Annotated in this window: 71 protein-coding genes, 1 rRNA gene and 1 pseudogene (1 of these 73 running past the window's edge); 12 read left to right on the top strand and 61 right to left on the bottom strand. The window is 47.5% G+C overall.

All coding sequences use genetic code 11. The annotated features are described in order from the left end of the window. The 4 genes from DFP95_RS23700 to DFP95_RS29045 form a co-directional block, all read right to left on the bottom strand. Window positions 1-645: the 5' portion of a deoxyribonuclease IV gene (locus DFP95_RS23700; RefSeq protein WP_115995174.1), read on the bottom strand. The gene continues 486 nt to the left of window position 1, outside the view; only the first 645 of its 1,131 coding nucleotides appear in the window; it begins with the start codon at window positions 643-645; its stop codon lies beyond the left edge, outside the window. Between the two features lie 273 nt (window positions 646-918). Beyond that, window positions 919-1,167, bottom strand: coding sequence for a LexA family transcriptional regulator (locus DFP95_RS23695; protein WP_115995173.1), 249 nt, complete (start codon window positions 1,165-1,167; stop codon window positions 919-921). 15 nt (window positions 1,168-1,182) lie between these two features. Further along, entirely contained in the window at window positions 1,183-1,572 is a 390-nt protein-coding gene (locus DFP95_RS29935; protein WP_115995172.1) for a YhjD family protein, read from the bottom strand. Then, the gene (locus tag DFP95_RS29045; protein ID WP_181907581.1) at window positions 1,562-1,723 is read right to left on the bottom strand and encodes a hypothetical protein; all 162 of its coding nucleotides are present in this window, start codon (window positions 1,721-1,723) and stop codon (window positions 1,562-1,564) included. The genes DFP95_RS29935 and DFP95_RS29045 overlap by 11 nt, the downstream gene beginning before the upstream one ends. A gap of 136 nt (window positions 1,724-1,859) precedes the next feature. On the opposite strand from DFP95_RS29045, the gene DFP95_RS23685 reads away from it, so the two are divergent. After that, window positions 1,860-2,042, top strand: a complete 183-nt coding sequence (locus tag DFP95_RS23685; protein ID WP_115995171.1) for a hypothetical protein — start codon at window positions 1,860-1,862, stop codon at window positions 2,040-2,042. 26 nt (window positions 2,043-2,068) lie between these two features. Here DFP95_RS23685 and DFP95_RS23680 read toward each other — a convergent pair whose 3' ends face one another. Beyond that, window positions 2,069-2,290: a transcriptional regulator gene (locus tag DFP95_RS23680; RefSeq protein ID WP_115995170.1), complete on the bottom strand. Its 222-nt coding sequence runs from the start codon at window positions 2,288-2,290 to the stop codon at window positions 2,069-2,071. 840 nt (window positions 2,291-3,130) lie between these two features. Here DFP95_RS23680 and DFP95_RS23675 point away from each other — a divergent pair. After that, the gene (locus DFP95_RS23675; RefSeq protein WP_181907580.1) at window positions 3,131-4,306 is read left to right on the top strand and encodes an AAA family ATPase; all 1,176 of its coding nucleotides are present in this window, start codon (window positions 3,131-3,133) and stop codon (window positions 4,304-4,306) included. 1 nt (window position 4,307) lies between these two features. Further along, window positions 4,308-5,048: an HNH endonuclease gene (locus DFP95_RS23670; protein WP_115995168.1), complete on the top strand. Its 741-nt coding sequence runs from the start codon at window positions 4,308-4,310 to the stop codon at window positions 5,046-5,048. A 13-nt stretch (window positions 5,049-5,061) separates the two neighbouring features. Here DFP95_RS23670 and DFP95_RS29040 read toward each other — a convergent pair whose 3' ends face one another. The 6 genes from DFP95_RS29040 to DFP95_RS29180 all read right to left on the bottom strand — a co-directional run bounded on the left by DFP95_RS29040 (window position 5,062) and on the right by DFP95_RS29180 (window position 8,520). Beyond that, window positions 5,062-5,229, bottom strand: a complete 168-nt coding sequence (locus tag DFP95_RS29040; protein WP_181907579.1) for a hypothetical protein — start codon at window positions 5,227-5,229, stop codon at window positions 5,062-5,064. Between the two features lie 148 nt (window positions 5,230-5,377). Beyond that, window positions 5,378-6,118: a peptidoglycan recognition protein family protein gene (locus tag DFP95_RS23665; protein ID WP_115995167.1), complete on the bottom strand. Its 741-nt coding sequence runs from the start codon at window positions 6,116-6,118 to the stop codon at window positions 5,378-5,380. Then, window positions 6,099-6,425: a hypothetical protein gene (locus DFP95_RS23660; RefSeq protein WP_245987915.1), complete on the bottom strand. Its 327-nt coding sequence runs from the start codon at window positions 6,423-6,425 to the stop codon at window positions 6,099-6,101. The genes DFP95_RS23665 and DFP95_RS23660 overlap by 20 nt, the downstream gene beginning before the upstream one ends. Next, on the bottom strand, window positions 6,425-6,688 hold the full coding sequence (locus tag DFP95_RS23655; RefSeq protein ID WP_115995165.1) for a hemolysin XhlA family protein: 264 nt from the start codon (window positions 6,686-6,688) through the stop codon (window positions 6,425-6,427). Before DFP95_RS23655 ends, DFP95_RS23660 begins: the two co-directional genes overlap by 1 nt. Before the next feature lie 74 nt (window positions 6,689-6,762). Then, on the bottom strand, window positions 6,763-7,773 hold the full coding sequence (locus DFP95_RS28700; RefSeq protein ID WP_147304213.1) for a hypothetical protein: 1,011 nt from the start codon (window positions 7,771-7,773) through the stop codon (window positions 6,763-6,765). A gap of 24 nt (window positions 7,774-7,797) precedes the next feature. Then, window positions 7,798-8,520, bottom strand: coding sequence for a hypothetical protein (locus DFP95_RS29180; protein WP_220376454.1), 723 nt, complete (start codon window positions 8,518-8,520; stop codon window positions 7,798-7,800). Window positions 8,521-8,612: 92 nt separating this feature from the next. Here DFP95_RS29180 and DFP95_RS23645 point away from each other — a divergent pair, with 92 nt between their 5' ends. Next, a complete protein-coding gene (locus tag DFP95_RS23645; protein ID WP_115995164.1) occupies window positions 8,613-9,206 on the top strand; it encodes a stalk domain-containing protein in 594 nt (197 codons plus the stop codon). Here the strand turns inward: DFP95_RS23645 and DFP95_RS23640 are convergent. From DFP95_RS23640 to DFP95_RS23470, 35 genes and pseudogenes are all read right to left on the bottom strand, one after another. Beyond that, on the bottom strand, window positions 9,200-11,221 hold the full coding sequence (locus DFP95_RS23640) for a phage tail spike protein (protein WP_115995163.1): 2,022 nt from the start codon (window positions 11,219-11,221) through the stop codon (window positions 9,200-9,202). The genes DFP95_RS23645 and DFP95_RS23640 overlap by 7 nt on opposite strands. 9 nt (window positions 11,222-11,230) lie before the next feature. Then, window positions 11,231-11,815: a phage distal tail protein gene (locus DFP95_RS23635; RefSeq protein ID WP_115995162.1), complete on the bottom strand. Its 585-nt coding sequence runs from the start codon at window positions 11,813-11,815 to the stop codon at window positions 11,231-11,233. Continuing rightward, a complete protein-coding gene (locus tag DFP95_RS23630) occupies window positions 11,812-12,189 on the bottom strand; it encodes a phage tail fiber protein (protein WP_115995161.1) in 378 nt (125 codons plus the stop codon). The genes DFP95_RS23635 and DFP95_RS23630 overlap by 4 nt, the downstream gene beginning before the upstream one ends. Window positions 12,190-12,208: 19 nt before the next feature. Then, window positions 12,209-12,772 carry a phage tail domain-containing protein gene (locus tag DFP95_RS23625; RefSeq protein WP_115995160.1) on the bottom strand — a complete coding sequence of 188 codons (564 nt, stop codon included), beginning with the start codon at window positions 12,770-12,772 and terminating at the stop codon, window positions 12,209-12,211. Further along, the gene (locus DFP95_RS23620; RefSeq protein WP_115995159.1) at window positions 12,773-15,892 is read right to left on the bottom strand and encodes a phage tail tape measure protein; all 3,120 of its coding nucleotides are present in this window, start codon (window positions 15,890-15,892) and stop codon (window positions 12,773-12,775) included. It abuts the gene before it with no gap. A gap of 4 nt (window positions 15,893-15,896) precedes the next feature. Further along, on the bottom strand, window positions 15,897-16,178 hold the full coding sequence (locus DFP95_RS23615; RefSeq protein WP_115995158.1) for a hypothetical protein: 282 nt from the start codon (window positions 16,176-16,178) through the stop codon (window positions 15,897-15,899). A 14-nt stretch (window positions 16,179-16,192) separates the two neighbouring features. Further along, window positions 16,193-16,549: a hypothetical protein gene (locus DFP95_RS23610; RefSeq protein ID WP_115995157.1), complete on the bottom strand. Its 357-nt coding sequence runs from the start codon at window positions 16,547-16,549 to the stop codon at window positions 16,193-16,195. Window positions 16,550-16,611: 62 nt separating this feature from the next. Next, entirely contained in the window at window positions 16,612-17,496 is an 885-nt protein-coding gene (locus tag DFP95_RS23605) for an Ig-like domain-containing domain (RefSeq protein ID WP_115995156.1), read from the bottom strand. Between the two features lie 3 nt (window positions 17,497-17,499). Beyond that, entirely contained in the window at window positions 17,500-17,883 is a 384-nt protein-coding gene (locus DFP95_RS23600) for a hypothetical protein (protein WP_115995155.1), read from the bottom strand. Further along, a complete protein-coding gene (locus DFP95_RS23595) occupies window positions 17,873-18,316 on the bottom strand; it encodes an HK97-gp10 family putative phage morphogenesis protein (RefSeq protein WP_115995154.1) in 444 nt (147 codons plus the stop codon). Before DFP95_RS23595 ends, DFP95_RS23600 begins: the two co-directional genes overlap by 11 nt. Window positions 18,317-18,322: 6 nt before the next feature. Continuing rightward, window positions 18,323-18,598 (bottom strand): phage head closure protein, encoded by a 276-nt coding sequence (locus tag DFP95_RS29895; RefSeq protein ID WP_425453320.1) that lies wholly within the window; start codon window positions 18,596-18,598, stop codon window positions 18,323-18,325. 36 nt (window positions 18,599-18,634) lie between these two features. Then, the gene (locus DFP95_RS23585; RefSeq protein ID WP_220376452.1) at window positions 18,635-18,919 is read right to left on the bottom strand and encodes a hypothetical protein; all 285 of its coding nucleotides are present in this window, start codon (window positions 18,917-18,919) and stop codon (window positions 18,635-18,637) included. Beyond that, window positions 18,903-19,124: a hypothetical protein gene (locus tag DFP95_RS23580; RefSeq protein ID WP_220376450.1), complete on the bottom strand. Its 222-nt coding sequence runs from the start codon at window positions 19,122-19,124 to the stop codon at window positions 18,903-18,905. Before DFP95_RS23580 ends, DFP95_RS23585 begins: the two co-directional genes overlap by 17 nt. A gap of 15 nt (window positions 19,125-19,139) precedes the next feature. Further along, window positions 19,140-20,357: a phage major capsid protein gene (locus tag DFP95_RS23575; protein WP_115995152.1), complete on the bottom strand. Its 1,218-nt coding sequence runs from the start codon at window positions 20,355-20,357 to the stop codon at window positions 19,140-19,142. Window positions 20,358-20,370: 13 nt separating this feature from the next. Beyond that, entirely contained in the window at window positions 20,371-21,000 is a 630-nt protein-coding gene (locus tag DFP95_RS23570; protein WP_115995151.1) for an HK97 family phage prohead protease, read from the bottom strand. Continuing rightward, entirely contained in the window at window positions 20,984-22,183 is a 1,200-nt protein-coding gene (locus tag DFP95_RS23565; protein ID WP_115995150.1) for a phage portal protein, read from the bottom strand. The genes DFP95_RS23570 and DFP95_RS23565 overlap by 17 nt, the downstream gene beginning before the upstream one ends. A gap of 13 nt (window positions 22,184-22,196) precedes the next feature. Next, window positions 22,197-23,942 (bottom strand): terminase large subunit, encoded by a 1,746-nt coding sequence (locus DFP95_RS23560; RefSeq protein WP_115995149.1) that lies wholly within the window; start codon window positions 23,940-23,942, stop codon window positions 22,197-22,199. Continuing rightward, a complete protein-coding gene (locus DFP95_RS23555; RefSeq protein WP_245987914.1) occupies window positions 23,935-24,528 on the bottom strand; it encodes a hypothetical protein in 594 nt (197 codons plus the stop codon). Before DFP95_RS23555 ends, DFP95_RS23560 begins: the two co-directional genes overlap by 8 nt. Window positions 24,529-24,641: 113 nt before the next feature. Beyond that, window positions 24,642-24,923 (bottom strand): HNH endonuclease, encoded by a 282-nt coding sequence (locus DFP95_RS29890; RefSeq protein ID WP_115995148.1) that lies wholly within the window; start codon window positions 24,921-24,923, stop codon window positions 24,642-24,644. Window positions 24,924-25,339: 416 nt separating this feature from the next. Beyond that, window positions 25,340-25,666: a hypothetical protein gene (locus tag DFP95_RS23540; protein WP_115995146.1), complete on the bottom strand. Its 327-nt coding sequence runs from the start codon at window positions 25,664-25,666 to the stop codon at window positions 25,340-25,342. Window positions 25,667-26,034: 368 nt separating this feature from the next. Then, window positions 26,035-26,157 carry a hypothetical protein gene (locus DFP95_RS29660; RefSeq protein ID WP_281273448.1) on the bottom strand — a complete coding sequence of 41 codons (123 nt, stop codon included), beginning with the start codon at window positions 26,155-26,157 and terminating at the stop codon, window positions 26,035-26,037. 2 nt (window positions 26,158-26,159) lie between these two features. After that, window positions 26,160-26,810 (bottom strand): hypothetical protein, encoded by a 651-nt coding sequence (locus DFP95_RS23535; RefSeq protein ID WP_115995145.1) that lies wholly within the window; start codon window positions 26,808-26,810, stop codon window positions 26,160-26,162. Window positions 26,811-26,898: 88 nt separating this feature from the next. Next, window positions 26,899-27,405, bottom strand: a complete 507-nt coding sequence (locus DFP95_RS23530) for a sigma factor-like helix-turn-helix DNA-binding protein (RefSeq protein ID WP_115995144.1) — start codon at window positions 27,403-27,405, stop codon at window positions 26,899-26,901. Window positions 27,406-27,980: 575 nt separating this feature from the next. Continuing rightward, window positions 27,981-28,190 (bottom strand): annotated as a pseudogene (locus DFP95_RS23520) (DUF3850 domain-containing protein); the annotation flags it as partial. A 41-nt stretch (window positions 28,191-28,231) separates the two neighbouring features. Further along, window positions 28,232-28,762, bottom strand: coding sequence for a hypothetical protein (locus DFP95_RS23515; RefSeq protein ID WP_147304212.1), 531 nt, complete (start codon window positions 28,760-28,762; stop codon window positions 28,232-28,234). A gap of 11 nt (window positions 28,763-28,773) precedes the next feature. Further along, window positions 28,774-29,574 carry a DNA adenine methylase gene (locus tag DFP95_RS23510; RefSeq protein ID WP_115995141.1) on the bottom strand — a complete coding sequence of 267 codons (801 nt, stop codon included), beginning with the start codon at window positions 29,572-29,574 and terminating at the stop codon, window positions 28,774-28,776. A gap of 9 nt (window positions 29,575-29,583) precedes the next feature. After that, a complete protein-coding gene (locus DFP95_RS23505; protein WP_115995140.1) occupies window positions 29,584-29,961 on the bottom strand; it encodes a hypothetical protein in 378 nt (125 codons plus the stop codon). A 351-nt stretch (window positions 29,962-30,312) separates the two neighbouring features. Further along, window positions 30,313-30,648: a hypothetical protein gene (locus tag DFP95_RS23500; RefSeq protein ID WP_115995139.1), complete on the bottom strand. Its 336-nt coding sequence runs from the start codon at window positions 30,646-30,648 to the stop codon at window positions 30,313-30,315. Next, window positions 30,636-31,166, bottom strand: coding sequence for a Holliday junction resolvase RecU (locus tag DFP95_RS23495; RefSeq protein WP_181907578.1), 531 nt, complete (start codon window positions 31,164-31,166; stop codon window positions 30,636-30,638). Before DFP95_RS23495 ends, DFP95_RS23500 begins: the two co-directional genes overlap by 13 nt. Next, on the bottom strand, window positions 31,163-31,399 hold the full coding sequence (locus DFP95_RS29035; protein WP_181907577.1) for a hypothetical protein: 237 nt from the start codon (window positions 31,397-31,399) through the stop codon (window positions 31,163-31,165). The genes DFP95_RS23495 and DFP95_RS29035 overlap by 4 nt, the downstream gene beginning before the upstream one ends. After that, entirely contained in the window at window positions 31,396-31,593 is a 198-nt protein-coding gene (locus DFP95_RS23490) for a hypothetical protein (RefSeq protein WP_115995137.1), read from the bottom strand. The genes DFP95_RS29035 and DFP95_RS23490 overlap by 4 nt, the downstream gene beginning before the upstream one ends. Then, complete coding sequence (locus DFP95_RS23485; protein ID WP_245987913.1) at window positions 31,568-32,353, bottom strand: rolling circle replication-associated protein; 786 nt, start codon at window positions 32,351-32,353, stop codon at window positions 31,568-31,570. The genes DFP95_RS23490 and DFP95_RS23485 overlap by 26 nt, the downstream gene beginning before the upstream one ends. A 340-nt stretch (window positions 32,354-32,693) precedes the next feature. Next, window positions 32,694-32,948, bottom strand: coding sequence for a hypothetical protein (locus DFP95_RS23480; protein WP_115995135.1), 255 nt, complete (start codon window positions 32,946-32,948; stop codon window positions 32,694-32,696). A gap of 6 nt (window positions 32,949-32,954) precedes the next feature. Further along, entirely contained in the window at window positions 32,955-33,239 is a 285-nt protein-coding gene (locus DFP95_RS23475; protein WP_115995134.1) for a helix-turn-helix domain-containing protein, read from the bottom strand. Window positions 33,240-33,266: 27 nt separating this feature from the next. Continuing rightward, window positions 33,267-33,485 carry an XRE family transcriptional regulator gene (locus tag DFP95_RS23470; protein ID WP_115995133.1) on the bottom strand — a complete coding sequence of 73 codons (219 nt, stop codon included), beginning with the start codon at window positions 33,483-33,485 and terminating at the stop codon, window positions 33,267-33,269. Between the two features lie 179 nt (window positions 33,486-33,664). Between DFP95_RS23470 and DFP95_RS29510 the strand changes: the two genes are divergently transcribed. The 6 genes from DFP95_RS29510 to DFP95_RS23440 all read left to right on the top strand — a co-directional run bounded on the left by DFP95_RS29510 (window position 33,665) and on the right by DFP95_RS23440 (window position 37,811). Further along, complete coding sequence (locus DFP95_RS29510) at window positions 33,665-34,009, top strand: helix-turn-helix domain-containing protein (RefSeq protein ID WP_245987912.1); 345 nt, start codon at window positions 33,665-33,667, stop codon at window positions 34,007-34,009. Window positions 34,010-34,015: 6 nt separating this feature from the next. Continuing rightward, window positions 34,016-34,474 (top strand): ImmA/IrrE family metallo-endopeptidase, encoded by a 459-nt coding sequence (locus DFP95_RS23460; RefSeq protein ID WP_115995132.1) that lies wholly within the window; start codon window positions 34,016-34,018, stop codon window positions 34,472-34,474. A 74-nt stretch (window positions 34,475-34,548) separates the two neighbouring features. After that, window positions 34,549-35,799 carry a tyrosine-type recombinase/integrase gene (locus DFP95_RS23455; protein ID WP_115995131.1) on the top strand — a complete coding sequence of 417 codons (1,251 nt, stop codon included), beginning with the start codon at window positions 34,549-34,551 and terminating at the stop codon, window positions 35,797-35,799. Between the two features lie 131 nt (window positions 35,800-35,930). Next, window positions 35,931-36,368, top strand: coding sequence for a DUF2621 family protein (locus tag DFP95_RS23450; protein WP_115995130.1), 438 nt, complete (start codon window positions 35,931-35,933; stop codon window positions 36,366-36,368). Window positions 36,369-36,443: 75 nt separating this feature from the next. Then, the gene (locus tag DFP95_RS23445) at window positions 36,444-36,872 is read left to right on the top strand and encodes a hypothetical protein (protein WP_115995129.1); all 429 of its coding nucleotides are present in this window, start codon (window positions 36,444-36,446) and stop codon (window positions 36,870-36,872) included. A 33-nt stretch (window positions 36,873-36,905) separates the two neighbouring features. Beyond that, window positions 36,906-37,811, top strand: coding sequence for a TIGR01777 family oxidoreductase (locus tag DFP95_RS23440; RefSeq protein ID WP_115995128.1), 906 nt, complete (start codon window positions 36,906-36,908; stop codon window positions 37,809-37,811). A 22-nt stretch (window positions 37,812-37,833) separates the two neighbouring features. Here the strand turns inward: DFP95_RS23440 and DFP95_RS23435 are convergent, their stop codons facing one another. Genes DFP95_RS23435 through DFP95_RS23390 form a run of 10 tightly spaced genes read right to left on the bottom strand, consistent with a single transcriptional unit; the run spans window position 37,834 to window position 48,017 of the window. Beyond that, entirely contained in the window at window positions 37,834-39,402 is a 1,569-nt protein-coding gene (locus DFP95_RS23435) for a DUF6382 domain-containing protein (protein ID WP_115995127.1), read from the bottom strand. 7 nt (window positions 39,403-39,409) lie between these two features. Next, window positions 39,410-39,895 (bottom strand): A24 family peptidase, encoded by a 486-nt coding sequence (locus tag DFP95_RS23430; protein WP_115995126.1) that lies wholly within the window; start codon window positions 39,893-39,895, stop codon window positions 39,410-39,412. Further along, the gene (locus DFP95_RS23425) at window positions 39,892-40,869 is read right to left on the bottom strand and encodes a TadE family protein (RefSeq protein ID WP_115995125.1); all 978 of its coding nucleotides are present in this window, start codon (window positions 40,867-40,869) and stop codon (window positions 39,892-39,894) included. Before DFP95_RS23425 ends, DFP95_RS23430 begins: the two co-directional genes overlap by 4 nt. After that, the gene (locus DFP95_RS23420) at window positions 40,832-43,135 is read right to left on the bottom strand and encodes a hypothetical protein (RefSeq protein ID WP_115995124.1); all 2,304 of its coding nucleotides are present in this window, start codon (window positions 43,133-43,135) and stop codon (window positions 40,832-40,834) included. The genes DFP95_RS23425 and DFP95_RS23420 overlap by 38 nt, the downstream gene beginning before the upstream one ends. Window positions 43,136-43,176: 41 nt before the next feature. After that, on the bottom strand, window positions 43,177-43,857 hold the full coding sequence (locus tag DFP95_RS23415; RefSeq protein WP_115995123.1) for a TadE family protein: 681 nt from the start codon (window positions 43,855-43,857) through the stop codon (window positions 43,177-43,179). Then, a complete protein-coding gene (locus tag DFP95_RS23410) occupies window positions 43,854-44,051 on the bottom strand; it encodes a Flp1 family type IVb pilin (RefSeq protein WP_115995122.1) in 198 nt (65 codons plus the stop codon). Before DFP95_RS23410 ends, DFP95_RS23415 begins: the two co-directional genes overlap by 4 nt. A gap of 34 nt (window positions 44,052-44,085) precedes the next feature. Beyond that, window positions 44,086-44,928 carry a type II secretion system F family protein gene (locus DFP95_RS23405; RefSeq protein ID WP_115995121.1) on the bottom strand — a complete coding sequence of 281 codons (843 nt, stop codon included), beginning with the start codon at window positions 44,926-44,928 and terminating at the stop codon, window positions 44,086-44,088. Then, window positions 44,925-45,665: a type II secretion system F family protein gene (locus DFP95_RS23400; RefSeq protein ID WP_115995120.1), complete on the bottom strand. Its 741-nt coding sequence runs from the start codon at window positions 45,663-45,665 to the stop codon at window positions 44,925-44,927. The genes DFP95_RS23405 and DFP95_RS23400 overlap by 4 nt, the downstream gene beginning before the upstream one ends. Next, window positions 45,662-46,903, bottom strand: a complete 1,242-nt coding sequence (locus DFP95_RS23395; protein ID WP_115995119.1) for a TadA family conjugal transfer-associated ATPase — start codon at window positions 46,901-46,903, stop codon at window positions 45,662-45,664. Before DFP95_RS23395 ends, DFP95_RS23400 begins: the two co-directional genes overlap by 4 nt. Beyond that, entirely contained in the window at window positions 46,866-48,017 is a 1,152-nt protein-coding gene (locus DFP95_RS23390) for a CpaE/TadZ family protein (protein ID WP_115995118.1), read from the bottom strand. Before DFP95_RS23390 ends, DFP95_RS23395 begins: the two co-directional genes overlap by 38 nt. Window positions 48,018-48,228: 211 nt before the next feature. Here DFP95_RS23390 and DFP95_RS29030 point away from each other — a divergent pair, with 211 nt between their 5' ends. Then, on the top strand, window positions 48,229-48,387 hold the full coding sequence (locus DFP95_RS29030) for a hypothetical protein (protein ID WP_181907576.1): 159 nt from the start codon (window positions 48,229-48,231) through the stop codon (window positions 48,385-48,387). 73 nt (window positions 48,388-48,460) lie between these two features. Here the strand turns inward: DFP95_RS29030 and DFP95_RS23385 are convergent, their stop codons facing one another. Then, entirely contained in the window at window positions 48,461-51,007 is a 2,547-nt protein-coding gene (locus DFP95_RS23385) for a beta-mannosidase (protein ID WP_115995117.1), read from the bottom strand. A 153-nt stretch (window positions 51,008-51,160) separates the two neighbouring features. Further along, complete coding sequence (locus tag DFP95_RS23380) at window positions 51,161-51,748, bottom strand: guanylate kinase (RefSeq protein ID WP_115995116.1); 588 nt, start codon at window positions 51,746-51,748, stop codon at window positions 51,161-51,163. A gap of 290 nt (window positions 51,749-52,038) precedes the next feature. Between DFP95_RS23380 and DFP95_RS23375 the strand changes: the two genes are divergently transcribed. Continuing rightward, entirely contained in the window at window positions 52,039-52,620 is a 582-nt protein-coding gene (locus tag DFP95_RS23375; protein ID WP_115995115.1) for a C40 family peptidase, read from the top strand. A gap of 60 nt (window positions 52,621-52,680) precedes the next feature. Here the strand turns inward: DFP95_RS23375 and DFP95_RS23370 are convergent, their stop codons facing one another. The 3 genes from DFP95_RS23370 to rrf form a co-directional block, all read right to left on the bottom strand. Beyond that, the gene (locus DFP95_RS23370) at window positions 52,681-53,610 is read right to left on the bottom strand and encodes an SPFH domain-containing protein (RefSeq protein ID WP_115995114.1); all 930 of its coding nucleotides are present in this window, start codon (window positions 53,608-53,610) and stop codon (window positions 52,681-52,683) included. Then, window positions 53,607-54,044, bottom strand: coding sequence for an NfeD family protein (locus DFP95_RS23365; RefSeq protein WP_115995113.1), 438 nt, complete (start codon window positions 54,042-54,044; stop codon window positions 53,607-53,609). The genes DFP95_RS23370 and DFP95_RS23365 overlap by 4 nt, the downstream gene beginning before the upstream one ends. Before the next feature lie 668 nt (window positions 54,045-54,712). Then, window positions 54,713-54,803, bottom strand: a 5S ribosomal RNA gene (rrf, locus tag DFP95_RS23360); the annotation flags it as partial.

Genomic DNA, 54,803 nt, shown 5'->3' with positions numbered 1-54,803 from the left:
CACGTGTACGACCGCAATCCGATCAAGGCCGACGAGCTCGTCGAACTTGCGCAGAACGCCATCCACGTCGCCGACGATGTCGTAACCGGCGTCGTGAATGTGGCAAGTATCCATGCAAACCGTCAGACGGTTGTTCAAATGCACGCGTTCGATAATCTGAGCCAGCTCTTCGAAGCTGCGACCGATCTCCGTACCTTTGCCCGCCATCGTCTCGAGGGCGATGTTGACGTCCGTCTCTTTCGTCGCTTCCAGCACTTCGTTTAATCCTTCGGCGATTCTAGCGATTCCGTATTCCGCATCCTTGTCCGTGTAAGCGCCCGGATGCAGAACGATGTTCTTCACGCCGATTTGGTGCGTTCTGCGAATCTCTTCCTGCAGAAAATCGACGGCCAGGCGATAAGTATCTTCCTTATAAGAGCCAAGATTTACAATGTAAGGCGCATGTACGACGATTTCGCCGATGCCGTTAGCGGCCATCAATTCTTTGCCTTGGGGGATGTATAGATCCTCGATCGGTTTTCTGCGGGTATTCTGCGGTGCCCCCGTGTAAATCATGAAAGTACCGGAGCCGTAAGATACCGCCTCTTTGGTCGCCGTCAACAAGCCTTTGTCGGAAAAAGATACATGAGATCCAATCTTCAACATGGTATAACTCCTCTCGCATTTCGCTCCGTGCCCCCGTTCATTGCCGCGGGCCTTTAAATGAAATCATCTCCTTATTGTATCGCGAACGTCGAAATAAATCTAGAAATAGGCTATAATTTAACTTAACCACTAACAGCCATCGGCGGCAACCCAAATCCTTTTATTATAAAGGATTGAGTTGCCGCCGATGGTTCTTAATAGGTTCAATTATCTGTTTCGTTGTGGGCAATTTGTGGGCGGACTCGTTTATACTCTTGAGCATTAGCTAACATTTTAATCATACTCCCACCACTTCATAGCCGGCTGCAGCGAGTCTGGAGCTCTTTCCCAAGCAAGTAAAACTTTCAGATCATCATGCCGGCTTGGATCATAATCAATGTGGTCTTTGTCCGCGAGCTCTTGCAACGCCTTTTTGATCTGCCAATCCCTGCGGCCTGCTTTTCGCGCCAACTCAGCGATCGAAGGAACGTATGCGTGAGCATCTAGTATTCGCAGCAACTTTCGCGCAGTATCGTTAAGCATTCACGTACCCCCACCTCAATTCCTTTGAAGTACTCCTGACGCATATTCCGCAAACCTAAAACTTATCTCGCTCCGCAGCGTCTCACGCACGATTCCAAATCTATCTTGGTAACCCCGACATGAGAACTTATAGTAAAGGATACCGTCATTCATTTCCTCGTCAAATACCTTGATTTTTCGCTTGTTAAATTCGCGTCGGATCGAGGCGAGCTCCTTCGTAATCCGATCCATGACCAGTATAACCACCTGCTCAAAGTAAGGATTGAGGATGTTGTGAGTAAGCCTCAGATGCTTTTGGCTGTTCTCTGCCATGGTAAGCATGTGTGGAAACATTATATAGTCTCGGATCATCCGTAGCTCATTAGTAGTCGCGCGACCAGTCTCCGGCACTGTCTCAGTGGACATTGTAAGTCACATCCCTAAGCTGATACCACTCGCCGGATAACTTGACTTGCTGTTCGTCCAAGTCCTCGACAATCCCAGTAACGTTATGACCATTGATCAATACGTCGATTGGTTCTCCGAAATTATAAGAAAGCGTGAGCAATTCTTCCATTAATATTCGCCCTCAAATAAGAACGTGTGTTCCGATTATAATGCAAACATACATTCTGTTCAAGTGAACGATTTATCAAAAAAAGGGAATTGGAAGCAATTGTCGAAACAAGTTACGAATGAATGGAGGGGTACTTGTGGATGTGAAATTGATAAACGAGGCTTTTTTACATGGCTGGATAATTAAGATAAAGCAATATGATAAGCTTGTGAGTACGGGTAAAATTGTGGAACATACAAGGGATACCATTCGCCTGGACGATGGGATGCATTATTACAAATCAAAGTTTGATATTCAACTCGCCGCAACACCTAATTAAATAGGAACAAAATATAAGCCCTCGGATCAATCTCCGGGGGCTTCTTCTTCATATTCAATTCCATCCCGCTTCATCTTCTCAATGACCGCCTCCAGGATGTAAGCGTTCCGACTCATTTCTGCCTTATCGGCCGCCTTATCAATTATGTCGCGGCCGCCTTTTCTGACCGTAAATTTAACTTGATCGTAATTAGCGGCGTTGTACTTCTCTTTTGCCCTCGTAGCTGAATTCCCCTTCTTCTCTTCCATAATTCTCAACTCCTTTGACCTCAACAATAACATAAAAATAATACTGGTACAAGTATAAAAAGCTCTTGATTATATACTGGTACTAGTATATAATAAGGATATAAGGAGGTGAGCAAGAGATGAAGAAAAAGAGAAAGCAAGAGCGAATGGATGATCTGATCAAACTCACGATTGCAGTCGTGACACTGATCAACTCGATCATCATCCTCATCATCACCCTGACGCGCTAGTGTCGGAATCCTAAAGACCATCGCCCCGCAAGGGGCTTTGGTTGAAAGGGATGGTGAAATCAAAGGACGCTCTTGCTTTCTCATTTATTATATAATACCACAAAGGGGATGGGAAAATGAAGAAGGCAACGTACATTATCAGTATTACCGCTTTGGTCATAAGTATAGTTGCGTTGGCTATTGCGTTATCTAAATGAACCACAGTGGTAGACGGGAAGCGGGACACATGTATCGAAGCGATTGGAGAAATGGCGGCAATTCAGGTGAGGTAATCCAAAACGGAAACAGGAACTATATATCGCGGTAACTGCGGTCATCTCTCAGTCTTCCGATCAATCGCCGGCGCTTAAAAGTTTATGTTTGGAAAGATTATTCATTTAGTGAAGACCCTACTCTGCCCGCCTGACGAGTCCGAGGGAATGGACGAAAACGCACCGTCGCGATGATGGAGCGTTCGCGGAATTCTTCTAGGGAACTGCGAATGCTTTCCTCTGATCCGAGCAGCTTCCTACGTAAACAAGTCGCCGGGGTCATACTCCCACATATCGTCAAAAAAGAGCTTTTGTAATATGATAATAATAATAAATAGAGCAGAGATGTGGTGGTCTGTGTGTTACGCATTAAGCAGTTAAGTATTAATGGAATAGGTGGTATTGACAACCTATCATTAGTCTTCGAGGATCAATTCAACATTATATGTGGGCCTAATGGTATTGGGAAGACGACTATATTGGATTGCATAGGGCAAAGTTTTTCTTATCATAACTCTAATACAATCAAAAGAAATGCAAAACACGATAGTGGAAGTTGGTCATTGAAGGTTGATGTAGATGGTTTAGAATTGGAAACCAACAACAAGAAAAAAGGTTTCCATCCCACCGATGAGATGGATTCGATGAACCAATTGTTAGTGCAATATAGCATTAATATTTTAACACTGAAAACAAATCGCCATTTTGAATACAAGCAATTACACTCGGTTGCAAGAGACCAAAAACAAGACGAAAATGCCGCATCTGTATATGGCATTAATGCAAATGATCTAAAAAATTGGTTTGTCAATAGATTTATGTGGTCAACACATGAGAAAGCCCTTACTGCAACCCAACTATCAAATCTAAAAACTGCGATGCATATATTTGGATTATTAGATGATCAAATCAATTTTGCTAGAGTGAAAATTGAGACATTCGATATTCTAGTAAAAAATAAGCAGGGATCAGAACTATATTTCGAATATCTGTCATCTGGATATAAATCCGTGATATTTATATTAATTGGTATAATGAAAGAAATAGAAATAAGATTTACTGATGAGAAACAAATAGCTGCAAAGGACTTTAATGGGGTCATTTTAATAGATGAACTAGACCTTCATCTTCATCCCCAATGGCAATCAAAATTAGTTGAAGTGCTAAAAATAGTATTTCCTGTTGCACAATTCATCGTAACAACGCACAGTCCGCATATGATTCAGGTTGCTGATCCAAAAGAGATTATACCACTTGGGTTCAATAGTGACGGCTCTGTTTCAGTACGAGTAATTCCTTCAAGTGAGTTTGGCTATCAAGGTTGGACGGTTGAGGAAATTCTAACTGATGTAATGGGGCTTAACAATACAATATCAGAACCATTCAGAAATACACTTTCAAGATTTGAAGAAGCACTCACTGATGAGAATAAAGAACAAGCAGAAGAAGCTTATAAGATATTAAGCAAAATGCTTCACCCTGAAAATCATTTAAGGAAGATCCTCAAGATACAAATGGCATCGTTAGGAGAATAAAATGATAAAAATAACAAAAAAACCATGCCCGAATATTTTGTCCCCAGAGTTAAAGGATCAACTTACAAAAGATTTCATTGCAACAGAAAAATCAGTTTGGAAAATCAAGGATATTGAAATAACCCTTCTCGAAAGTTCGCATTACAAATGCGTTTACTGCGAATGCAAGTTGATGGAAGAGTCAAAGTTTATGGAAATAGATCACTACTATAATAAGGATAATTATCCTGACCTCGTCTTAGATTGGGATAACTTACTTCCAAGTTGTAAACGTTGTAATGGGCGTAAATCAGATTATGATACAAAGAACTATCCATTTATTAATCCCTCAGAAATGGATCCAAGAGAACATTTAACAATGCGATCGTTCAAGTATTACCCGAAGACTGAAAACGGAAAAATGACTATCAGAAAGTTACTGTTAAATGATATTAGAAAAATGTTGACTGTTCGCTTTGATATATGTAAGGCTATTCAATTTCAAGTGGACGAGTTAGTAGAAAAAGCAGAAAGATATCAAAATGGTATTCAAAAAACGACCAATAACAAAAACAAAATTATTTCTATTACGACTAATTTATTATACGAAGCACAGCCAGAATCGGCATATGCAGCTACTGTAGCTACGGAATTAATGAATAGCATCGATTTTAGAACAGTGTTGGGAATAATTAAAGATGAGAATATTGGAAATGTTGAGATTGATACACTGTTCAAATCGACTGAAATGTTAGCGCTATAATATACCCAATTGTTTATTTGTCTTGTTCAATATTTTGGTAAAACCTATTAAAGTCATCATTGTGTATAATCCAGCGGTGATCCGGTTGTCCTTCATTTTGAAGCATTACAAAATCACCGTTTGGAGATTCTGAAACGAGTTCTACTACCTTCCCATCATCATTTCTACAGTATTTTTTCATTATTTAATCCCCCTTGACTATAGTGTATTCATGATTATGTAATAATAACCTTACTCACATCTAGGCAAAGCAGGGCTTTATTATTGGTGGCAATCGTACGACAACAACCTCAGCAATATCCCGTCAGCCAAGGCCAACGGGAGAAAGATTATTTCTTAAATCCATGAACACGCAGAGACACTGCCAACGATCTCCAAAAATCAACTGTTCCAGTTGGTTCTTTAATCACCCCAATAACCTTGACACCAAACTCTGTCACAAACCATTTAGGAGCTGGTACGTTCTCCTCGATCGCCATGATTCTCATGACCAATGTTCCGATCGCACTAGACTGTTCTTCCACCTTCCGTTGAAGCTTTTCGAATTCATTTCTTTCCGATCCTGTCATAGGTTCTTCCTCCGGGGCGACGAGCTGCGCCGCTACTCTATTTTTGAAAGCTATCCATCCCGCCCAAGTTCCGCCATCGTACATTAAGCGCGGGCAAATCTTACCGCTCCAATCCCAATGCCGGCGAAGCCTGTCCACTCCCCACTTGCGTTCCTTGAGCATTTTCGCCACTAACTGGACGGCGTTCTCTAACGTCTTCTCATAGTCGCCGCTTTCGCATATCTCAACCCCGATTGAAGTGACGTTTCCGGTGTTATCCCCTGCGTGAAGTGCTTTCTCGTCAGGCGAGATCGCTTCAATTGCCCGATATTCATCGACAACGATATTCCAACTTGCTTCCCGGTCATTACTCGGATTCGTTAACCATGCGCGCTCGTTCTCCGCGCTGCTGTCTTCGTTACCCGTGTTATGGATGGTTATAGTCGCCTTTTCCGCTCGCACCCCTTGACGGCGTCTATGCGGCGTACTGATGGGGATATGATCAATCCGGTATTCTAACATGTTTCTTCGCCTCACGTTTCCCTGGGGGATTTACTGCCACACTGTACATCTTCCCGGCCAACGACCAAACCAACAAACCGTTTAGGAATGAAAGCACGTATACGCTCCAATCTGTTACGTCCGCTCCGCCCTTGATCGCCGCTAACAGAAGGATAACGGAAGCAATAAAAGCGGCGTACAAGTCCGTAGGTATCCACGGGGCGATTCTATCGACGATTCCCTTGGTTAGCTGCACGAATAAGTACGTAGACAAAGAAGACGCCGCCACCGTAGTGAGAGCGTCCCAAGTAAATAACTGAGTATCCATTATTGCGCCAAGCCTCCTTTAACAATGTAGGCGATTAGGGCCAATATCACAGAGCCTATGATAGTGGTTCCTACCCAATTAATCAGCTTGTCGATTCGGTCAATCCGTTTGTGCGCGGATCTCACAGATAGAGCGGCTTCATTCGCGACATCCCGGGCTTCCGAAGCTGTTCGAAGATCCCCGATAATACCGTCGATCTTTGTTTCCATTCTGACCACGCGTTCGCGCACGTCTTTCAGGTCTTTTACTTCTTCCCCACTCATTCACGACACCCCCATTTACAAAATAAAAGCCCTGCAACATTCGCAGGACTTAATTAACTTTACGGAAATAAAGTCTAGTCACTTGTCATAACACGATTACCAGTGCCAGTGTTTGCTACTGCAACAAATATTCCATTACCATATGTAACCCCTCTCCAACCATTGTCAACAGGGTTAGATTGAAGCGTCCACGAAATCCCATCAGGAGAATTCATAACCCTCGTATTCGTACCGACATTCGTTACGGCTACAAAAGTCAGTGCACCAAAGCAAACGCTAAACCAAGAATTCACATTAGGAGCCGTTCTAATTGTCCAACTTAACCCATCAGGAGAAGTCATAATAGAGTTAGCAGTACCACCAGTAGAGGACACCGCAACAAATAATCCATTTCCATAGCACAACCCTGTCCAATTTCCACTAGCCGCACCAGATCTAATAGTCCATGTTACCCCATTATCAAGCGAATACATTACACCCGAACCAACACCAACAGCAACAAAAACGCCACCACCATAAGTTACCGCTTGCCAACTATTATCTGATGCACTTGTACGGGCAGTCCAAGTAATCCCATCAGGACTTGTCATAACACGATTACCCGCACCAGAGCTAGCAACAGCGACAAATGTATTATTTCCAAACGCTACATATGTCCAGTTGTTAAGTGGAGTTGCTCTCATCGTCCAGTTAATACCATCAGGAGAAGTCATACACCTATCTGTACCAGTAAGACCAACGGCTACAAATAGACCATTACCAAAAGTAACATTCCCCCATTGTTGGTCTACTGGAACCGTTCTAGAAGTCCAGTTGATACCATCAGGCGAGGTCATGACATTCGTTCCACCGCCAGCAACAGCTACAAACAAACCATTTCCATAAACGACAGAACGCCACGGATTATCGGAACTACTGCTTCTAATAGTCCAACTCGCACCAATCTTATTAACAACTCTAATCCAAGTGCCTGAAACTTTAGTCCAAACAATTTTAACCTTAGACCATGTTCCAGCATTATTAACATAAATTTGATTCGCGGGAGTATATGTGCCAACTGGACTCTTAACAAACAGATTACCCATCTATTACACCTCCAGTATTAAACATTAAAATTGAATCCATATGTCACCATTCACACCACCAGAAGGAGCAGATGAAGAAGTTGTAATATGATGACCACCAACCATTTCGGCATCTAGCCCACTACCAGTGCCATCGACAGTAAGTAATTTAGCCAATACGTCGGCGGCTGTGTATGCCGAACTATTAAGTTTTAAGGCAATGGCATTTGTAACAGTAGCGGCAAAGTTAGGATCATCCCCCATTGCTGCTGCCAACTCATTTAACGTATCCAACGCCCCTGGAGCGCTGTCTATTAAATTAGCAATAGCGAGATCGATTTTTGCCTGAACTAGTGCCGTCGTAGCTATTAGTGTATTGTTTGTTGCGGTGGCCGCTGTTGGCGCTGTTGGTGTCCCGGTAAATGCGGGAGACGTCAGCGGGGCAAGCCTTGTCTCATGGTCTACGATATTCGCTCGTAAAGTGTCATAATCATACGCCGTGAAATGTCGGGCCACTTTAGAGTTTGCCCCCCAAGAACTAGCAACCCCTTGAAACCCCCGGGTCACTCCTGTTAGGTTATTACCGGACTTTCCAGTGTAAAGGATCGTTTCAGCAATATCCCCTTCCCCGATAACGGCAATATTTGGCGCTGCGGGAAGGGCGGCGGCGTTTAGTAGGCTTATCGTCGTCACTACGCCATCAATCGCGGCTGAAAGTTCAGTTTCCGGGCTGTTAACTTGTCCTGAGTACATTGGTTGTTGTGCCATGTCGAACCTCCTTAAATATCCCCGAAACCTATCAGGGTCGAATAAAGTAATATATGGTATAATTATCAAAAACATTGGAGCTGAATAATGAAATGAAACAAGTTCGTTCGATGGTTATCGGTATCGTTATTGGAGCCTTTGCAGCAACCGCAGGAACCGCGTTCGGAGCGCCGGCGCTTGAAAAAATATCCGCAATTTTGCGCCCCGACTACGTAGTAAAGGTTGATGGAAAGTCGGTCAACATGAAAAATAAACCGCTCGCATACGACGGCAATACTTACATCCCCCTTCGTGAAGCGGGAGAGATATTCGGTTATGATGTTGGATTTAAAGCTGGAACGATAACGCTAGATCAAAACGAAAAGGAAGTGATAGAATTGCCGAATGAATCAACAGAAACAGAAAATCCAACTGAACCAAGCGCAACCAATATAAACTTAAATGATTGGGTTTCGTACAAGTTATTAGATGAATATAAAGTGGACTTTAAAACGGCCATTAGCACTAACCCCGGACAAACAAACGTTACACTTACTTACGACGGAGTTAGCGAGTTATTCCCCGTTTCTAATGTTGTAGTCGGTGATAAAATTTTTACTAACGACAAAGGCAATCATATTTTAATTAAGGTTCAGGGCGGTTTTTACTTCGAAAAACAATTTATTCAATCTTTTACCGCTCAATAATCCCCTCCACCTCGACTTTGGACGAAAATTTGAGATACAACAGACGACACAATGCGCCCAAGACTATTGGGCGTTATTTGTATTGTGTGCCATGTTCCGCGCGTAACTCTGCCCTCCCCATCCTTCGCAAGATAAGGAATAATATCTACACTCTCTTCCGCTACTCCAAGCCCTGGAACAACATTCCCATCAACTCTAACAGTAATACTAGTCGGCGTTACCCCCTCGAATATCCCGTACTCAATTCCGTGAGTGTGTGCAGGAATGCTGTGTGTGTGCGGCATGTCATGTGTGTGCGGCATACTGTGGTAATGCGGCATTTCGTGAGTATGCGGCATACTGTGGTAATGCGGCATATCATGTGTGTGATTCATGCCATGGAAATGCGATTCACTTTCAAAAAGGTGATTATGAACCCCGACGTTATGCGAATGACTTCCCGACGCTGAAAAAGTCACCGATCCACCACCCAGTACCATTAATTGCGTACCCGAGGTGATTCCGTGATTATGATCCGGTACTGTTGACATCGTACCTGGATTAACTAAAGATCCTTCATAACTTACAACCGGAAGAGTGTCACCAATAACGCTAGTCGAAGAAGTCGTAGTAGAGCTACTTGCGCCCGTTGTCGTAATGCTACTAGCCCCGGTGGTTGTTATGCTACTTGCGCCTGTCGTTGTTATACTGCTCGCGCCTGTGGTCGTAATGCTGCTCGCTCCGGTCGTTGTAATGCTAGAAGCCCCGGAGGTTGTAGCAGGAGCCGAAGCAATCGACCGTTCGTAAGCTCTGAAAGGTTGGCTTTCATAAGAAAGCATTAGTTTATTGATCCGTACTGCTTCCTCTGGAATCCAAAACCGAAGCGTGGCCGGATGGGTTTGGTCGCAGTTATCCGCGAAGTCATGGGAGTCGATGTTGGTCGCGCCCTGGGCGTATACCTCACCGATCCGTTGGCGTGTCTGTAGGTCAGCTATCTCGTTCGTGACGTCCAAGCCCTGATTCGCAATCTCAAGCTCTACGTCCCCTGGCGAGCCTAGAACATCGCTTCTGCGCTTGTTAACCACTCTGATAATAAAGTCTTCGCCAATCTCTTGATCGATGACCCGGACCAAGGAACCGGTATTAAATCGATCTAACGGATCTTTCGTAATCGCGAATAACTCCGATGCCTTAACGGTATATGAAACGCGAGGGATTTTAAGCTTTGTAAGGATCGCTTGCCCTTGCGCCTTCAACGTTTCCGCCGATGTAAACCGACGGTCAACAAAGGTTTTCGCGACGATGCCATAGGTCGAAATCGTGTCCGCATCCAAATAAGGCAATCCGCCGTTGACGTCCGAAATGAGCAATTGATTCACGCCCTCGCCATACCCCATCGGGTATATGCGCGTACAAATTGACGTCGGATCGATCGTCTTTTCGATGCCCTGCATGTTCGCCCCGTAACGTATGTACGCCTCAACTGCCTGTGAGGGCTGTACGAGGTTCAACTTCCAAGGGAATGTCGTTGTATTCCATGTCCATAGGAACTCTGCTGTGAAAGGCTTAGGAATGGAGACGAGCGCCCCTAACAAGGATTCATTTTCCCACGTGTATTCGAATTGATGGGCAAATTGGATATCCCCGCGCTGCCAACGTGTGACGCTCTGTTTTGTAAGTACGTAATTGATAACGTCCGTCGTGTAAAACCCGAGATTACCGACCGTGTGAAACTGAAAAAGAAGATCGTCCAGAAGCGTCGCAAGGACATGCTCGCAGTTGTAAGTAATGCGGTCGCCGTCTCTGCTCATTACGTTCGGAATAATCCGGAACAGGTCGATCCGCTGCCCGCCGTCGAATATTTCCACGTATCGGAGTGGTAAGCACTCGGCATTCTTTGGATCATTGATCGGCAAGGAAAAGGAAGCTGTCCAAAGTGCGTTAAGCGGCATTTCATAGCCAACCGTATAGGCATTTTCGAGATAGGCGACCTTATTCATATTCAGGTCATAAACGGTTATTGGCGCATTCGCCATGTTCTCACCTCATACGAATTTATCTTTGTGCGTGATACGAACTTGAACGGTCCGGGTAGATCCAGAATCGGAATAAGTGATTTTGTTCTTTCCGAGTGTCAATCCTATAAAGTCGCCGGTCATGCTTTGTAAAGCATTTTGGCTGTTCTTCCGGACGGTTAACTTCTTCGAGTCGATGATAATAGTCGATCCTGGCTCAAACGGACCGGTTATCGTGATCTTCTCCACGTGGTTCCGGTTGGCCGTAATCGTCGAATCAAGTTGGCAATCCACATCAAACTTGGCCTGATGACTCCGAGTGCCTAAAATATCGGTTTCAAGTACTTGATCTAAGAGAAATCCCGTCAAATGACTTCGAGTGCCAATGATAGTGGTTTCAAGTTCTTGTTCCAGGACAAACAAGGATAAAAAATCCTTCGTCCCGTCAAAGGCCATTTCCGATTCCCCATCAACTTGAAAAGCGCCACCGAATCTACCGTAAGCATTTATGATCTGTTCGCACTCGCATTCAATAGTAAAGCCGCCGAAAATTTTAGAATCTACGGAGCCGCCATTAAACTTCGTCCGATTGAATGCACCGCGATTAAAGCTCATGACAGTTTAATGGCGCCGTTGCTCAATGCGATGACAAAACGATCCCCGGTTAAAATCGTTTTTGCCGTTACCAATGCGCCAAAACCAATCATTGTTCCTCCAGTTAGTGCGGAGCGAATGGCGACATGCGTAATTACTCCCCAATCGGCGGTTGCTATAGGAAATTGAATCTCGGCTGAATTTTTAATTGTCTGTTTCCCCACATCAATAGCCGGAGTTGCGAAGGTTATGAGTTGTCTTGCATACGCCCCGCCTGTAACTTCCGTTCCTGTATCGGCTCCGGTTGGATTAGATTTATATAATGCGAGGTAAATTGTTTCATCCCGAAAGATATCGTTTAATATTGCGGCTGCTGTTGTATTTGAGAATCCCACTAGTACCACTCCTCATAATTTAATCTGCTTGATACTCGTTCTGAATCGTAAAGCTTGCGAGCGTCGTCGAACCGTTGTTCTTTAATTCGATAATCGGTTCGGTCCGGACATTCCCGTCTGAACTAATGACCGTCTGGAAAGTCGTGGTCGTGATTGTCGTCTCGTATATGTTCTCTTGGCTGTACCCGAAGGGGTCGAAGGCAATTAAGGGAAGCGTAAATTCCCCATAGCCTACATTTCTATCTAATGGACTGGAGCCGGAATATCGAGCGATGTATTCCCGATCCGGTTGGGAAAGCAAAACAAGCTTTAATTCCCTCGGCTTACCATAAATATCGACCAGGAATGAAGCGAGCGACGAAACGTATTGTTGGAGCTGCTCGGCGTTCTGCGCGTTGATTGCACAAATGAAATCAAATTGCTTAACGTCTAAATCCGAACCAAAGTGCCATGCGCCATTTTTCCCCGGGATAGAAAGAACCCGCTCTACCGTATTAGGCAGAACGGGATAGGCTGATCCGCGAAGCACATGGAAATTAAGATCCAGATTATCAATGCCGTCTAATCGAATCGTGGATAGCATCTAAACCAACCCCGCAGACCGCGTAAAATTTTGCGTTTTATTGTGCTGCGCTTTAGAGACGACAGAAGCAATTTCTTTCCCCTCCAAGTAAATATGTGTTTGAATGTATTCGGGTTGCCCTGCCCCTCTTAGCAAGTCCTCCGTCTTATGGTTCGACGTGACTTGGCTTCCCCTCGGAAGGTTCAAAAGCTCCATGCCTTCCTCGCCGACGAGTGACCACCCTCCGGCCGCGAAGCTTGTTCCGTTCTTGTATCCGGGGATCTTTAGCGATTGCCCGACGCGAATAAGGTTCGGATTCGTAATGTTGTTCAATTCCGAAAGCTTAGAAACGGTCGTACCGAGCTTCTTGGCAATCTCGGACAAGGTATCACCGGATTTCACAATGTAAGACCCTGCAGCCGATCCCACGGAAGCGCCGGCCTTGTTCAAAAACGAGAGCATGTCATTGACGGTGTTCGCAATGCTTTCCTTCTTGCTGTTCAGACCATCAAGCAACTGCTCCCCGAAGGACTGACCGGCATTCAACCATTGCGGATTGTACGTCTTGAGCAATGTGATAAGCTCGGCGTTGTTCTTATCAAGTGCCAATTTGCGCGCCTCGGCCTGTAATTTCTCCTCGGTTGTTAATGCCGCGAAATGCGCTTGAATGGCCGTCTTTTCCTTGCCTAATCGCGTTTCCGTTGCCGCAAACTTGTCTTCTTCCGACTTCTTTTTGTCCTGGTATTCCATTTCCGCGCTATCTTTCGCGGCCTCGTATTGATCCCGAAGGGCGTCGATCTCGTCGCGGAGTTTATCCTTTTGGATCTTCCGAGCTTCTAACAAGAGGTCACGCGCATGATCGGCAATCATTTCGTTCAAGTCCGCTTGAATATCCGCAAGCTTGTCCGCGTCTTCGGCTTCTGCAAGCTCTTTTTGCTTGGCCGCAAGTCGTTCCTGATATTGCCGTTCCTTTAGGGCTTTCTCTTCTGCATCGGTCACGTCGTCTAGATCGTCGATTTCCTTTTGCTTGGCCTCGATGTCCGGATTAAACTGCCGATAGAGAAGATCAAGCTTTTCGTCCCGCTCGCGTTCGTAAATTCGAATCTTTTCTTCCGAAGCCGACCGCTCCCGGTCTAACTCCTTGTCATTTGCACGTTCTTGAATGGACTGCTCTTTCTCGTACCGCTTGCGGAGCGCTTCCGTGATTGCATCGCCTAGCGAATTTAAGCCCTGGAGCGTCTTGTCTCGCACTTCCTGAGACATCTTCTTCGCGGCATCACCGGCCTTACTCGCATTTTCGGAAATCCCCTTACTCATACCTTCAACGATGTTCCGGCCATACTCCGTCGTTAGCTTCGAAGGAGACTTGATCCCAAAAAATCCACGGATGCTTTCGCCGACTTCGGAAGCCATGTCCTTCGCTTGCTGGACAACCTTGTCTTTCATATCCTTGATGCCGTTGAGGAGTCCCATAGCAATGTTATTGCCTAGTTCCTCCATCTTTTTTGGAACAGACTTGAGCCAGTCTAGCGCGGCGTTAAACGCCTTAGAGACGATGCCTTTAATCTCGTTCCAATGCGTGGCGATCATCAACGGAACCCCGATGAACGGAGCTAGAACAAGCAAGATTTTGCCGCCCCATCCATTCATGAAGTTTTTAACCCAATCCCAAAACTTGGAGGTCGCCTCTCGCACCTTATCCCAATTCTTGTACAGTAGGATACCTACCGTAACGAGTGCGCCGACCGCAAGTGCAATCAAACCGAGCGGATTTGCATTCATTGCCGCATTTAAGAGCCATTGGGCTGTCGTTTGCGCCGTTGTTGCTAGTTTCCACGCCTTATAAGCATTAACAACAACGTTTATGACCAATTGTGCCGCAATCGCCCCTGTAAGCCCCGCAATGATAGGTAAGAGGATGTCACCGTTATCAATGACCCATTGTAACGCTTCGGCGAATCCTTCGAAAATACCAATTGCGACGTCAATAGACTCGTTTATCGCGTCCTCTATCTCAGGCATATGATCAATGAACCAGTCTGCGAAATCCTGCAGCTTAGGAAGAATCTTTTCCCCGAGCGGTATCAAAATGCCTGTTTCGAGGTTCCGGCCAATACCTTGCACCGCTTCGCCAACCGTATCGTATTTTACGTCGTTGATTTTTTGAAGTGTGTCGGCCGTTGAGTTGGTATAGCTTTGAACATTTCCAAGGGATAGAATCGCCGAAGCTTCCAAATCCTCGAACTGCGTACCAAAAAGAGCGACGCCGATTGCATTTCGTTGCAATGGGTCTTTCGTGTTCTCTAATGCTCTAATTACCTTCCCGAATGCATCCTGCGCGGCTTCTCCGCCCTCTCCGAAGGCGTAAGACATATCCACGGCATTCAGGTTCAGTTGTTGGAAGGCTTCGACAGAAGTCTTGGACAAGTCCTTGGAGCGTATAGTAAACTCCTTGATCGCATCCCCGACTTTGTCTACTTGAAAAGCACCATCTTTTGACCCTTGAATGAGCGTATCTGTAAACTCTTCTGCCGAGAAACCGAGTGCGGAGAATTGCGGCGCGTATTCATTTAGCACGTCTAAGAGGTCGCCGTTCTTGTTCGCGCCCTGTTGCGCGCCCTGGGCAATCAAGGTATAGGCTTGCTGGCCCGTTATGCCGAATTGCTTCATAAGGGAGTTAGCGGTGTTCGCGCTGCCGGCGACATCCATTTCAAAGGTATCCCGAAGCATGAGCGCATGTTGTGAAAGCTTCTCCAACTCAGTCCCCGTTGCGCCGGTCGTCGTCTTAATGAGCGCCATCGACTTTGCGATGTCCTCGAAGTTTTCGCCCATTCCGTTGTTATACAGATTTTTTGCGGACTGCTCCAAGCCTTTCATCTCTTCCGCCGTCGCACCCGTTTCAGCAGCTAGGCCGTTCATTGCCTTATGAAATTCATCCGCCGACTTGAATGCTTTGGCACCAAGACCGATCGCCGCCGCCGCTCCAAGCGCACCGAGAGAGAGAACGACGGCCCCCGCCGCCTTGCCGATATCCGAAAGACGGGATTGGGCGCGTCTGCCTCGTTCATCGACACTATCTAGCGCGTCGTCTGCCCCGGAGTTGTTTATAAGAATGGAGCCGAATAAACGGAATATTTCCATGCCCTCACCCGCCTTTCATCATTTGCATAATGGTCGAAACATCGTCTAGAATTTCGGTTTTCGACTTTTGGGGTTCGGTCGAAGTTTTACGGGAGCTGCGGTTATGGAAGTCTTCAAAGGAGATGTAGCTTTCCTTCGTCATTTGTGGATATTGAGCGAGCCACATTTCCCATTTCCGTTTCTCGTCCGCCTTCTCCATCGCCTTATTAATCAGTCCGACACCAACCTCAAAATCAGCCGATAGCACATATTCGATCTGGCTATACCGATTAAGCAGTAAGTCCATGATTTCGAATTCGTCTACTTGCTGGCCGATTGCAAAAAATCGGATATACCTTCTTGATCCTTGAGCTTCACGATGACTTTTAGGAAATCTCCGATCTCTAGTTCGGCGAAATCTTCCGGCTTCATACCGACAAGGTCCGCGAGTAGATCGTTCACGTCCTTCTCAGCCAAATGCAGATTTTCGAAAACGATCGTGAGCATCTCAATTCCGACTTTCATTTGTGCCGCTTTTTCGTCAGCGGCGTTTTTTTCTGCTTTGATCCCGCTTGCCAATTGCTTCAAATGCTGGCTGATTCCTATCTTTTTCAGAATCCGGGAAATAGGGAAAATGTCCTTCGTTTTAAGCTTTCGTAGAACCAATTCGTTTTCCAATGCGCTTTCCTCCCATGAGTAAGAGCGCCCTGGCTAAAGGACGCTCCTCTGTATTTGAAAAATTAGGCGGTTGTGAAATTCGTAATGACATTGTCGATTAAAGCATTCCCGTTCAAATCCTTGACGTTCTTGGTCACTGTCGCGATGTAGGCAGTCGCCGCCGTCATATTTGCAGTAGGATCAAGCGTGACAACGGTTCTCGCGGCATTAAGCGCGAGCGATCCAGGTACAAGCGTTCCGTCCAGCGCTTTCATTAAGAAGAAGTTCGCAGGACTAACGGCCGCCGGCTGAATCGCCTCGTTAAATGTCCAAACGATATTCGCAGTTGTCGCGATCGCTGTCGCCGCATCAGCCGGAACCGTCACGACGGTTGGATTTACGGTATCCGTTGAAAGCTTCGGATAGTAAATCTTGAAAGGCACCGTGTCCAAGTCACTTGCATCGTAATGCGCAAAGAACGTGATTGGAAGGACGCTTTCGGCTTTATCCGCAGTCGTCAATGTGACGCCCTCGGTGTTCAGCGCATTGTAAATGATGATGACTACCGGGTTATTACTGCCCGACAATCGACCAATCCAAGCGATGTTATCAATGTAATCGGCGATCTCGATCGTATTTTTGGCCGTCACGACATCGTACACGGGATCTGTCGTATTTACTTCGCCCGTAGAAAGCGCAACGCGCAAAATCTCCGGCGTAATCTCAATCAAGTTTGCCTTAATGGAGACATCCCAAGCGTCGATTACATTGAGTCCCTTTGCGCGACCCTTTACGCCGTCGATTTCTATCGGTCGAATAGTTGGTTTTGCAACGAATTCGCCACCCCCGCGCGTTGCACCGATAAGCGTTCCGACCCCGGTTACAGGATTATAGTTCTTGTAGAATGCACCGGCATCAAAAATCAAATGTTCCGCTGTGTTTTCTGTAAATCCCGATTGTACTGGCATGATTTAACCTCCCGTAAATGTTCTAATTTGATAAATGATTTTCCTGCGTCGGATCTTCTTGTCATCGTCCGGAGGCGATAACCGATTTTCGCGGTACATGATGAACGCCATACCAGGAACGCGAATGATCTGCCGATGAATAACGGCGTCCGCTGCAGCCATCATCAATTCAAGCGGCATGGTGTCCCCGCCCTTTGGCGCATCCCAACCGTCGATGTCCATGACGAAATTCTCGTACGTCCCGTCATCGAACGAATTCGGAAGGTCGAAAACGAGATATGGGAATTGCGCCTTATCATCGGCAAACTCGTAATACACCTCGGGATGAATCTCCGCCAACCTTGCACCAACCACCTTGCGGATTTCAATGACGCTGTTACTGCTCATCGCCAACCCCCTCGTCATCTTCATCAATGAGTCCTAGGGCGCGGTTCTCGTCCTCAATGGAGCTTAAATAAACCCCTTGAATCCGGCGAATGTCGCTGATATTGTTCATGACCGCATTCGTTAGAATCGCTCGCTTGGGTTGTTTACTTGTCCCTAGCTCCTGCTGAACGCCGTACCACGTGTCGTGTTTTATCCCGACAACGAGGACGCCCTCGCGCGCTTTGACCCAAGTTTGAAAGGCTCTAAGTGGACGCTTACCTCGCCTGAACCCTTTCAGCTTTCGAACCTCGTTCAATGCGCGATTACGAATCAACTTCCCGCTGTCGCGGAGAGCTGCGCGTGTCAGTTCTCGTATGAGGTATTTGGCACGCTCGACGTTCGAGAGATATTCGACGCCATCCCTTCTAATTCGAACGGCTGGAGGTACTGGCATCAAATATCACCCTTTCGATTCAATACAAATGATTTCTAGATCCCGAACGTCCCTTTTGAAAGTCCGTATAACGGAATACAGTTTCCCGTTGAATTCAAGGTCAGTTTCACCCTCATATTCATTGGGCCATATCACAAACATGACCTCCGCTTTCAGACCAACGGCGGCAGCTTGATAGGATTCAGATTGCCGCACGGACTTTTCGTCCGCGAACACCGCGCGTTTAACAGGCACCCTAATGGGATCTCTCATTTCGCTTATGCCGTCTGTATAAGAAATCAATTCGATTAAACTGTCTCTTCGCGTCTGTCCCAACTGTCATCCCTCCAGGCTAACCGCTTGGAGCTGCGGAATAAGGATCGTCTTAAACGCATTGGAGAAATCGACTTCACCGGAATTTACATTCCAAAGATCGGATACGCCTATCGTGAGCGTGACGACGCCAAGATCACTTTCGATCTGTTCGATCGTGATCCCCGCGTTAAGCATGAACCCCTTAACGGCAATGATCTTTAGTCTGATATTCGCGTCACTCGCCGTTCCCGTAATGCTAAGGCCCGTCTTTACCTTCTCAAGCAATTCGTCGTCACTCAGCGCTGACACCTACTTCAACTGAAAAAGGAACCAACACAATGTTGATTCCCGTTTTTTCAGATTCATAACGTAATCTATCCGACAATTGTTCGTGTTCTCTGTCGGTCAATGGCCGTGTAGCCTTCCAAATCATAACGGTTTGATCTGCCTTTTTAGAAAGATCAACGCCCTCCACCATTACGGCATCGGGCGTTTTTTTATCTGATCGTTTCATGCGGTCACCCCTTCGTTAAACTGCGGAATAGCCCCACAACGTGAACGTTTCTTTAGCAAACATTGGTGTACCGCCGCTATACACCTTACCGCGCCACATTGTTTCATCCTTACCGAACGAGTTATCGCCGACACTAGAGGATTCAATCACGATATCCTGGGACTCGTTGACGATGTATTGCTTGATATCTCCGAACAAGATATCATCGAGCGCCATTGCGGTCGTGAACATAACTTCATGACCATCAAGGAAGAACTTTGTTTTGCCGTTTCCAGTGACGACCGGAATCGTCGTTGTGATAGGCGCTCCGCCCGCGTCCGTCATTTTCCGGAAGCGATTGAAGAAAGTTTTCCGACGCATGATAAACACCGCATCGTCGCCGTATGGGCTATCGACATCTCCCTCAATGTCCATGAGCTTGCCCCAATCCATTGCGGAATAGGTTTGCTTTTGGGAAGGTGCAACCGTGATAGCAGGAACGATACCCGTGAAGGAACCACCGGCGCCGTCGCCATTGATAACTGCGTTATCCAGGTACACGCCGAGATATTTACCCATTTCCGTAGCGAGGAACGTCTCAAGCGCGGAAATGCTGTTTTTAAGTAGCAAATTCTTGACTTTGATCGTTGCCACGACTGCGGATTGCGCAATCCTCGCTTCGGTGAATGCGAAGTTAAGTGTCACTGTGCCGTCGCCGTTATCGGTTGTCGCCCCGGCCGTACCGATCGGAAGGGTTACGTCTCCTGTGAAGCCGTACTTCGTCACAGCGGCGTATACTTGACCATACTTCGTAATGACGGATTGAATGACGTTGAGCGTCGTTTGCGGTACAAGGAAGGCCGCCCCACTCGTCACGCTTCCACCGTTCATGTCGGTAATGGCTCGCTTACCAAGATCCATGATTTCCGCGTCTTCCGTAGAAACGGAACGCGTGATGTAACTCCGGAAAAAAGCATCCCGGTATTTGTCGGAGCTGCGGAAATTCTCCTCATTCAATTCGATCGTCTTCACACCCATTCCCCCTCTTTTTTCTGCTTCTGGTGCATCGGCAAGCTGTACATTGATCTCGTCGATCTGCTCCGCTAATGTGCGTAGTTGGTCGACCGTTGCGTTCAGCTCTTCCGTCGTGACGTCCCGGTGATTTTTGACCTTATCTTTCAAGGCCAAACGTTTCTGTTCAAGCTCGGTTTTTTCGCGTTTCAATTCGGCCGCTTGCTTGTGAGTCATTTTCATTGGAAAGTCCCCCTTATAATTGAGCAATCAAATTGATTAAAGTATCTTTCATTAATTCATTTTCTTCTGGTTCAGCTTCCAACTCGTCCGCATTTTCTGCGACGACTTCCGCAATTACGACCGTCTCGTCATAAGCCGGGAAGGTCACTAAGCTAACCTCATACACTTCGTTGATTTTGACAACGACATCGATTTTATTCGTCCAATCACTGGCGATAATCGCGTTGTTATCAAACCAAAAAGACATGCCGTCGATGAGTTCCTTTTCAACGCGGTCGAACACATAATCATCAATCCATGTGTTCCCGAGCGTGACCTCAACAAATAGCCCCGTTTCGTCTACGGTTGCGGTTAGGTTCTTCCCGTAGCGTCCTAGTACCCACGTCGTTTCGTGGTTCAAAAGGATAACGAGCTTGCTAAAGTCCACGCCCGCTAATGCGTCCTTGTCTACCTTTTCAACCCAATCACTACCGCGCCAAGGTCTTCCAAGAACTCCGAATAGGATGGGATACCCGCGAAGCCGGCGCACTTTACTGCCGTCGACCTCTTCTTCGATCGCTCGGAATCGCCCCTTATCATCGTCGTATCGAAGCTTCCTCTTGGATTGAGACGCAAGGGGAGATTTCTTATTTTCCGGTTTCATCCGTCTCACCTCCTTCCACGGTATAGCTGCCTGGTTTAAGCGTCTGGAAGTTTTTGCTTTCCATGTACGCATCCAACTGCTGCGGGCCTTTCGGCAATCCGATTCTTTTTCTAACCTCGTTCCGCGTCATAACTGAAGCGAAAAGCATTTCCTTAAAGAAGGTCGTCTTCGCGCCTAATGTGCTAACTTCGAGGTCAATTAGTTCGGCAAGCACTTTATGAAAGCGGCCGATCTCCTTGGAAGAAAATAGCTTGTACGTCGATTCCTCTTCAATCTGAAAGACAATCGGCTTGATTGTGTTATCGATAAATTGCTCGTGTTCCAACTCGTTCGCCGAATGCGTAAAGATCGCTTTCGATCCCCCGAAGTAGGTGTACAAGTAATTTACGATTGTCTCCAGCACGTCCTTATTAAGCGGACTCATTTTCAAGTCAAGGTCATGAACTTCAAACTCGGAGCCAATCATGCCGAAGCCGGTCGTATTTTCTGCCGTGAGAAATAGCTCCTTGAATTCTTCGAGCTTCTTTTTCATGTCCGTGCCTTTAAGAGATGACTTGTTAATCAGGAGCGCGGCGATACGTTGGCTGTTCTCGCTATCTTTGACCGCTTGTTCCTGGAGCGTGTTCACGATCTGAACATATCCGCTCGTCGCTTGCCTCGTCGCCCCTCCGTTCTGCGTAGGGAAACGTTGCAAATGAATAATATCGTCATAGGCAAAGTCGTACCCTGCAGCCGCCGGGAACTTGATTCGCAAAACGCCTTCCTTTTCTTCGAAGGTGTGCTGCGTAAAGGGCAAGACAAATAGCGCCCTTAAATTTCCGTTGTCATCCCAATCCGGAAAGATGTAGACGTTATTCGCAAGCATCAACCGAGTGATTGCATACGTCCAAAACACTTGCGGCGATTGGTACGGATTCGCCCGTACACTAAGCACATACTGAACGTGGTCATTTAACTGCGTAACATTCCCATCGTTATCTGCCCGGGCATGATAGAACGGAACCGATCCGACCTTTTCGGCTATGAAATTGATCGCCGTTCGAACCTCCGGAATGTTGTACAAGTCCTTGCCTAAACTGAGTATCGAAGATCCCCGATTCAACAAATCAATGACTTGCGCGGCCGTAACTTTTGGCTGCGAGCTGATCCCTAGAAAGTTTGCGGCTCTCTGAAATAATCCCAATTTCTCACCTCCCCTACGGCTGATATTCTTCAAACTGATCGGCTACTTTTTTATAGGCGATATACGAAATCAAAAAAGACACATATCCGTCGATACGTGCCTTGCTCTTTGATTTATCCGGTTGAATGTTGCTGTTAACGTCAATCCTCGCGGCCGTGTTCGTCACGCACCATCGGAATAAACCGTTGTGCCGGCTGAATTGAATGCCTACATCCTCGAACAATGAACGCGTTTCTTTCATCGGTCCGGACAAGGACTTTGCCCCCATCGCAACCGCGAATGTTACCCCGCGACCATTTTCATTTTCCTTTGGGAACCCGTTTGCTTCCATGTCGTCAACCCAATCGCCCCCGTGCCAACGGTCATAACCAATCTTCCAGAACGTGACTTGAAACGTCGTCGCTAATTCAACGAACCAAGCGGTGACATCCGACTTCTTAACCATGCTTCCCTCGCATACATGAAGCAGTTCATGGTTTAACAGGTCTTCGGCTGCCGTGCTACAAAAACTTTCATAAGCCATTTTATCCGCCTTGCTGTTTTGCTCGATGCGTTGCCGCGCAATGAAGTACTTTTGAAAAACATAGAGCTTTCCGCCGAATGGAATGGTCGCCGTCGCGCAACAAAGATCCGTTGTTTCCGCCATATCCACGCCGCCGACCGCATACTTGTCTCGAACCATATCCTCGGTCATGTCAATCAAGCAGCTATCGACCGCGCTCAACTCGAAGTAAATCACCGATGACCCGCTTGCTCTGTTCAAATGCTTCGAAAGGAAGGAAGGCATTTGCGCGGGATCTTCAAGCGCCTTCTGATACTCGCCTTCGAGGTAGCTCATTGTTGGTCGGGCCGTGTCCCCTCCGGGATTGGCTTTGATCCAACACGTCCGATCGCTCGGATCGTCATCATCATCGATTCGAAAGATCATGGGGAATATTCGTTCTTTGCTTTTCCCGGCCAACACTTTCTTGCACCGTTCCAAAACACTATCGAAAATCCCTTCACGCACGAAACCGAACGTTGATATGATAACGCCTAGCGGTTGCGTCCTAGCGCCCTGGGCGGACGAGAAGACGTCATACGTATTGCGGTTCTTTATCGCGTGCAGCTCGTCAATGATGTACGCGTGCGGGTTAAGTCCATCCTGATTCTCACTGTTCTTACTTCCGGCTTTCATGAAGCTGTTCTTCGCCGGGAATAGCAGCATTTCAGTGTTATCCTTATCCCGCTTTGTCCGCCAATGCTTCTTAGGATTTCCGGCAGGCGTAAGGACATCGCTCGATTGCAAGAAGGCTTTCGCGTTCTCGTACACGATCGCCGCTTGTGTCTTCATGGTAGCGAGACACCAAACCTGTGCAGCCGGTTCGCCATCCGCCATTAACAAGAAATCGGCAATCGCCGAAATGAAGGTTGACTTCCCCCACTTCCGCGCGACGAAAAGAACAAGCTCCCGGAAGTAACGTACTTCCATTTCAAGTTCTTCGTCGTACATTTTGAATCCGAATATGCAAGCGACGATATACTTTTGTTCGATGGACAATTCAAAGGGTTGCCCTGCCCATCGCCCTTCCCGGTGCTTCACCATTGAACAAAACTCGATGAATGCGTCAACGTCAACCGGATCGTAGCGGACTGTCTTGCTTTTGAGAAGACTCTCGATCAACTTAACAAGTGCCTTGATGTCCCGGCCGTGCTTCTTCGGTTCCCGCTTTACATAATCATGCCAAGCGAAAATGTAAGGAGGTATTACATTAGCCATTTGTCTTCCGTGCTAACAGGTCTTCGAATTGATCTTTTTCGACGACTTTAGGAATCGGCGGAGCGACCGGGACAAGGTCGGCGAGCTGCTTGATAATTTTTTGATAGTTGGCGTTCATCGTGCTATATAGTTGAGCAACCGGACGAACCCGCTCGTAAGGATCGGCATCCTTCGACTGCGAGAACATTTCGACGTACCCGTTCTCGTCCAAGTCATGTTCATATATCTCAAGTGTCATTCTCATAAAAGCAGCTCGTTGAATAAGGCCATCGGCTATGCGCATTAGATCGGGCGGCAATTCCTTGTAACTCTCCCGGAGCCGCTTCTCTTCTGCCGCAAGCTTGCGCTTCTTCGCCTTCTTTTCTTTCTCTACGCGTTCGCGTTCGGCTTCTTCGTTTTGTCGTCGCCGTTCTCGCTCCTCATCGATTTCCTGCAAGCGTTGCTTACGCTTCGCCTCTTCCACTTTAATCTGAACGGATGCCTCCCGCTCCGCGATCTCGTCTGGGGATAGCCTTAGTCGCTCTTCCCAATCCGAACTATCTTGATTCGCATTTTTTTGAAAATCAACGACCTTTTCCTTTTTCAAGCTATCACACCCTTTCGAGGGGAGGGGGGTCACATGAAACCATCCCGCGAGTAAATTGAAATCTCCCCCCTACGGTCTCCAAGGCTTTTAAAATAAAAAAAGACCCGGGGGGGTTAAATTTTGGGAGGAACTATGAAGTTTTGGAGTCCTATACTTCGCTCATGCTTGTTATTGTGACAATCGGTGCATAGGTATTGTAAGTTATCCGGATTGTAAGCAATGTTCCAATCGTGCTTGTTCTCATTGGTCAACTCTATGATGTGATCTACCTCTTTGCCGCTCTTAACCTTGCCTAGCGCTTTGCATATCCTACATAGCCCATTGTCCTGCAAGATAACGTATTGCCTCGCTCGCTCCCACTCAGGAGCTGCATATATCTCAGGATGTCTCGCCATTGTCCCGCTCCTGCTATTGTTTAGGAATCATATGGATAGGTATCATTGAGTCATTACACTTATGGCAGCCTATGCCGTCCGTTATGTTGGGATGAGGATAGTGTCGTTGGAACCCGCATCCTATGCATTGGTGTGTAGGCTTCTCGTCTTTCTTTATCCAGCTTCCCTTGTCCACCCCTAAGTCCTGCTCTATGCTATCGCATACCTGGTGGTTCATGCGTTCGTTCAGCCGCTTGATATCCTCACTCGATTTCACTTCGATTGATCGTAGCTCTCTCAGGTAGTCAAGCTTCTGTTCTACTATGTTTCTATCCATTCGTTATCCCTCCAACATGAATGATATCCGGCCCCCGTTTCACTGGGCATATTCGGTCGGTTCCGATGCAAATAAAAAAAGCACCCGAAGGCGCAAATAATTATTTACCATATAATATGTCTTTGATTAATACTTTTGCAAAGGAATCATCTTCAAGACGCAACAAAATATAATTGAAATCCTTTAATCCTTCGTTTCGAATCTTCACTGTTTTGATTCTTTTTCCCTCTAGCTCTCCAAGGCTTAATACCGATACTTCTTTTGTTCCTTTGCACACTTGACACGTTGCATACTTCTCTATTCCTGATCTTGCCACCCATTGGTTGGTATCGTAAGTTGATGGCGAGTTTCTATCATGCCTATCCCATTCTTCGTTCCACTCAGTAGTTATTACTTTTCCTTCTCCTGAACATCCGAAACATTCCATTCTGTAAATCACCTCCCCGTCAACAACATTTCGACAAAAGGAAGGTTTTTCCTGCAAGTTGTTCGGGGAACCTTCTCATTTCAGTTACAGACCATATTCTTAGCCAGCTTCCTACTCTGATTCACGGTTCCCCTTAATGTTGAGCGCCGCGCTGACAACATTCTTGCGAATGCGAGGGAGGCAACGGCGCTGTATACTCTTTGGCTCCAATACACCGGTGCAGACTATCAAGCCCTCCACGGCTCAACGGGGTATTGTCACCTGAAAAGTATCTCTTACTATATGCGCGCATCGTACGACAAGAATTTTAGGTTAATTTACAAAAAAAAAGCACCATTAATTTGGCGCTTTCTCTTTTAGTATGTTAATCACTTGTTTTGTTCTTTTTCCTTGTCATCCAACGTGAGATCAATAGTTCTCATATCAAAGGTGTTTTCAATAAACATTTCTTGAAGTTCATCCAAGGGTAATTTCAATAATTGTTCAACCATGTTTATCCCTCCGTACCTATTGGTGGACGACTCTTGTGTCGATTTCCCTTTTGTCTTATCTTATTCTCAACTTCCATTTTTTGCAACTCTAAATTGTTGACTTCAATCCGCTCGCTCCACCTAAAGTATAGATCAATTAGATTTTTAAATGGTGATCCAATATTTCTAATAACCGAAAAATATAAATGTTCTTCTTTGATGAAATTACAGAGTGTTCTTGATATAGGAGTGAACATTATTTCATCCACAACAACACCTTCATTAATTGCAACACTAAATGATTCTAACTCATTGAGAAGTTGAGAAATACCGCAGTTCTGTTTAACAATAAATTCTGCAATTAAGCTCTTTTCCAATAAATCTAATGGGTAATTAAAGTCATCGTTATAATACGCCGAAGTATCAATTGGATTGGGAACCTCTGCTTTAAACTTTTTATTATATTCTTGCATCGCCGGGAGTATTCTAGTGGCGTATCTATCGAGATATTCTAAACTCTTCTCGGCAGCAGAACGCCTACTCCTGTCTATCATATCCTTCTTAACCAATTTTATCTGTTGCATACCAATAAATAACGAGGCGGCCAAGCCGATACTAGCAACGAAATATAATGCCTCCAGGTATGGCCTAGCTTTATCTATCCAATCAACCATAATACTACCTCCCCCTCTTTACAGTTTTCGACAAAAGGAAGGTTTTTCCTGCAATGTATATTAGATTATTACTAAATCATTCTGATTTTTAGAACAATAGTGTATTGAACATTTTCCCCTGTTCGATCTTTTCTCGCGCCCGCTCCACGAATGTCTGTACGCTACTCTTCCCCAAGTGCAGTTCCACTCCGATTTCCTCGAAGGACATTAAATCGACGATGTGCATGACGAAGCATTGTCTTTCCCGCTCCGATAGGTTGTACATGGCCTCGTCTATTCTTAGCCTGTCCTCTTCGGATAGCTCCTTGATCGTGGTGTCCCGCTCGATCGTGTATCCCGCATTCTTGGAGTGATATGTCTCGATCCATTTCGGATCCCATATGACATTCCTGTATCGACGCTCTATACCCCTCTTGCTTCGTGGTGGTCTTCCTGTGGTCATCCAGTTAAGGGCTACATTAACATCCGTTATAGCGTCCGTGTAGCTCTCCCGCTCCCCCTCGTCGGTGCTAAGTGTTCTAAGCGCTCGTAATGTCCGATATGCTTGACGGTATCCAGCGGGCGAAGCTGCGCGAATCAATTTATTCTCCTGCATTCAGCTCCACCCTTCCCCCTAGTCTCTAATCCCACCATAATCGAATGACCCCTCTAGGATCTCCTGCCGCAAGTTTCCGAGTACCTTGGCAGTCCGATCGTCATCCTTCTTGCTCTCGATCTCAATACACGTTTCTAGGTGTTGTACTATTTGTTCCTTATTTACTTGCAAAGTTAACGAATTCTTCATCCCGCTTCAGCTCCTTAATCATGTATGATGTGTGCCTTTCGGTATTCAACAATCTCTAGCATCTCGACGACGGATGCGGTTATATGGATGGTTGATTCCTCTTCGTTGACCACGTATGATGGTCCGGGGTAATAAGTGGACATGTAAGAAGGGATGTCCTTTATGTTAATGGAGCCCATTTCCTTTTTGTTTAGGAAGATGGTGTATAGCTTGTTTTGTATGAGTGTAGGTGTTTCTGTGGTCAAGTGGTTACCTCTCCTTTAACCGTCCTATATTGGGATAGGAGTTTATGTGCTTCGTAATGAATGTAAGCGAGATCCGTATAAGATTCTGCTCCTTTGCAACAATTCTTGATTGATTCGAGAGCTGATGCGGCCGGGTCGGAGCTACGCGAACCCTAGAATCACATATCCTTCTTTGCAGTATTCCGGATCGTCTAGGATGTACATTACATTGTGTTCGATCTCGTCGCTTGTATAGCCGTCCTCAGGGCTCCATTCTTGGAGGTTGAGCGTATCGCCTACTTGGAAATCCCGATCGTTCGTTCGGACTTCGAATGTCTTTACTCCGCTCTTAACGTCTCGGAAGTGTTTGGGTAGTGTTTTGAGGTAGTTAACATCCTTCTATCCTTCCTCTCCTAAGAAACGAGTAAATCGTTCAGTAATTGAATGTCGCCAGCAGTATCCGTTGTAGTGCGGTAGGGCAGGACCATAAAGGTGTTGTCGTTGAAGAGAATCGCACTGTTCATTCCCTTTCCGTGAGGCGTGGAATTTTGATAGTCGTTCAGCATCTTCAGGTATTCGTTGTTTACCAGGACGTACTTTCCATCGAAATTGATAACTCTCATGTTGAGGTCATTGTGAGACTTTATGAAGGCCGTTACCACTCCGGGCAATGCGTTTACAGAATGGTCATCAAATACTTTAGCGACATTCACCGGCTTGTCGTGAACTGTATCGCCGAAGTTCCAATCGTAGATGATCGTTTTTCCCTCTTCGGGTATCGCGGCGTACTTTGTGAATAGTTGAATCAGAACCTCGCGCGGCAGCTCGGCGTATTTGATTGCCCAATGCCGATTCGTGAGATAGTGAACACCGTCCACGAGCGTCCATATGAAGTAGCGGCTTTTCTTAATCTGCTTGCACAATTCCTTAATGGTGATGTTCACCGTTATTCCTCCTACCATAGGGTTAATTGCCTCCCAGCGTGTTCGGCTGCTATTGGGTTGATCCATAGAACTTCCGTTCTGGCTTGTCCGGTCTCGATGATCTGTTGTCTTTCTTCCCGTCGCCAATGCTGCAAGCGATCGTCATACATCGCATTTGCATATCCCGAAAGGAATGCCGGACCCGGATGGTCGTCCATAGCTTTTAACAATTCAAGATGATCGTTATCCGTCATTTCATTCGTGTAAATCGATCCGTTACGCGTTTCAGCTAGATATGGTGGATCGGCATAGATCATTACGTCCTCTCGCTTGTACCTCGCCATTACCTGGAGCGCTGGACGGTTTTCTATTTGAACTTCCTTAAGCCGTTCGGATACATCTGCGATCTTCTCTGGCAACTCATTCCATTGCTTTATGCGATAAGAGTCATCCGGGGTTCCCCGGCACTTCCACCCCGATATCGATCCGGTCTTTACGCGAATGGATTGCCAGCAGCGGACTAAGAATCTCCGAGCTCTTTCGATGTCGTCCATGGCCGGCTGATGGGATGAAAGGTATTCTTGCCGTGAATATGGAGTCAGATGGACCATTCGTTCTAACTCCGATTGGTGATCTCGGATAACGCGGAATAGGTTAACCACATCACCGTCAAGATCGTTGATCGTTTCTAACATGGAGGGTTCCTTGTTGAAAAACACCGCACCGGATCCGAAGAACGGTTCTAAATAGGTCGTATGCAGTGGCATATGGCTAATGATCCATTCCGCCATGCTCCACTTGCTTCCGGGGTAGTGAAGGATTCTTGCGGTCATTCCGTCACCTCACATCGATAGTACTTGATTGTATTCGTACATGGCTGCCGTTTCCCGCTCCGGCGCTTGGATATCCCACTCTGAGAGGTATGTCCTTAACGTCCCGATCTTGATGTTATATCGCTCACATATCATGTCTCGGCTGAGTCCTGAAACGCGCGCGGCTAGATATTCCTCTTTCACGAGGCGAAATCGTTTAGCTTTGGCTTGTCCTTTTTCCCTAGCGGACTTTTGGCTATTTGGCGATACGATGGTAGGATGAACGCGTCCGTGCGTGATAAACGATTCTGCTTCTACAATCTCGTGAGGTTTCCCGAGGTCCATTCCAAATTCATATCCGGGTAGTCCGGGCTTTAGTTTCCATATGCTAACGTCTCCGAGTGCCATCGTTCTTTCCCTCCCGCTACTGTTGTTGGAGTTTCTCCTTGAGGAGTCGAGCTCGTAATCTAAGCGCCCATTTCATCCCCTCGGCCGTGTGGTCGATCCAGTAATGACAGGTCTTGGTTTTGGTTGAGGGACCACAGAGCTTAGCGAGTTCTTCGGCTGTCGTTTCGTCTTGTCTCCATCGCCAACGAAGGTGGGCTCTCTGCAAAGTCCATTTGTGTTCGGTTGGATCGGCGTTACCTGGTTGCCATCCGCAACGTTCGCAACGGTTGCCGGAACGCTTGTCCACTTCGGCAGCTACCTTTGGGGTAATTGCTCCGCGCTGTTTGGCTGTCTTGCTTCCTCGTTTATGGTCTAGCTGTTTTGGGATGGATCGGACGGGTTCCGTTGCAAAATTGATTCCCATTCCTCGTCGCTCATCCCCTTGTAAATTTCGTATAGTCCGTGCCGTTTGAGTTTCTTAAGCTGGACGTCAACATTCGATTCCGTCCGACCAAGCGCCCATCCGATCTTTCTTGTTCCGTCGATATGCTGATATTTGCAAAGGTAAATCTTCTCTTCTTCCGAGAACGGTTCGCCGTTTCTTGGGTGGTAGTCAGGGTGGTAACTGACACGGCCGCGCTCGTCTAGCTTGAGTCCGACAAAATCTGGTATATTCGGGTTGATGGGCTTGCGTTTTACAATCCCCATACCTTGTCCACCACCGATAGATAATCAAGCGGAACCTTCCCGCTTCTGACTTCAAAGCCTTCCCGTTCCATCTCTAAAATGTGAATGCTCTTTGTCCCGCGGATGCCGTCCATCTGCCGCTTCCAGAAGGTTTCGAGTACCGGATACGGGAGCATGAAGACTTTTCGATGCGCTTCGAATGCGACGATGAGGAAGGCGATTGCATTGCCTACATAGTGGCATTTGCCCAGGTATGTCACTTGATGGCTTGCGACGTTGGAGAGATCGAGGCGATCTCCTTCGGCGACGGATTTAGCTTCGAATGCGATGCCGCGTTGCCGATAATGTCCGTCGTAGTCCACCGTCGATGGCCGCTCGAGATAGCCGTAGATCCTATTTGCTTCCCGCTTCATGATTTTCACTGGCGTCGGCCGCTTATTTATGATTGCGATTGATTGATTCTCGTACATGGTGTTTGTCATGTTGATTAGGCTCTCGAACGCCATGCCGCGATTGCCACGCGGAATTTTTGCCTTCATTCCCTCACCCTCCTGTACTTGGCTTCTTTTTCTGCTTTGTCGGCCACATCTTCCCAGAGATAAGCAAAGAACTCGCCGATCACTTCTGGAATCTTCTTTGTCGGTACGCCGACCCAACGGAGCTCTTTCCACATCTCCCTCGTTAAGTGGTCGAGAGATTCCAATTTTTCGCGAAACAGCCATTCGTATGATTCGAAGACTTCTTTCCCGGACTTCGGTATATGGCGGTTCATTTCTTTCTCCAAAGCGTTTCGCGGATATGCTGAATCCCGCCGTTCGCCTCTTCTCGATATGCCTCCTGTATTTCTTCCTGCAGTTCGTCAAATCGTTTCCAACCACGCGCTCGCTGCTCAGGCGATAGATTTTCCATTTCAAGCGCTCTTACGACGGCGGTTCTTTCTTCATTCAGCTTGTCGCTCTCTTTCACGCTTGGACCTCCCTTTATTCTCCGATCGCCGCAATTTAAGGTAAATTGCCCATCCAGTTATCTCGCTGTAAGCTGGCTTGCACTCTGTTAAATCCCATTCGGGGTACTGCTTACGCCAAAAGGCCTGATTGTCTAACTCATCCCGGACGATCCGCTCTACTTGACGGCGGGTGTATTTGCTGTCATTGGTCCGGTATTCTGGTCGTTCGAGATTCTGACTACTGCTCCAGCGCTTTTTTCCGGCTGGCTCCTTGGTCAGGTACCGGGATAAGGCTTCTAGGCCGTAGTCATTTGGCTTCAAGCGGTCGGCATTAGAGAATCCGATCCGTTCCCCCAGCTTTTGTCCCTTCTTCTTCGGTCTGCGCCATAGGTCTTCGATTGCATCCCGCTCCAGCCCGCCTGACATGATAATGTGGTGGTGAATCCTGACGGGACGGTCTCCTTCCTTCCCAGTGCTGTATTCTGTGACCAGTACGTATTTAATTGGGGGTAGTCCTTCCCGCTTCCGTTTATGGGCGATCCGCCTGAGGTAGTTTGATGCTTCCTTTTCCGCCGCTTCGATTGTCTCGGGCAGTTCCGCATAGGTGACTGTTACGTGTAAGTCACCTTCCCCGAAGTTCGTGTTCACCAACTGAGTAAAATATCTCTTGGCGTTCTTGTCGTTCAGGTTCCGTTGCTTTGGGGCGGACACTTTCTTCTTTTCCCCTCTCCCCCTCCGTATTGGATGATTTTGAGTCTTTGAGAATATATCTACTTCCATGAAATGCTTCCCACAATAAATCTGCTTTTCTCTTATGAAACTCCGCACGGCAACGCCTCCACCAACTTGGTGCCGTAAAGAGTCTATCTTCCCTGCTATTTGTTCATAGGATCGGTTGCCGCCTCTCCTGTCACAACATTTTTGACTTTCGTATCGCAGGAAAGATAATACCCATTACAAGCCCGAGAACGCTCGGCAAAGCGTTGTTTTTGCTTGTTCTCCGCCGCGAAATTTGATACAATGTTGTTACGATATCATTGTATATTTCGCAACTGACTCGCCTCGTGATCGCTCCCTTAAAGCGACATACGAGGCGGTCTTTTTTATGTCCCGAATTCCTTCAAGGTTGCTCCGAAAAATATGTCGGTGATAAATTCATAGCCCGACGACATAACGACACCGGAGCCAATATACCGTGTAACCCGGTGACGATTGTTAAAGACAGCCTCTTCGTTTTTACGAGTGCAATGGGCTCCCCGGCCTCGCCAGTCTCGCGATAATACTTTCGGTTATAACTGTCGGTTCGCTCGCCGTCCTTGACGATAATCATGTCTGCATATTCGCGAATCGGCTTACCTTGAATAGTTAGTTGCATCTTTTTTCACCTCCTCTCCTCAAAAGCCACTAAATCTGATTCTCGGATGAGCCACTGGCGAGCTTCTTTAAACCCTTTAAGTTTTCCTACAGACAGCCACTCACGAACCGTATAAATGGAAATGCTATATCGATCTGCCACTTGCTGGTCTGTGTAGATCGCAGGTAAATTACTGGTTGGCCTGATTCCGTAGCCGTTAGCGAGAGAACGAACAACTTCGGTTTGTTCATCCTGATCTAGCCAGCTTAATAACTGTGTAATTAGTCCGGTTGCTTGTAAGGTGCGGCTCATAGATATCTCCTCTCTATCCGCCTTTGGTCAGGCGGTGGTATGCTGATCCGCTTGACGCTTAAATAGATACTCTAATGATAAATCCGGGAACAATGAGGACTGGATGCCGAACGCTTCATCAATCAGCAAAGGGGATTTACCAGTCAGTTTGTTTGAGACTGTCGCCGAGCGAACGTTCAAAACCACGGCTATATCCTGCTGTTTCAACTTTTTACGTGCCATTTCAGCAGCTAAATTAGGGTACATTTGCCCACCTCCAATATACGACATATCGTAACTATTGATAACAATATACGACAATTCATAGTTAGTCAACAAGGATTTACTATGATTCGTAAATATACGTTTACATTTAAGTATTTTTGAATTAATATGGTAACAAAGATACGAAATAACGTAATTTAAATACGTTAAGGGGTGTTCAAGTGAAACGCGGCGAATACTTGGCAAAGGCGATTGAAGCTAGAGGATTTAATACAATGAGTTTGTCAAAGACATCAGGGGTTGCATATACAACGATTAGGTCAATGATAGAAAGGGATCTTTCGGGAGCTTCAATTGATAACCTGCTTCTAATAGGTAAAGCACTTAATATGGATGCAGCTGAATTAGCCGATCCCGAAGGTTGGGCAAAGAAAAAAGCGGAACGCGAGGATATTCAAACAATCGCAGCTCACCACGACGGTGGAGATTGGACAGAGGAAGAACTAGAAGAAATAGAGCGATTTAAAGAATTCGTTCGCATGAAAAAACAACGACAACAGGAGTGACTCCATTTGCCGTATGAATGTCTGAAAACAGAAGCAACGAAACTTGGAGTCAACACTTACGAGCTGCCTCTTAAAAACAAAGGTCTATACAGTGATAATGTCATTTGGATCAATAATTCACTCATCACCACAGAACGAACGTGCGTCCTCGCCGAAGAACTTGGGCATTACCATACCACTTCTGGCGATATACTAGATCAATCTCGGCTAAACAATCGAAAACAGGAACGCCGAGCTCGAGAATGGGCACATAACCGACTTATTCCGTTCCAACGAATCATTGATGCCCATGAAGCCCGAGTTAAAGGCCGACATGAAATTGCAGAGTTTCTAGGAGTAACAGAAGAGTTCTTGCAAGAATCAATTAACCGTTACATGGACAAATACGGAATTTTCATCCAAATAAATGACCGTTTCACTATAATGCTTGAGCCTCTTAGTGTGATTGAGCTTTTACCAAGTTAATTTTACGCTTCCCCGCTACAAGGCGGTTAAACTATATGCTTAAATAGAACATATGTTCTGAGAGGAGTAAATAAATGGTAAGAAAAAGGTTCATTGCAGAGTTGCCACCCGGGGTGAGAAAACGCGGAAATGGATTCACTTATCGGTACGACGTACCAGTCGTTAGACCCGACGGTTCGCCTGACAGGAAACAAAAAGAAACAATGCAGTTCCCAACACCACTAGATGCGTATCAAGCCGGCGTGCTTATCGAGGCTGAACAAATTAAGGGTACTTATGTCGATGAAGATAATGTTTTGTTTACCGAATGGGCACCTAAAGCTATCGAGTTACATGCTTACCTAAACGGAATCAAAAGGCAAACCAAGGACATGTATTTACACCAGTTAGTAAGAGCAAAAGAATATTTTGTCGGTCGCAAGTTAAAAGATATTACGGATCCGGATTATCAACTATTTCTAATGTTCTTACATAAGGATCTCGAATTAGACAGAGGTACTATTTCTATGATTCATGCCAAGATGAAGATTATATTCAGAATGGGCAAAAAACATAAATTAATAGCAAACAATCCAACTGAAGATGCCAAAATTCCCGCCGATGAAGTTTCTTTAGAAGATATGTTAGCCCCGGAAATACCCAGGTATCTCGAAAAGGAGGAACTTGCGCTTCTTATAAGAACAATGAAAGTAATCGCAAATGAACAAACTGATCAATTAGAGACTTTCGGATGGAATCAAGCAGCGCGGATTACGAACCTTCTATCACGAACAGGTCTAAGGATCGGGGAATCCATGGCACTAATACCAAGTAACTTCGACCTCACTGAACATACGATCCGGGTTGTTGCAACCGTTAACGTTTCCAAGGGTATGAAGAATTATTTTTTAAGCACACCGAAAAACAAAAAACCACGGACTGTGGATATAACTAATTCAGTTATTTCGACTGTAGAGGAACAAGTAAAAGCCGTGAAGGCTTTGCGCCTCATGTTTGGACCTAGTTACTACCGCGATCATGCTTTTATTTTTATTAATTACAAGCACCTCCCTGGATACCCAATCGGGTATGAAGACTACGCTGATAAACTGAAGATTGCTCTAAGTAGAGCAGGACTGCCCGAGAGTATTACACCACACAAACTTCGCCATACTTACACGAGCCTTGGCGCTGAGGCGGGTATGACTTTAGAAGAGATTCAAGCGCAGCTTGGTCACAGTAAAGACGAAGTTACTAAGCGCATCTATCTCCATGTGACACAGGCCCGTCGCAAAACCAATGCCGACCGCTTAGAACAACTACTATCCCCTCACTTTAGTGAATAAAAGCCCTTCGTGGGCAGTTTGTGGGCACTACCCTCCCCGATCAATCTAATATCCCTTTGATAGCAGGCTTTTAGCGTAGATGTTTCACCTCGACTAGAAATAGGCTATAATTTCAGAATGAGGTGATGTTTATGAAATCGACGCCCGATTGGTTTATGTATTTCATCGGATTTTGGACTATCGTGCTCGTATTGTTCATGTGCGTTGGCGGTTTTTTCATGTTCCGCAAGTTTTTGAAAGTGCTTCCGAAAAGCGACGGCAAGTCCAAGCTCGATTGGCAGAATTATTGGGTTGAACGCAGCCGGGAGTTATGGACCGAGGAGTCCAAGGCCATGCTGCGCAAGCTGGTATCACCGGTTCCCGGTCCCTTTAGGGACATCGCAAGTCATTCTATCGCCGCCAAGATCGGACAGATAGCAGTAGAAAGCGGCTCGACCGAAGTGACGAAGGATCATTGCATCGAAGGTTACATACGGGCGACTCCGCCTCGGGATTATCGCAGTCTTGTCGATTTTCTGGAAAAAAACCAAATCGACTATACCGCTTACAGGCACCTTCTGAACAAGTAGGATCGATGGCTCTCGGTCGAAAAACGAAACCTTTGTCGATTCTATCCGTCTAACCTCATAGGAGGTGTACGTCGCATGATGAAAAAAACGAACAAAACGGCTATAGCAATGAGCATTGCCGTACTTACCCTAGCACTTATCGGAACGGCATGCAGCAACAATGCTAAGAATGCCAATTCTTCTCCGTCGGCCAGTTCTACCGTTTCCGCTAGTCCAAGCCCTAGCCCAAGCGCGAGCGAGGTCATTGCGGAAACGGAAAGCCCCGACGCTTCTCCGGAAACCCTATCGGGTACGGGTGAATACGTAGGACTTCAAGATAGCCATTCCGTGGAAATCACCACGGAAGAGGGGCCGACGCCTTTCCAAGTTACCCCTGAAATCGCGGAGCAGGTGGATCCTTGGGAAAAAGGAACTCCCGTTAAATTTCAATATACCTCAGAAACGTTAGACGCTAACGGCGAGAACGTCGAACAGAACATCATTATTTCGATAGAGAAGCGATAATCATTATCTGAAATCGATGTGAGGAGAGACGCGATGCGGCTATTGTTGTGCGGAGGCACGGGATTCATCGGAAAAGCTCTGACGCATGCATTGTTGTCCCGAGGAGACGAAGTGTGGATCGTAACAAGGAAGAAGTTCGTTAAGCCTGATTTCGATACCGCGCTTCCCCATCCTCAGTATGTGACTTGGGCGGAATGGAGCGCCGATCCCGAACGCTTGAACGGCATTGATGGCATCGTCAACTTGACCGGGGAATCCATTAACCAAAGATGGACTGATAATGCCAAAGAACGAATTCTATCTTCAAGGATAGAAGCAGCGAATCGCATTGCCGACAATTTGAAGAGAATGGATTCTCCTCCCCGAGTCGTCGTTAACGCATCCGGAATTTCTCTGTACGGTCACTCCGGAGATCGGGTGTTCGATGAATCTTCGCCGGTTATGCCCGCCGACTTTCTCGGCACGACCGTCGTGAAATGGGAAGCAGCGGCGGATGAAATACCCGCCCAACGACTGGTTAAGCTCAGAATAGGTCTTGTCTGCGCCCGCAATGGCGGCGCGTTCTCTCTCATCCGCCTGCCTTACCGATTGTTCGGCGGAGGACGCATCGGAGACGGTAAGCAAGGACTTCCTTGGATCCATCTTCAGGACATGGTTTCCTTGATCCTATTCTGCCTGGATAATCCTTCGATATCGGGGCCGGTAAATGCGGTTGCTCCCGATCCGGTATCGAACGACGAGTTCGGGCGAATATTGGGCCGGGTAACGAATCGGCCCCACTGGTTCCCCGTTCCGGCTTTCATGCTTAAATCCCTATTAGGAGAAATGAGTACGTTAGTCGTTACGGGTCAGAAAGCGTTGCCCCGTAAATTGCTGGATCATGGATATGTTTTCGCTTTTCCGAAATTGGAAGAAGCCTTGCGGGATATAACCCGCTAGGCTTCTTTTTTACATATCCCGATTATTGCGCTTGCTGGAATCGGTACTGCGAGTGAGCTAAAGTCAAACAATCCCCGGCATTCAGCGGGTATAATTCGTACGGAGTCATGGGCCTGTCGTTTAGCCGGGTGCCATTGCGCGAACCTAGGTCCTTGACTTTCCATTGCGCGGCTTCTTGCAGCAGTTCCACATGCGCACGCGAGATACCCATCGTTTCATCCACGTGCTGCGCGGCTTCCGCCGATCTACCTATGACCAACGATTTCCCTTGAAGGGGAATCCTGCAGCCCTCGTCCTTCGATTTCCAGACTAAGCAATAGTCGGCGATGATAGGCAATTGCCGTGCGTCGAGATATTGCGTTTGATCGTTCTTCGAAGATAGCCAAGTCGTCTCTTTCCTTACCGATAAGCTATGATCGGGAGCTTCACGATAGTGACGTTCGATCTCTTCCCCTTTTCCATCCGAGGCTGCCAGCGAATGGAAAGCTGGAAACCTTGGAGCTACCAGTTGCTCATCCGAATAAAATTGCTCTTCATCCAGAACGGACAAGAAATGACCGCTTTTCTTTTCCTCGGACCGAGCCGTCAATTCCCGTTTCTTCGCCCACCAGCGTGGTTTGCCTTTCCATAACATCAGAAATCCTGCGCCAGTTATCAAAGTCAAGCTAAGGCAAATCAGCAGCTTATTTTCGTTAGGTTCGTTCAAATAGACGAATCTCCATGGGATAGCCACTAAGAATAGAGCGACGCACGCGACTACGATACGCCACCTTCCCATATCCATGGGAATGCGATCTACATTCGATTCCGCAACTAGACGTTCCGGTGGGCTATGCATGGTTCCGGCTAAGTGCTCCTGCGCATCCCCCAAAAGCTCTGATATGGAATGAAGATCGCCGGAAGCCGGCTGAAGCAGATCCCATGATGAGCGAGCGGCTTTCGAGGATTGCCGCGTCGACTCCGTAGCCGCGAGCTCCGATAAGGAAGGCGGAGTATTCCGATAAGATGCAAGGGGAGCATCGGAAAGTTGGCCAGATAAATAATGCTTGGCATACCTGCTCAAAATAATCGGCATGAAGTTCTCTGTCGCGACCAGCCTCAATATATTTTGCAAAACCTGTCCGTCAGGGTCCTTTATTTTCATCATCCATCTCATGACAAGTCTCTCCAAATCATCCGCTCGACGTAGAGTCGGCATATCGATGGGCAGGTAGGTAAACTTCAAATCATGCCAGTCCTCGCCTACGAAAATGAATTCGTCTTGCAGCCTGATTCTATCGGAATCTAGCAAATAGAGCCTGCACTCCTCTAGCACGTCTGCAACCTTGCAGAGCGCTCCAATCATTTCCGCCATCGACCACTGCGTCGTTCGCATGGCTTCCGATAGCATTCGTGTACCCGATAGCGAATAGCGCAGCGATATGCATCCGTCGCTTTCCTCGGTTTCCAATCGCAATAATCCCGGTACTTCGCATTGCTTGAGCATCTGAATTTGCGTATCGTTTAATTCGTTGCGCGTAAGGGGAGGAGTCCGCTCCAAGATCATGAAGTGGCCTCGCTTCTGCTCGAAACGACTCGACAATTGTTCCATCTTCTCCCTATCCTTTCCCTAGTAGAGTAATAAAGCCGGGAGCGACCGCGATCATGAAAGGGAATTGCACTCCCCGACCGCCCGACAGCGGATGTTCCCCCCACGGCCATTTCATTCTCTTCCCGATTTTCCGCAAACCGGGAAGTCTCATCATGAATATCGCGGATGCGATTCCGCCTGCGAATACAATAGAGATCGCCAGCAAACTCAAAGTCAAATAAGGACCCATCCACATCCCGAATGCTCCGAACCATTTCACGTCTCCGCCCCCGATCCCTCCGAATCGGTTCATGATGTACAAGGGAACGAATCCGGATAGCAACCCCAATCCTCCCCATCCAAGCCCATGCATTCCAGCGGCTAGTACTTGATACACGATCCCCCCAATTGCGAATAGAACTGTTAAGCGATTAGGGATTCGCATGCGTTTGATATCCGTCCAACAAGCAATGACCAGAAGTATGCTCATGCTGATTAAAGTCCAAATATTCACCTTCGATCCTCCCCGGAATCCAATATGCTCTTACCGGCTACTTCGAATGTTTTTTGCCACGTTCCCCCCTCCGCGTTGGAAACCTGCAAGCTCCATTGCCCCGGCGTTGTCCTACCGGAAACATGCCATGTCCAAGAAATCAGCCCGGATTCGTCTGCCGTCGCGCTTCCCAGATGCTTGGCTTGGCTTAGGCCGCTTTTGTATAGGATGGAAAGATCTACTTTCGTACCCGGAGCAGTGCGGATAACGAGAGTAGCTTTGCGGCCGGGTTTAACCGGATTCGGATCTAAAGAAACGAATGAAACGTTAAATGATTGTTGCCCCTCTTTCGCATGCCGAGAAGTTGAAGGGAGCCCGCCTACCCATACTCTCTCCCTCGCGGACTCTCGAATGATCAATCTCCTGCCTATGATGGGAACTTTCACGGGTAGAGCATATTCCGCTTGAAGGGTTAAGTACGTATTGCCGCTTGTTCCCTCGTCCGGCAATTCCACGGAAATCACCTTGAATCGAGAAGTATCCAATACCCGTTCATCCATAAAAGGCTGTACCAGACGGTTAAATGCTACCTTAGCTGCTTGCTGCTCCAAGGAAAACGTCCCGCTCGCGGCTTCCTCCGCCCATTCCTTCATGGGCGACGGGAGCCATTTACCGTATTTGCTTACGGTTTCTCCGACTTTGAGCCACTTGTCGTTCCATTGTTCGATTTGTTGGTTGAGCTGAGACTCGCGCGCTTGTTCCAAGCCTAGCGATATCGGGTACCATGCCGATGCTGCCTGCCTTGCCGTTTGCGATAACGCCCCATGCACGGCCATGGAAATAACGGCCGTCTGAACCATGAAGATCAGGAACAAAACGAACATCAGGAACACCGGCATGACGAGCGCGGTTTCCAAAGTCACTCCTCCGCTCGCCGCTCGCATCGAGGACATATCCTTATTGATAGGAGCTATCGGCCGTATATGTCGATTCATATCGGTTCCCCTTTACCGTTCCGCCCAGGTCGCCAAACTTCCCCAGCATCTTTAACAAACCGGGAAAAAACCATAACCGGACAGATGCGCTGCCTTCCGCGCTCGCATAGGTGTACGCACCGCGAAAATCCAGCCCGGTTGCATGCTCCATGATTGCTATCATTCTAGCTACTTGATTGGACGATCCGCCGTGCGCAAGCAAGAATAGCCTCAAATAATCCGAATAAACGGTATCTACTTTGATCGTTTTGGAAAGCTGAACATTGCCGTTCTCTACTAATTGACGTAAATCCATCAATGCTTTACCGATTCCGTAAACAAGGGCAGCGGCAAGCACGAGGAGCGGATGACCCATTGAACGGCATTCGATCAATCCTTCCATCGTTCGGATCGCCAATCGAAAAGCGAAAATCTCGCTATAGGCTGCCGCGATGTTCCCTGCCGGGTTGTTGATCCCGTACAGAATATACTCCGTTTCCTGTAGATGGATATCCAAAGGGGCATCCTCCCCTTTCAACATTCCCTTTATCCAAACCGGATCGTAGCGGGATAATCGTGAAATCGTATATTCCGAGAAATACAGCTGATCTCTGATTCCGAGAGCAGAGCCTTCTAACAGCTTTAATAGACCGCTTGTTTCCGACATTGCCTGATCTCTACCTGCGGATGGATCACTACTCGCTTCCACTCGTGCTTGCTCTTCCTCTGAATGATTCCAATCCTTGTTGATTCGATAGAGTTCATTCGCTTGCTCGAAGCTAATCTTGTCCTCTTCCGAGCCGGTCGCTCCCGATAAGGAGGCCAAGAAGTTCGTCGCTCCCGACCATGCCGAACGAGCTTTCTGCTCCTCCTGCTTAATTTCATTGTCTTTCGAGCGATGGGCTTGCAGAACCTTCAGCCGATTCGTGCCCACCGTTCCGTTTGCTCCATACAACCGATTGTAGTTCGAGTAACCGTTCTGTAATCGGGAAGCTCCATCCCGTAAATACGCACCTTTGCCCGTCGAGCCCGGAACCGATACGGCAAGCGAGGAGAATGCCGATGCTTCGTTGCCTAATAATTGGCCTAGAGTTCGTTGCTCCCCGATTTCGGCGGCGTAATCTTCGAAAAAGGACGCCTCGAGCACCAACTCGTCCGCCGTCTTGCGAATCTCTTCCAATGACTGGGTTTCGTCGGCGATTTCCCCATCCGCTTGCTCCGTGGAGGAAGCGGTCGGCATAACCTTCGCTTGTTCCGCTAACGCTCGCATTTCCTCGTTCGCTTCTTTCGCGATGAGCCATTTCGCGATTGCGTCCTCTCCCGCTTCGTTTGATCTCGATATAATAGATAAAGCTCTATTATTCAGCGTCATTGCGAGTGCGTTAGTCCCCGTTTCGTAAGAAATGACAATCGCTTCATACTTAGGGCCTTCCAATACGACGTCCTCAACCGCTTCCTTATCGTCGGATTCTTTCGTTTCCTCCGTTTCCGTCTCTAGATCCTTTTGCTCTTCCGCCGCTCTTTGCGCCGCTCTCCTTGCTTCATCCTCCTGCCGTTTACTCACGTAATCCTCATAGCCGACTGCGATATCGACGATCGTATTAACGCTGCCGGCGGTCGCGCCGGTATTTACGTCGATAGGAGGATCGTTAACTTCGGCGGCCAATAACTGTTGTATCGCTTCTCCTACATCGGTTTGAATAGCCAACGCACCGTCGAGTGCCGCTTCTCTCTTCTCGTAAGCCTTCCGCATTTTTTCGAGCAGATCCACCGTCGATGCCGCTTCTTCCATGGCGCTGGAAAGGCCTCCGAAACGCTCCGCCATCTCCAAAGTCAAATCGATAGGTGCCTTGTACTTCATTTCCTCCAGAACTTGCCGGTTGAATACGTCGTGACTCGCTAGCGGTCTGCTTTCCGTCACACCCGTTTCTTCCCAACGGGTATCCAAAAACTTAAGCGCTCCGCTGCTGCCCGTCTCCGGCACGTTACCTTGCAGCGTCTCAAGGAAGAGCTCGTTTGCTGAATCTCCGCCTCTAATAAACAAGCCGTATTTCTCGTAAACGATGGGGTCGAAAGAAGATAAGGCCGACCGCACCCCCGATTTCACGGAAATCTCGGCCTGCTTACGGAATGCCGCTATCCGGGCAAAGTCGATTAACAGCGCCGTCAATAGCACGAAAGCCGCGGTAGCCGTAATAAAATAAATCGTTACCGAGCCTTCGTCCCTCCGCCTTTTGCATTCCCGGTTTCGCGAATGAGTATCCTCGGACTCTACACGCTCATTCAATTCGGCCGCCTCCCCATCCTTGCTTGCAAAACAAGAAAAATTTATTCTCGTTTCTGCAAGACGCCTCCCGCTTTATCACGATACGCATCCCCTCCTGCACCCGCTTCCTTAATCCGGGAGGCATAATAACGGACCAAATCGAAGGAGCGAATGAACTCCGCAGGCTCGACGATCAGCGCGGTAACTTCCGTCTCGGTCTCTCCGTCGCCGCGAATCCAAGATAGCGGCTCGGCAATCCAATTGCCGGTTACGCGAACTTCAATTTGTCGGTTGATGCCCGCGTTACGATAATCGATCTCGCCCGTTCCCATCCGATGAACGGATGCCGTTTCATAACCTATTCTTTGAAGCTTATTTTCCGCGTTCCGGCCTTGACCTTCGACCATTTCCGAATCTATCCTGACGCTTGTGGCTGCCTCTTGATCCGTTACTAAGCCGAATAGTCCACGCACTAAGGCGTCGTCGGTCAATCGCCAATACAATCCGTCGTATTGCCCCTGCGGATATGCGCCGCTACGAGAATCTTTAGTCGAATTAGACCAACTGAACGCAGTTCGTTCCGCCATAACCGTAGAGCTATAATAGAGCAATGCTCTTTGAGAAATGAACAAGGCAAACACCACCAATAAGAAAGTAATCATCAGTACCCATGGAAATACCATGGATGCTTCTAATGAAACCGAACCGTCCGAGTCTTTCCAGTCGCGTTTGGACTTGCTCATTCGAATATGTCGTCCGCTTTTCCTTCTACCGAGTCCATTAATTCTCCCAGAAACTCCAAGATCCAATCCTTGAAGAAAATAGCCACCATGATCAATACTGCCGCGATGAGAACAATCTCCAAGGTTCCGATACCTCTCTCGTCTCTCCATAGCGATCCTAAAGCCTTTGTTCCCCTTTGATATAATTGAACCATGCCTCTCATCCTTTCTCAGCCTTCGTATATGGAGTTACATCATAAGCACTGTAGGCGCCCCGACCAGTACCATTATTAGTAAAAACACGACCGCCAGCGGAAAAGCCAATCTGGAGGATGCTTGCTCGCCAAGCGTCCGGGCAATCGCCTTGCGCTTGTCCCACATTTGCCTCGTTAATTCCCGAAGCGCCGGCACGAAGGCATCTCCGCCTCTTCGCGCGTTGATAAGCAACGTCGTGGCGAACAATTTCACCTCGGGTACCGCGCACCTTCGTCCCATCTCTTCCAAAGCCGTTGCCAAGCTTTCCCCCCGTTTCATCCCTTCGATAGCCGCCTTCAATTCCATGTATAAGGGATTCGCGCTGTCGTGCTTTTGTTCGATAGAACGGGCTAACGCTCTCATCACGTTCTCTCCCGCATTGACCATTAGCAACAGCCTGCTAAGCAATTCCGGCATTTCCATGACGATGGCTTGACGGCGTTTGGACACCTTGTCGGACAGTTCCTTCGATCGCAATACAAGAAGACAACCCGAGACGAGGATCCCCAACATGAACAAAGCAGAATTATTCGACGCTACTCCAAGCAGACAGGAGATCAGAAGCATGAAATAAGCAAGTCCGACGCATTCGGCGGCCCAAGCAACTAAGGTTTCCAGAGGACATGCGCCTCCGTTTAATATCGCAAGGCAAATCCTTTGTCGTTGCAATAGCGGCTGCAATCGAGCCAACAGCGGACGGTAATGCAATAGAATGACGAAAGGATCGACATTAGGTCGAATCCGTTTAGGCTTGCCTTTCCTCCATGCCCGGAATAACAGAACAACATACAAAACCGACATTCCCGCTACGATTAGAATCATGATGCCGCCGATCATAATCTAATGTCCATGATTCGGGTCATCCACCAACTGCAACCCATTAACAAAATCAAACATGCCGTTAGCAGAACGATCCCCATTCCCTTATGCAATGGCTCCATGTAATCCGCTGCCATGAATCCGAGGGCTCCTACGAAGGCGAAGGGCATTCCCATCATGATTCGAGATTCGAATTTCTTCTGGGCGATTAAAACCGTAACTTCCAGTTCGACCTCCAGCTTCTCGCTAATCAATTGGGAAGTTCTTCGTACGACTTCTACTAAATCCCCTCCCGCCCTCTTGCATATAGAGATCACGTCGGCGAAATTTCTAGCCTCTTCTAGATCGGACCGTTTTGCGAAATCCGCCAAAGCCAATTCCAACGGTTCTCCGTTGTTTAATCTGTTCGCGATCGCCCTAAGCTCGACCAATAGATCGGATTCGGAATCTCCGATCAAGAGGACAAGATCGCTCTCAAGCGCCATTATGGCATTCTCGACGGATCTGCCCGCGGATAAGAGAGAGGATAGAGCTTGTAGCGCATCTTTGAATTGCAATCTCAGCTTGTCCCTCCGTTTCCTGCAAAGAGCCTTAGCATAGTAGCGAGGGTAGAACATTCCTATAGGCGCCAACGCTAGAGCAATAACCGAATGCCGATACATCAACCAAATTGCCACGAAGCAAAGCACGCAACCGAGGCAGCTTGCCCATAACTTCTCGAGCGCGCTCAACTGGTAAAACCGATAATCCGTCATCCGCCCTCCTCCCCAGCAAGCCCGGCATGTTGGAGCTTTCTCCTATCGTGAAGAAAGCCCTCCCGCCTAAGCTCTCCCGCGATTCTTCCTTTTTCTTCTCCTCTCTCTACGAAGCGGAAAAGCGTGTTTACCTCTACCTCGCCATTGCGAATTCCCGACACCTCGCATATTTCCGACACGCGTCTCGAAGAGTCCCGAAAACGGCTCAAATGTACGAAAATATCGATTGCCGATGCGATTTGTTGCCTGACCACGGTTACCGGCAGTTCCGCCCCGCTCAGCACCATCGTTTCCAAGCGGGAGACCATATCCTTGGCGCCGTTCGAATGACCGGTCGACAAGCTTCCTTCATGTCCGGAATTCATGGCTTGCAACATATCAAGCGCTTCCGCCCCTCTAACCTCCCCGACGATAATGCGATTGGGGCGCATACGCAAGGAAGTTCGGATCAACTCGCGGATGCCGATTTGGCCCTTGCCTTCGCTATTCGAATTTCGAGTCTCCAACGACACTAAGTTGGTCACGCCTCGTATTTGCAGCTCCGCGGCATCTTCTATCGTGATGACCCTCTCATCCTGGGGAATCCATTGGGAAAGCGCATTAAGGAAGGTCGTCTTCCCCGAGCCGGTCCCGCCGCTAATGAATAAATTATACTTAGCGACAACCATCTGCCTTAAGAATTCGGCCGCTTCCCGCGAGAGAGCTTCTCTTTCTATGAGATCCTCCATTCCAAGCGGGTGCTTCGGAAACCTTCGAATGGTTACCGTCGGTCCTTTTAGCGCGATCGGCGGCAAAACAACGTTTACCCTGGAACCGTCAGGTAACCTTGCATCTACTATCGGCGATGCCTCGTTCACGATACGATTAACTCTGCCTACGATGCTCTGGATCAGATCCTCTAATCTCTCGGAACTCTCGAAGCCGAGATTGACGGATTGAAGTTCGCCTCGTCTCTCTATATAAATCTCGTCATGGGCATTGATCATAATTTCCGTAATTTCGTGATCCTCCAGCAATGGTTGTAACGCATCTAAACCGCGAAAGGAATGGAACAATCTAGTAACGGCCGATTTCCTCTCGCCCGCCGTCATTCGACGCGTCCTCTCTCGCCGAAACAGCTCGTTCTCGATCAATTCGCGCAGTTCATCGTCCGATACCGAGCTATCCCAGGATAATCGCGATCTAACCGCCTCTCTCAACTCAGCCAGCTCCTCTAACGTGAGTCCGCTGAGCTCCATGTCCATCCTCCCTTCTCCGTCTCGCCCTCGGAATCAATTCTCCGAAACCCAAGCTATGAAAAAGCTGCTCCACCGCACCCGAGAAAGCCGGAGCGTTTAGAAGCTTTCCCGGATGTTCTATCGCCTTCCATTGCGGGATGTAGGGCAACGTCGCAGCCGGTGCGCCGGAGGGCAAATTCCATTGATTCATCATCGCTCCTCCGTTTCCTTTGTTAAGCACGAACGAAACTTGATTCATGGCATTACCGGTTGTCTCCTTCCAATAATGAAGCAGCTTCCCCGTCTTCGAAAGCGTTTGGGCGTCGTCGGCAGTCACCCATACGACCTTATCGCTCATTTGCAGAAGCCTGCGATGCCATTCTCCAGCTCCGGAATCCGGATCAATTACAATCAAATCGTATCGCTCCGTTTCACGGATTCGTTCCAGCAACGCTTCCAAAACCTCCGAGGTCAACGCCAGACGCTCGCCCGGATGATCCGGCGCATCCAGATAATCCGTCCGCAATTGCGGTTGATGCCTGCATAGCTGCCCTAATAAAGTCTTCCATTGGTCCGGATGCGCCTGCATCGCATATAACAATCGGGACAAGCTATCCGGCTCCCCTCTGCCGAATAACAGAGATGTTGCGTTCAGCGCCTCCATGTTCAAGTAAAAAGTACGCAATCCACGTTCCCCGGCTTGTCGAATCAGGTTTATAGCCACAGTCGTTTTGCCAAGACCACCGGAAGCGGAGAAAACCGTAACGATTTGACCTTTACCTGAGGAGGAGGATACCGTAACCGGCGTCATCGCCACTCTCAATCCGGATAAAATAGCGGGCAAAGGCTGATACCGGACGACCTCTTGCCAATGCTTTACGTCTTCGATTAGCCCTCTCTCCTCTACTAGAGCAATTATCGTAGCGACGCGGCCATTCAGGTCAATTTGTTGTTGCAGTAGGTTGGGTTCGCCGATCAATAAGTCGATCTTTCGATTGTCCTGCAGTTCCATACGCAGCGCGCTATCGTGCGTATAAGCTGCGATTTCCCAATCCGGCTCCTCCTCCCTAAGATACTCAGCAAGCTTGGCGGCATATTCCCGCTGAGAAACCGCAATTACGACTCTCTTGGCCATTCCATTCTCCTCCTGTCCGGAAACGCAAAAAACCGCAAACCCCGACGTAAACCGTCAGAATTTGCGGTGCTTCCGCTTTGCTTAAATTATTTGTATCGATAAGATACCATGAGTTTCCATTTAAGTCAATCCGTCATCATACAATAATTCCCTTTGTTTAATTTCGGATTTTCGGGTAATAACAGATATCAAATCATATGGGGGTATTACTATGATTCTATTCTTAGGTATTCTCGCGTTAATCGTCGCCATCATTCTCTGGGTAGCCAAAGTGGCTATCGGCGTAGTTTCTTCCTTCGGCGTTATCGGCTTCGCGGTCGTAATCATCGGCTTGATCCTGTTGATGCGAGGTCGGAGAAACTCGGTTTAAAACTTATACTATGCCCAAACTATCGTCTCCTTGGAGCCGATAGTTCGGGCATTTCATCTCACGATTAACTTGATCAGCGACCGACAAAATCGACCATCGATTTGACGTCAAGCTTTCCGGGAGAAGCCTGTATGAAAGCAGCGGATTCCGCAATCCTCTTCTTGAAAATCACCGTCTTGGGTACTCCCGGCACGAGATCGAAGTAATTATCGGAGAATATCCCCTCTTCCTCTGATTGCAGCCACACTTGCTTGGCAAGGCTGCGCGCGTTCAAAGTATATGCCGTTCCCGAGCTCCCCTGTATTTCCGTTATCTCGATATTCGGCTTCATACTTAACGCTAAATGCTTTGAATAGCGAAAATAGTGTTCCTTGCTATCCAACTCCCGGCCATCTTGAATCAATCGCCCCACCAATACCGTATTCTCCGCGCTGTAGTTTTCCAAGAGTTCCACTACCTGTAATTGCAATGCTTTTACCGCTCCGTTAACCGGGACGTCCACGGGATGGGAATCCGACTTCAACGCATTCCCTTCGAAATCGTATAACGTCCATTTCAGCGTTGCTTGAATCGGCTGGAGAATATCCGTTACGACATGGAATTCGATGCTGTCTTCAGTCTGTTCGATCGACACCATCACATCGCGGAAGCTGCGCGCCACGTAATATTGAACGGCTTTCCATCGGCCGTAATAGTCCATGCTCGACCAAGAAGCGACCGGCCAGCAATCGTTCATCTGCCAGTACAACGTACCCATGCAATAATCTTTGTTCCTTCTATGCGCTTCGATAGCGATCTTCATGCCTTCCGCTTGGAGCACCTGGCTCATGTAAAGAAAGGAGACGAAGTCTTTAGGGTCTTTAAGATATTTCTCCGAATATTCCTTAATCAAAAAATTGCCGCGTCCGTTCTTCTGATGATGCAGCATGACGTCGGAATCGAGCGCCATTTGGTCCTTGTTTGCATACGCGCTGACCGTCTTATGCTCCGGGAACGATTGAAAACCGTATTCGCTCATGAATCTTCCCACGTTGAGCTTATAATTCTCGAACGGTTCCGATGCATGCCATACCGCCCAAAAATGAATATCCCCGTTAGAGGAATTGTTCGTCGCATGCTGTTCGACGTTATTCGTAATAGCCTGCATCGGCGAAGACGGCCAATATTCGATGTCCGGCGCGTATTCTTCGACGACCTCGGGAAGCACTCGATGGAATATCGCTTCGTAATCCGTCCATATTTTATCTCGTTGCTCGGCCGTATATCGTTGCTTCCAGCCCCAACCGCCATCTTCGCTGAATTGGGACCAAGCGGTGTCGATCTCGTTGTTACCGCACCATAACGCGATGCTTGGATGATTGCGCAACCTTCGGATATTGTCTATCGCTTCTTCGCGGACGTTGTCTAAAAAGGCCTGATCGCCGGGGTACATGCTGCAAGCGAACATAAAGTCCTGCCATACGAGAATTCCGTATTCATCGCATAGATCATAGAAAATATCCTGTTCGTAGAGTCCCCCGCCCCAAACTCTGAGCATATTCATATTGGATTCGGCAGCGCTTGCAATTTCATGCCGATAACGTTCTTCCGTAACTTCGTTGAAAAAGCTGTCATTCGGAATATGGTTGGCGCCTTTGGCGAAAACGGGAATTCCGTTCAATTCGAAATAGAAGCTCGTTCCCTTATTGTCCGGCTTGCGAATCAGTTTCACCGAGCGTAGACCCGTCCGAACGGATTTGCTCGTTAATTGGCCATTATCCGCGCTGAAAGACGCATTGAACGTATAGAGCGAGGCTTCGCCTAACCCTCTGCTCCACCACAGCTTAGGAGATGCGATATCGATTGCGATCTCCACCGTTTGACTGCCTGGACTTAGCTGAACTTGCTTGTCCCAACTCATTCCGTTGTCAGAGGTAACGATTAGCTTGCCAATTCCCTCAACTTCGGATTGAATTTGCACGACTGCCGTTATTTTCGCGAAATCCGCTGACACTTGATCCTGACGAATGAATAAATCCCGTATTCGATAGCCTGTCCAGCCTTGAATCGATATATTCTTGCTAATACCGCTGGTGACGAACCTCGGACCCCAATCCCAGCCGTAATGATAGGGTGCTTTCCGAGAAAATACGCTTAGCTTCCGCTCTTCAAGACCGCCGATCGACGAATCATCGTTGGGTGCCGGATAACCGAACCCGTTAGCCTCGAGCTTCGAAAGTCCTTCCTGAATGGCCGAACGGAAAACGATCCGTAACCGATTACCGCTATCGTGAAGCAGCGGCTTTACTTCCGCCGTCCATGTTCGAAACATGTTATCCGCGGACAAAATAAGATTATCGTTTAAATAAACTGCCGCATAAGTGTCCAAGCCTTCAAACACCAATTCAATCTGGGATTGGACGAGCCACTGTTCGGGAGCGTCGAATTCGGTCTCGTACTCCCAATCCTTACGATCGATCCATTGGAGCTCGATCTCGTTCTTGCCTTCGAACGGATTTGGAATCAATCCGTTTCGCAGCAAATCCGTATGCACGCAACCCGGAACCTGCGCGGGTAACCAGTCTTGATCCGTGCTTGATTTGAACTTCCATTTCGTTACGAGCCATTTCAATTCGGACACGCGGATCCCTCCATTACTGTTATGTAATTTCTTTGCCGTTTGTTATCCTAAAACTATATCACAACGCTAACAAACGTAATACGAAATAACTAAAAATCGCAACCCCCAACGGCGAAGTTAGGATTTGCGATTCGCGTTCCTTCTATGGATGAACTAGTCCTTGTCGACCAAATCGCGTTGCAAATATCTTTCCAACGTATTCGTGATTTCGTACGTTGTCTGCCCCAGATCGTAATTCTCGAAAGAGTGTTCGCATGCGTTGCGATAGCTCATCTCGAGATCGTAATGACTAAGGTGTTTTATTATGACATCCGCCGGCAATCCCAATTTCTGCTCGCGGTCTTCCACCGTTCTGCGATCGGCGTATAGAAATAAACGAATGACTTTGTCCGAATAGATGCTCTTCAGGATACTCGCACCCTGGTGATTCAGGATTAGATACACGGAATCGTGCTGATTGAGCTTTTCTTCGATATCCAGGCTTCGAATGCCATAGAAGTCTCCATCGATTTCAACGCTCTCCAGAAATCCTCCTTGATCATCCATCTCTCGGTAATCTTCATGCGTGATGAAATGATAATCTTGACCGTTAACTTCGCCAGGTCTTGGCGGTCGAGTGACATAAGAAATGACTTTTTCCATCCCGAAGGTTTGACCTACGGCTTCCGCTACAGACTTTCTACCCGAACCGTCCGGGCCGGTAAAGACGATTATCTTGTCCCGTTCCTTTAATTCGTACATTTGCACCATCTCCCTCGTCAATGAAAAAAGATGAATTCCTTATGAAAATGCAGAATTATCCGATAATTATCAATTATAGAAGATCTACGCTCGGGACGTCAAACAAACTATAGTAATCATGCGATTATCGTGTTATTGCTCTTGTTTTCGACGTTTTTCATTGTATTCCTCATTGCTTGATTATTGAATCCACTTATTCCCAAAATTAGAATCCGCTCAATTTCCTATTCTAGGACAAGCGCCATGCTATACTTCCATTTGTCACCTAGAACACCTACAGGAGGGTTAATATGACTAATAAATCCCATTTCAAAAAAATAATAATCGGCGCCGCTTGCTTTATGATGATGGCTACGGGAATTGGCATGGTTGCAGGTCAACAATCCGCATTTGCCGCTACGACTTCCCCAGCATCCGTTCAAGAAAACGTAGCTACTGCAAGCTCCGCACCCGAAATAGACAACGTAGCCACAGTGAGCTCGGCATCCGCGCAGAAGAAAGCATCGATCATAGCCGTAGCAAAAAGCCTCAAAGGGAAAGTAACTTACAAGTTCGGAGTCAATAACCCGGCCAAACTTTGGTTCGATTGTTCTTCCTTCACGAAATACGTTTTCGCTAAGCAAGGAATCAGCTTGAAATGGGGCACTGCCGCCCAAAGCAAGCAAGGTACTTATGTTGCCAAGAAGAACCTGCAACCTGGGGATTTAATTTTTCTGAGCGTTAGTACGCCGGGAAAAATCAACCATGTCGGGATCTACATCGGCGGAGGCCAGTTTATCCATAACACGATTGGAACTTCGTTTAACGGTCTTCTGATAAGCAAGGTCAGCGATTACTCAAGCCGCTATATAACGGCAAGAAGAGTCGGCTAGCATGAAGACGCTCAACCCCGCCGATGGATTGGCGGGGTTTCTTCATGTATTATGCCTGCGCTACTCCGACTTCCTCGCTTTGAATACTTCTCCGATCGCTCCGATGCTGCCGAGCGTATCCACCGCGCTAACGGGCAAGAACACCTTGTTCGCCGGTCCTTTGGCAATTTCGCTTAACGCTTCGAACGATCGATACGCAAGCACGTTCTCGTCAAGACCGGCCGAGCTTAACAGCTCGATTCGGATTTTCTCCGCTTCGGCGACCGCTTGTATCGCTTTGGCCTGGCCAAGCGCTTCCAGCTCTTGTGCCTGACGGAGGCCTTCAGCCTGGCGTATTCGGGCTTCCTTCTCTCCCTCGGCCTTCAAGATCTTGCTCTGCTTGTCGCCTTCCGCCCGGAGGATCACGTCTTGCTTCGCCGCCTCCGCTTCCAGCACGATGGCCCGTTTGCTCCGTTCCGCCTTCATCTGCTTATCCATCGCTTCTTGGATATCCGCCGGAGGTTTGATATCCAACACTTCGACGCGCTCGATGCGCACTCCCCACTTCTCCGTAGCTTCGTCTAGCGCTAAGCGGATATTCGAGGATATTCTCTCCCGTCCGGACAAGGTTTCATCCAGCTCCATATTTCCGATAATTTGCCGCAATGTAGCAGTAGTAATATTACGAACTCCATACACGTAATCGGATATTCCATACGTGGCTTGCTCCGGAGCAACGATTTGATAAAAGATGATCGTATCGATCTGAACTTGGACATTGTCTTTCGTAATGACCGTTTGCGGCGGCACGTTAGCTTGTTGTATTCGCAAATCATGGTACACACGTACGTTATCGATAAAGGGAACGAGAATATTAACTCCCGGCGTTAATAAGCGGTTAAATTTTCCAAGCCTTTCCACGACTCCGATCCTTTGCTGCGGAACGATTTTGATAGACAACATCACGATAACGACAATGACGATCAAAATTAAAAATACGACGTAAATCATTCAGGCGAACCTCCCCATTTTTGCACTTCTAACACCGTTGTTCCCCTGCTGATGACTCTTACTTCATCGTCCTTAAGCAGCACGTCGATAGAGATGGCGCTCCATGTTTCGTTTCCGACTCTAACGATACCCGGATTCCCGGGAGATATGGCCTCCACGACAACACCCTGCTTGCCGACTAACTCGTGGATCGCATCCCTATATCCGCTGGACTGCTTAAACCTTCTCGTAATCGATTTGGTGAATAGCGTAAACGCGAGAGCGGCGACTCCGCCGGATAGAGCCTGAACGAGATACAGCTCGGGGAAAATGAGAGCGACGACCGCTGCAATTACGGCACCTGTTCCTAGCCACAGCAAATAAAACGTCAGCGTCAGCATCTCCGCAATGAGCAATACGCCGCCGACTATAAGCCAGATCGCCCACCAGTCCATTTCGATCCACTCCCCTCTCTATAGTCTACGATTGCCCGTACTCGCTCATTACAAGTGAACGAACTTATTCCTCAACGTTGTTGGCGATTGCTTGGTGAACGTTGAAAAACCCTCGTGATGTCACGAGGGTTTTTGAGCTTCAAGACTTAGTCCCGAGCCGATATATCAGTTTCATTAGGATTCGTATAAGAAAACCGGCTTCGACGCTCGTCACTTCGAGATTAAGGCGTGCTCTGCGGTACCCTTTGATAAAAGTGAGTGAGCTATAAGGGTAAATCAAGGATATTAGAAATTTAGGAAATTAGGAAAATTAGAATGGGGATCATCGTTATTAGAACTATTGAGCAGTTTTGCAATCAAAGTAGGATGAAGAACATCACTATCGCTCGTATTTAGGAAAGGAATAGCACAAAAAGTGTCCAATAGGGATAAATAACATCCTAATCCAGCTTAAATCTGGAATCCGCTTCGAAAATACTTTGAAAAACATCGTATTTCAAATGGTTGCCTCTCACTCACATCGCAACAGTAACACGGCTTCGGCGGGCTTTGGGAAGGCAGCAAGGTTTGTATCGATCTATTAGATCAATATACAGGAACCCAATCATTTTATACTTTCTAGTGGCACGAAAAAAGCACCCATCGCTGGGTGCTTTCTCGTTTCTCCGGCCTGGCAACGTCCTACTCTCCCAGGACCCTGCGGTCCAAGTACCATTGGCGCTGGAGGGCTTAACGGTCGTGTTCGGGATGGGTACGCGT

Source organism: Cohnella lupini (assembly GCF_003386205.1).
GTDB lineage: Bacteria > Bacillota > Bacilli > Paenibacillales > Paenibacillaceae > Cohnella > Cohnella lupini.
This window is presented reverse-complemented; position numbering and strand designations above follow the sequence as displayed.

Excerpts from the sequence above, each read along its gene's own strand:
- DFP95_RS23560 (WP_115995149.1), bottom strand. The coding sequence starts at position 23,942 with ATGGCTAATGTAATACCTCCTTACATTTTCGCTTGGCATGATTATGTA.
- DFP95_RS23440 (WP_115995128.1), top strand. The coding sequence starts at position 36,906 with ATGCGGCTATTGTTGTGCGGAGGCACGGGATTCATCGGAAAAGCTCTG.
- DFP95_RS29040 (WP_181907579.1), bottom strand. The coding sequence starts at position 5,229 with ATGAAAAAATACTGTAGAAATGATGATGGGAAGGTAGTAGAACTCGTT.
- DFP95_RS23435 (WP_115995127.1), bottom strand. The coding sequence starts at position 39,402 with ATGGAACAATTGTCGAGTCGTTTCGAGCAGAAGCGAGGCCACTTCATG.
- DFP95_RS29030 (WP_181907576.1), top strand. The coding sequence starts at position 48,229 with ATGATTCTATTCTTAGGTATTCTCGCGTTAATCGTCGCCATCATTCTC.
- DFP95_RS23695 (WP_115995173.1), bottom strand. The coding sequence starts at position 1,167 with ATGCTTAACGATACTGCGCGAAAGTTGCTGCGAATACTAGATGCTCAC.
- DFP95_RS23495 (WP_181907578.1), bottom strand. The coding sequence starts at position 31,166 with ATGAAGGCAAAAATTCCGCGTGGCAATCGCGGCATGGCGTTCGAGAGC.
- DFP95_RS23540 (WP_115995146.1), bottom strand. The coding sequence starts at position 25,666 with ATGGAATGTTTCGGATGTTCAGGAGAAGGAAAAGTAATAACTACTGAG.
- DFP95_RS23595 (WP_115995154.1), bottom strand. The coding sequence starts at position 18,316 with ATGCCAGTACCTCCAGCCGTTCGAATTAGAAGGGATGGCGTCGAATAT.
- DFP95_RS29035 (WP_181907577.1), bottom strand. The coding sequence starts at position 31,399 with ATGAACCGCCATATACCGAAGTCCGGGAAAGAAGTCTTCGAATCATAC.
- DFP95_RS28700 (WP_147304213.1), bottom strand. The coding sequence starts at position 7,773 with ATGGGTAATCTGTTTGTTAAGAGTCCAGTTGGCACATATACTCCCGCG.
- DFP95_RS29660 (WP_281273448.1), bottom strand. The coding sequence starts at position 26,157 with ATGGTTGAACAATTATTGAAATTACCCTTGGATGAACTTCAAGAAATG.
- DFP95_RS23670 (WP_115995168.1), top strand. The coding sequence starts at position 4,308 with ATGATAAAAATAACAAAAAAACCATGCCCGAATATTTTGTCCCCAGAG.
- DFP95_RS23505 (WP_115995140.1), bottom strand. The coding sequence starts at position 29,961 with ATGGCACTCGGAGACGTTAGCATATGGAAACTAAAGCCCGGACTACCC.
- DFP95_RS29935 (WP_115995172.1), bottom strand. The coding sequence starts at position 1,572 with ATGTCCACTGAGACAGTGCCGGAGACTGGTCGCGCGACTACTAATGAG.
- DFP95_RS23530 (WP_115995144.1), bottom strand. The coding sequence starts at position 27,405 with ATGCAGGAGAATAAATTGATTCGCGCAGCTTCGCCCGCTGGATACCGT.
- DFP95_RS23660 (WP_245987915.1), bottom strand. The coding sequence starts at position 6,425 with ATGGATACTCAGTTATTTACTTGGGACGCTCTCACTACGGTGGCGGCG.
- DFP95_RS29045 (WP_181907581.1), bottom strand. The coding sequence starts at position 1,723 with ATGGAAGAATTGCTCACGCTTTCTTATAATTTCGGAGAACCAATCGAC.
- DFP95_RS23480 (WP_115995135.1), bottom strand. The coding sequence starts at position 32,948 with ATGCAACTAACTATTCAAGGTAAGCCGATTCGCGAATATGCAGACATG.
- DFP95_RS23510 (WP_115995141.1), bottom strand. The coding sequence starts at position 29,574 with ATGACCGCAAGAATCCTTCACTACCCCGGAAGCAAGTGGAGCATGGCG.
- DFP95_RS23415 (WP_115995123.1), bottom strand. The coding sequence starts at position 43,857 with ATGAGCAAGTCCAAACGCGACTGGAAAGACTCGGACGGTTCGGTTTCA.
- DFP95_RS23600 (WP_115995155.1), bottom strand. The coding sequence starts at position 17,883 with ATGAGCAGTAACAGCGTCATTGAAATCCGCAAGGTGGTTGGTGCAAGG.
- DFP95_RS23665 (WP_115995167.1), bottom strand. The coding sequence starts at position 6,118 with ATGTTAGAATACCGGATTGATCATATCCCCATCAGTACGCCGCATAGA.
- DFP95_RS23365 (WP_115995113.1), bottom strand. The coding sequence starts at position 54,044 with ATGGACTGGTGGGCGATCTGGCTTATAGTCGGCGGCGTATTGCTCATT.
- DFP95_RS23680 (WP_115995170.1), bottom strand. The coding sequence starts at position 2,290 with ATGGAAGAGAAGAAGGGGAATTCAGCTACGAGGGCAAAAGAGAAGTAC.
- DFP95_RS23445 (WP_115995129.1), top strand. The coding sequence starts at position 36,444 with ATGATGAAAAAAACGAACAAAACGGCTATAGCAATGAGCATTGCCGTA.
- DFP95_RS23615 (WP_115995158.1), bottom strand. The coding sequence starts at position 16,178 with ATGGACTTACTGCTTAATCGGTATAGCCAGATCGAATATGTGCTATCG.
- DFP95_RS23450 (WP_115995130.1), top strand. The coding sequence starts at position 35,931 with ATGAAATCGACGCCCGATTGGTTTATGTATTTCATCGGATTTTGGACT.
- DFP95_RS23580 (WP_220376450.1), bottom strand. The coding sequence starts at position 19,124 with ATGAAACGATCAGATAAAAAAACGCCCGATGCCGTAATGGTGGAGGGC.
- DFP95_RS23500 (WP_115995139.1), bottom strand. The coding sequence starts at position 30,648 with ATGGGGATTGTAAAACGCAAGCCCATCAACCCGAATATACCAGATTTT.
- DFP95_RS23400 (WP_115995120.1), bottom strand. The coding sequence starts at position 45,665 with ATGACGGATTATCGGTTTTACCAGTTGAGCGCGCTCGAGAAGTTATGG.
- DFP95_RS23620 (WP_115995159.1), bottom strand. The coding sequence starts at position 15,892 with ATGGAAATATTCCGTTTATTCGGCTCCATTCTTATAAACAACTCCGGG.
- DFP95_RS23570 (WP_115995151.1), bottom strand. The coding sequence starts at position 21,000 with ATGAAACCGGAAAATAAGAAATCTCCCCTTGCGTCTCAATCCAAGAGG.
- DFP95_RS23395 (WP_115995119.1), bottom strand. The coding sequence starts at position 46,903 with ATGGAGCTCAGCGGACTCACGTTAGAGGAGCTGGCTGAGTTGAGAGAG.
- DFP95_RS23655 (WP_115995165.1), bottom strand. The coding sequence starts at position 6,688 with ATGAGTGGGGAAGAAGTAAAAGACCTGAAAGACGTGCGCGAACGCGTG.
- DFP95_RS23370 (WP_115995114.1), bottom strand. The coding sequence starts at position 53,610 with ATGATTTACGTCGTATTTTTAATTTTGATCGTCATTGTCGTTATCGTG.
- DFP95_RS23380 (WP_115995116.1), bottom strand. The coding sequence starts at position 51,748 with ATGTACGAATTAAAGGAACGGGACAAGATAATCGTCTTTACCGGCCCG.
- DFP95_RS23635 (WP_115995162.1), bottom strand. The coding sequence starts at position 11,815 with ATGAGCTTTAATCGCGGTGCATTCAATCGGACGAAGTTTAATGGCGGC.
- DFP95_RS23410 (WP_115995122.1), bottom strand. The coding sequence starts at position 44,051 with ATGGTTCAATTATATCAAAGGGGAACAAAGGCTTTAGGATCGCTATGG.
- DFP95_RS23645 (WP_115995164.1), top strand. The coding sequence starts at position 8,613 with ATGAAACAAGTTCGTTCGATGGTTATCGGTATCGTTATTGGAGCCTTT.
- DFP95_RS29890 (WP_115995148.1), bottom strand. The coding sequence starts at position 24,923 with ATGGCGAGACATCCTGAGATATATGCAGCTCCTGAGTGGGAGCGAGCG.
- DFP95_RS23390 (WP_115995118.1), bottom strand. The coding sequence starts at position 48,017 with ATGGCCAAGAGAGTCGTAATTGCGGTTTCTCAGCGGGAATATGCCGCC.
- DFP95_RS23640 (WP_115995163.1), bottom strand. The coding sequence starts at position 11,221 with ATGGCGAATGCGCCAATAACCGTTTATGACCTGAATATGAATAAGGTC.
- DFP95_RS23575 (WP_115995152.1), bottom strand. The coding sequence starts at position 20,357 with ATGAAAATGACTCACAAGCAAGCGGCCGAATTGAAACGCGAAAAAACC.
- DFP95_RS23425 (WP_115995125.1), bottom strand. The coding sequence starts at position 40,869 with ATGAATCGACATATACGGCCGATAGCTCCTATCAATAAGGATATGTCC.
- DFP95_RS23405 (WP_115995121.1), bottom strand. The coding sequence starts at position 44,928 with ATGATCGGCGGCATCATGATTCTAATCGTAGCGGGAATGTCGGTTTTG.
- DFP95_RS29180 (WP_220376454.1), bottom strand. The coding sequence starts at position 8,520 with ATGGCACAACAACCAATGTACTCAGGACAAGTTAACAGCCCGGAAACT.
- DFP95_RS23475 (WP_115995134.1), bottom strand. The coding sequence starts at position 33,239 with ATGAGCCGCACCTTACAAGCAACCGGACTAATTACACAGTTATTAAGC.
- DFP95_RS23535 (WP_115995145.1), bottom strand. The coding sequence starts at position 26,810 with ATGGTTGATTGGATAGATAAAGCTAGGCCATACCTGGAGGCATTATAT.
- DFP95_RS23455 (WP_115995131.1), top strand. The coding sequence starts at position 34,549 with ATGGTAAGAAAAAGGTTCATTGCAGAGTTGCCACCCGGGGTGAGAAAA.
- DFP95_RS23625 (WP_115995160.1), bottom strand. The coding sequence starts at position 12,772 with ATGCTATCCACGATTCGATTAGACGGCATTGATAATCTGGATCTTAAT.
- DFP95_RS23470 (WP_115995133.1), bottom strand. The coding sequence starts at position 33,485 with ATGTACCCTAATTTAGCTGCTGAAATGGCACGTAAAAAGTTGAAACAG.
- DFP95_RS23485 (WP_245987913.1), bottom strand. The coding sequence starts at position 32,353 with ATGGAAGTAGATATATTCTCAAAGACTCAAAATCATCCAATACGGAGG.
- DFP95_RS23375 (WP_115995115.1), top strand. The coding sequence starts at position 52,039 with ATGACTAATAAATCCCATTTCAAAAAAATAATAATCGGCGCCGCTTGC.
- DFP95_RS23605 (WP_115995156.1), bottom strand. The coding sequence starts at position 17,496 with ATGCCAGTACAATCGGGATTTACAGAAAACACAGCGGAACATTTGATT.